This window comes from Cellulomonas aerilata, assembly GCF_007991755.1.
Lineage (GTDB): Bacteria > Actinomycetota > Actinomycetes > Actinomycetales > Cellulomonadaceae > Pengzhenrongella > Pengzhenrongella aerilata.
Map to the genome: position 1 here is coordinate 56,355 of NZ_BJYY01000004.1, position 41,876 is coordinate 98,230.

Genomic DNA, 41,876 nt, shown 5'->3' on the forward strand with positions numbered 1-41,876 from the left:
GCGGTGAGCCGCTTCATCCAGCGCACCTACCGTCGCGAGCCCGTCGTCATCGCGATCGTCGTCGACGCGTAGGGCGCCCCGCACGGCCGGGCGCCGTCGGGCGGGCGCGCGCCGGGCCGCGACCCACCCGCCCGCCTACGCTGCCGGACATGACGTCGATCCTCTGGCTGCGCCGAGACCTGCGCCTGCACGACCTGCCGGCCCTGCTGGCCGCGCACGAGGCGTCCGGGGACGGCACCGTGCTGCCCGTCTTCGTCGCCGACCCCACGCTGCTGGCGTCGTCCGGACCGGTGCGCGTGCGGTGCCTGGTGGAGGCCCTCACCGAGGCGCGGGACGCGTACGACGGCGCGCTGGTCGTCCGGCACGGACGGCCCGAGGACGTCGTCCCGGCGCTCGCCCGTGAGGTCGGTGCCACCGGCGTCCACGTCAGCGGCGAGACCACGCCCTACGGACGGGCGCGCGACGCCCGGGTCGAGGCCGCGATGCCCGACGGCGTCCCGCTGGTCGCCACCGGGAGCCCGTACGCCGTCGCCCCCGGCCGGCTGCACACCGCGGCCGGGTCCGGGTACGCCGTCTTCACCCCGTTCTCCCGCGCCTGGCGGGAGCAGGGGTGGCACCGTCCGGCGGACGTGCCGGCGGACGTGCGGTGGTACCGCGGCCCGGAGAGCGAGCCGCTGCCCGGCATCCCGGCCGAGGCGCGGGACGTCGACCTGCCCCCGGTGGGCGAGCGCGCCGCGCACGCCGCGTGGACGGCGTTCCTCGCCGACGGCCTGGCCACCTACAAGGACGACCGGAACCGGGCGGACCTGAACCGGACCAGCGCCATGTCGGTCCAGCTCAAGTACGGCACCGTGCACCCCCGGACGCTGCTCGCCGACCTGGCCGCGCACCCCCTGGCCGACGGCGAGGGCGCGGCGACCTACACGACCGAGCTGTGCTGGCGCGAGTTCTACGCCGACGTCCTGTGGCGCCGGCCCGACTCCGCGCGCCGCGACCTGACCGACACCCTGCGGGGGATGGTCTACGACGAGCCGGGGCCGACGTTCGACGCCTGGCGCGAGGGCCGCACCGGCTACCCGTTCGTCGACGCGGGGATGCGCCAGCTGCTGCGCGAGGGCTGGGTGCACAACCGGGTGCGGATGGTGGTGGCGAGCTTCCTCGTCAAGGACCTGCACGTGCGCTGGCAGCACGGTGCAGCCCACTTCCTGCGGCACCTGCGCGACGGGGACGTCGCGTCCAACGCGCACGGGTGGCAGTGGGTCGCCGGGACGGGCACCGACCCGTCCCCGTACTTCCGGGTGTTCAACCCGGTGGTCCAGGGGGAGAAGTTCGACCCCGACGGCGACTACGTGCGGCGGTACGTCCCCGAGCTGGCGCACCTGCCCGGCGCGGCCGTGCACCAGCCGTGGCGGGTGCTGGACGGGTACGCCGGCGGCTACCCAGAGCGGGTGGTGGACCACGGCGCGGAGCGTGCCGAGGCGCTCGCCCGGTACGCGGCGGTCCGCGAGGGATAGGCGAGCACGCCCTCCCGGCCACCCGCACCCCGCGCGTACGGTGGCCCCATGTGCCGGAACATCCACGAGCTGCACAACTTCGAGCCGTCGGCCACGGACGAGGAGGTCCGCGCCGCCGCGCTGCAGTACGTCCGCAAGGTCAGCGGCACCACCAAGCCGTCGCAGGCCAACCAGGAGGCGTTCGACCGGGCGGTGGACGAGATCGCGCACGCGACCCACCACCTGCTCGAGGCGCTCGTCACCAAGGCCCCGCCCAAGGATCGCGAGACGTTCGCCGCCCAGCGGCGGGCGCGTGCGGCCAAGCGGTACGCCGCAGCGTCCTAGGACGCGGACCGACCGGCTCGGCCACCGAGCCCGATGGTCGTTGCGCCCGCGGCGTGCCTAGGCTCATCGGGTCAGGGACGACCAGCGGAGTTGGGGGCAGCGATGACGGACGTGCAGACGCAGGTGGGGGTCACGCCGACGGGCGACTACGCCCCCGAGGTGCTCAGCGCCGAGGTGGACGAGCGCGGGATCGCCGTCGTGCGGGGCGCGTTCCCGCGGGAGTGGGCGCAGGCCCTGGACCAGGACCTCGCGCGGGAGTTCTCCGAGGCGCTGCGGGAGCCGAACGGCGTGGCGCCGCGGGGCTGGAACCGGTTCTACTTCGAGCCGTACGCGGAGCGGGTCCGCGGCTTCTGGGACCTCGTGCAGCACCCCGTGGTGACCGCCCTGTCCGAGCACATGTTCGGGCCGGACTGGCAGGTCGTCGAGCTCGGCTGCGACATCCCGCTGCCCGGCGCCGAGAACCAGCCCTGGCACCGGGACTTCCCCATGCCGGCCGCGACGCGCGACGAGGGCCGGCTGACGTCGATCGCGGTCAACGCCTCGGCGGTCGACGTCGTGGACGGCCCGTTCCAGGGGCTGCCGGGCACGCACCGGGACCCGGGCGCGGACTGGGAGGGGCAGATGTTCCCGCCGGACGAGCGCACCCCCGAGCTCGACGCGCAGCTCCAGTCGTTCTTCGCCAAGGCGGGCAACTTCTCGATCCGCTCCGGCCTCATGCTCCACCGCGGCTCGGCGATGGGCATCCATGCGCGGATGCGACAGGTGGCGATCCTGGGGATCGTCTCGCCGGACGACCGTGCGATCGTCGACCGGCACGCGAACCTCGACGACCCGCACCCGCCCCGGATCCGGATCTCCCAGGAGGCCTACGACCGGGTGCCCGCCGAGGTGAAGGCGCACCTGAGCCACGAGATCGTCGCCCGCACGGCGCAGGACCTGCCGCCGTACCACACCGAGCACTCGTTCGAGGGCCTGAAGATGGACCAGCGCAAGTCCTGACGCAGCCGCGCCCGGCCCCGGTGAGCCTCGAGCCCACCGGGGCCCACGCAGGTGCGGGCCGATGCGCTACTCGCCCGATGCGCTACTCGCCGGGTGCGCTACGCGCCCGGTGCGCCCAGCGCCCACCGGATGGTGCGGGTGGCCACGTGCCCGCCGGCCCGCGCCACGGACGCCTCCAGCAGCGGCAGGTGCGGCAGGCTGAGGTGGCGACGGGACCACGGCGGCATGAGGGCGACCGCCGACGCCGCCAGCACGGCGTAGGGCGGGCGCGCCGGCCACGGCAGTGGCGGGCTGACGAGCAGGAACCGCGCCGCCTGCCGTGCCTCGTGGGTGCCCCGGAGCTCCGCCCGGTACCCCCGCAGCTGCTCCCGCAGGCCCGCCAGGGTGGTGGGAGGGTCGACGGCGCCGAGGGCGCGTCCCACGACGGCCGCCTGCTCCACGTACTCGTCGCAGCCCGCCGCGTCGAGCGGGCGGGCGCCGTAGCGCTGGTGCGCGGCGAGGAAGCTGTGCGCCTCCGCGACGTGCACCCACCGCACCAGGTGCGGGTCGGACGCGGCGTACGTCAGTCCGTCCGCGGTCACGCCACGGATGCGCTCGTGCACGGCGCGCACGACGGCGACCGCCTGCGCGGCGTCGTCGGCGGTGCCGAACGTCGTCGTGGCCAGGAACGTGCTCGTGCGGGCCAGCCGCCCCCACGGGTCCCCGCGGTACCCGGAGTGGGCGGCCACGGCGGCCATCGCCTGGGGGTGCAGCGACTGCAGCAGCAGGGCGCGCAGCCCGCCGACGAACATGGAGGCGTCGCCGTGCACGCGGCGCACGGCGCTGCCCTCGGGGAACCATCGCGGCCCCGGGGTGCCGTGGATGCGGTCGCGGGCCTCCGGCCCCTCGGGGCCGGCGACCTTGGTGAACAGGGCCGCGCCGACGCGGTCGCGGACGCCGTCCGCCAGGGGGGTCATGCCCCGATCCTCACCCGGCGACGCCCGGACGTCGACACGGCAGCCCGCGCGGGCCGCAGGATCACCCCGGGGTCCCCACGGTCGTACGCTGCGGGCGCACACCGACACCGAGGGGAGCGCGCCGTGGTCACCAGCGCCGGTCTGCTGCTGTACCGGCACGGCGCCGACGGTGTGGAGGTGCTGCTCGGCCACATGGGCGGCCCTTTCTGGGCGCGCAAGGACGCCGGCGCCTGGACGCTGCCCAAGGGCGAGCACACGGACGCCGAGGACCCGCACGCGGCGGCCGTGCGCGAGTTCGCCGAGGAGATCGGCCGCCCGCCGCCCGACGGGCCGGACCTCCCGCTGGGGACCGTGCGGCAGGGCGGCGGCAAGACGGTGACCGCCTGGGCGCGCCTGGCGGACCTGGACGTGACGACCATCGACAGCAACACCTTCGAGCTGGAGTGGCCGCCGCGCAGCGGGCGCCGGCAGTCGTTCCCCGAGCTGGACCGAGCCGGCTGGTGGCCGCTCGAGCACGCGCGCACCCTGGTCGTCCGGGCCCAGGTGGAGCTGCTGGACCGGCTCGGCGCGGCCCTGGCGGGCGCCGGCCCCGCCGGCCCGGGGACGGTCCGCCCCGAGCCCCCTGCCTGACCCCGGCGCGCCGCGCGTCCCGGGCGCGGGCAGACTCGCTGCCATGCGCGAGCTGGTGGTCCTGGGTACGGCGTCGCAGGTGCCGACCCGCACGCGCAACCACAACGGCTACCTGCTGCGCTGGGACGGCGCCGGCCTGCTCTTCGACCCCGGCGAGGGCACCCAGCGGCAGCTGACGCTCGCCGGGGTGCCGGCGTCCGCGATCACCCGGATCTGCCTGACCCACGTGCACGGCGACCACTGCTTCGGGCTGCCCGGCGTCCTGTCGCGGCTCGCGCTGGACGGCGTCGAGCACCCCGTGCACCTGCACTACCCGGCGTCGGGGGAGGAGGTGGTGCGGGCGCTGGTGTCGGTCGGTGCCATCCCCCCGGACCTGCGCCTGCACCCGCACGGGGTCGCCGGCGACGTCGCGGACGGCCTCGCCGTCGTGCCCCTGCGGCACCGGGTGGAGACCTACGGGTACCGGCTGACGGAGCCGGACGGGCGCACCCTGCTGCCCGAGCGCCTGGAGGCGGCCGGCGTCCGTGGCCCGGACGTCGCGCGGCTGCAGCGCGACGGCGGGCTGGACGGCGTGCGCCTGGCGGACGTCAGCGTGCGCCGGCCGGGTCAGCGGTTCGCGATCGTCATGGACACCGCGCGGTGCGAGGGCGCCGAGGAGCTGGCGGACGGCGCGGACCTCCTGCTGGTGGAGTGCACGTTCGCCGACGAGCTGGCCCACCTGGCCGAGGAGTACCGGCACCTGACCGCGGGGCAGGCGGGCGCGCTGGGCGCCACCGGCGGCGCCCGGTCGGTGGTCCTGACGCACTTCTCGTCCCGGTACCCCGACGTGGGCCCGCTGCTCCAGGAGGCCCGTGCCCGCGCCGGCGCTCGACCGGTCGCGGCCGCCGAGGACCTGGACCGCTTCGCGTTCCCTGCCCGCCGGGCCGCCCGCGACGCCGCCGCGGGTGCCGCCCCGGGTGTCGCCCCCGACGCCGCGGCGACCGGGGCACCCGCGTGAGCGAGTCGGTGCGGGACCTGCTGCTGGGCCTCGGCGGAGGCCTGCTCGCCGCCTGGGTGCTGCTGGCCGCAGCCCTGCTGGCCGCGCACCCGGGACGAGCCGCGCTCGGCGAGGCGCTGCGCGTCCTGCCGGACCTGCTGCGCCTGCTCGCGCGCCTGGCGCGCGACCGGGCGGTGCCGCGGACCACCCGGGTGCTGCTGTGGCTCACCCTGGCGTACCTGGCGTTCCCGATCGACCTCATCCCGGACGTCGTGCCGGTGCTGGGCTACGCCGACGACGCGATCGTCGTCACCCTGGTCCTGCGTGCGGTCGTGCGCCGTGCGGGGGAGGGCACGGTGGAGCGGTGCTGGCCGGGCACGCCGGACGGGCTGGCCGCGGTCACGCGGCTGACCCGGGCACGCCGGCGGCCGCTGCCGGACGGTCCCTGACCAGGCGGCGCGGTCCGGTGGTCGCCGGTGGCGCCACCCGGCGCCGGGCCGGGACGTGCGGCAGGACCGGGGGTCGTGAGCGGTGAGAATGGCACCGTGCGCGTCCAGCCGGTGACACCCGCCGCCGTCGTCGACCACGTCGTGGCGCTGGTGACGACGCGACCGGCAGGTGAGCGGCTGCGCGTCGCGGTGGACGGTGCCCCGCCGGCCGCCCCTGGTGAGCTCGCGGACGCGCTCGTCGAGCCCCTGCGGCGGGCCGGCCGGCCGGTGGTGCGGGTGTCCGCGGAGGACTTCCTGCGGCCCGCGTCGGTGCGGCTCGAGCACGGCCGGCACGACCCGGACGCGTTCCTCGACGAATGGCTCGACTCGTCCGCGCTGGCCCGGGAGGTGGTGGACCCGCTCGGTCCGGACGGGTCGGGCCGCTACCTGCCCAGCCTGTGGGACCCCGTCCGCGACCGTGCGACCCGGGCACCGGCGGTCGACGCCCCGGCCGGGGCCGTCCTGGTCCTGGACGGGTCGCTGCTCCTGGGCCGCTGGCTCGACCTGGACCTGACCGTGCACCTGGCGCTGCGCGAGCCCACGCTCCAGCGGCGGACGCCGCCCGAGGACCGGTGGACGCTGCCCGCGTTCGCCCGGTACGCCGAGGAGGTCCGGCCCGAGGCCGTGGCGGACGTCGTCGTGCGGGCGGACGACCCGCGCCGGCCCGCCCTCGTGCTGCCGGGCTGACGCGCCACGGTGCCGCCGGGGGGCCACCGTGCCGCCGCCGGACGCCGGCGTCGGTGGCCGGTCCGGTCGCCCGTGGCGGGGACGGCGACGGCCGGCCCCCCGGAGTCGTCGCTCCGAGCGGCCGGCCGTCGAGTCGTTCGTCCCGACCTCGTCCCGATGCGGGGTCAGGGGTGCTGCGGGGCCCTCACAGGCCGGTCGTGCCCCGGCGCGTGTCGGCGTCGGTGTCGAGCTCGATCTCTTCCTTGCGGACGTTCTCGGTGACCGTCTCGGTCTCCGTGACGACGTCGGTGTCGAGGCGCACGCGCTCGACCGGGACGGTCTCCTTGGCGACGACGGGGCGCTCCTCGGTGAGGATCACCTCGTGCTCCTCCTCGCTGATCGCGGGGCCGGAGAGGGCGTCGCCGACGTTCGCGTCGGTGATCGGCTCGCGCTCGAGCCGCACCTCCTCGTGGGTGACCGGGACGGTGACCGTCTGCTGCTCGGTGACGATGTACTTGCGCAGACGGGCGCGGCCGGTGGCGACCCGCTCGGTGCCGACGTGGAGCCGCTCCTCCGAGCGCGTCATGGCGTTGTCGGTGGTGGGGCCCGAGGTGTCGTGGCCGACCGTGCCGTGCTGGTTGAGGTCCGACGCCACGCCGGTCGTCGTCGTGCTGTCCAGCCCGGCGGTGTCCGTCACGTCGTAGGTGCTGGTCGCCGTGTCGTCGTAGCCCGTGCCGGCCGTCTCGTAGTCCGTGGTGTAGTCCAGGCCGTAGTACCGGTAGAGCTCCGCCTCCTCGGTCTCCGACAGGTGGCCGTTGGAGTCCTCGACGCGCGGGGCGCCCTTGACCTTCGCCTTGTCGTAGGGGACGACGATCTCGTCGCCGCGGACAGAGCCCTGGGTGAGGGGGATGAAGGACTCGGCCGTGCCGAACAGGCCGGTGGTGACGGTGACCCACTCCGGGTTGCCGGTCTGGTCGTCCAGGAAGACCTGGCTGACCTTCCCGATCTTGTCCCCGTCGGTGCCGACGACGGTGCCGCCGGACGTGAGCAGGTTCTGGATCTCGTCAGTGCCGATCATGGTGATTCCTCCACTTGTTGGGGATCCGGGTGCGCGTGGTGACGCGGGGTGCCCGAGGGCGACGACGGACGGGAGCGGCCGCCGACGACGGGGCGGTTCCCGCCTGCCTCCGAGGGCGCCCGCGCCGTGGTGGCGCGAGCAGGTCCTCGAGGGCCGGCACCGCTGGTCCGCCGTCGATGTATGTCACCCGAGGTGCGTCCACCCCGGGCGCCACCCTGGCCGTCGTCGGGACGCCGGACGGGGTGGCTCCATGTGCGGCCACGCCTTCTGCGCTGCCGGAAATGAGGCTATGGGGGGTGCGATGACCCAGCAACACGAACGCCACCCGGCGCGGGGTGTCACCCGTTCGTGGGGCCCGCGGCGACCAGCCGGGCGGACAGGTAGCGCATGTCGCCGCCGGTGAGGCCGGTGTGGTTCGGGGTCCCCTCGAGCGCCGCGAACGGCCGGATCGCCCGACGGAAGGGTCGCGGGATCCAGGCCTGGACCAGGGCGGCCTTGCGCGCGTCGTCCAGCCGCAGCGCGCGCGCCACCCCGGCGGTGATGTCCTGCTCGGAGACGACGGTCAGGCCGGCCGCACCGAGCTGGCGGCGCACGCGCGGCACCGCGTCGGCCCTGCGCAGGTCGGCCCACGCGAAGGTGCCGCCCGGGCGCAGCACCCGGCGCACCTCGGCGAGGAAGAGCTCCATGGACGGGTAGCAGTGGGAGGACTCCACGTTGACGACGACGTCGAAGGACGCGTCGGGGAACGGCATGGCCTGGGCGTCGCCCCACACGAAGCGCAGCCCCGGCGCCCGGCGGTGCCGTCGGCACAGGGCGACGGCGCTGCGGGAGAAGTCCAGGCCCGTCGTCGACCGCGGGCCGCCGTACCGGGCGAGGTACTCGGTGCCACCGCCGCGTCCGCAGCCGACCTCCAGCACGTCGCGGCCCTCCAGCGGCACACCGTGGACCGTGTGCGCGTAGAGCTGGATGCACAGCCGGTCCGGCTCGTCGCGGGGATCGAGCGCGACGGCAGGTCCGGGTGGGTCCAGGGCGTCCGGGGACAGGCCGTAGTTCATGAAGCGCCACTCGGGGCGGCGCACCTGCGCCGCGAGCAGCTCGTAGCACAGGCGCCAGGCGAGCCGCCCGGGCGTCACCGCACCGGGGTGGGCACGGCGGGCGGGCAGATCCGTGCCCACGGGGAGCCGTCGAGGTCCGGCACCGGGTCGCCCTGCGCACCGGCCAGCGTCCGGCACACCGCGACGGCCTGCTCGAGCACGGTCGCCAGCCGCGCGTCCGTGTCCGGCGCGGCGGACAGCGCCAGGGCCTGGACGGCGAAGTCGACGACGGCGGGCGCCGGGTCACGGGTCGAGCCACCCAGCCCGTGCTCGCGCGTGAACCGCTCGGCCCAGCGGGCGGCGAGCGGCACGTCGGCCAGCGCGGCACGCGCCGCGGGGCGGAGGTCCGCCGGGTCCCGGCCGTCGGCCACCGCGAGGAGACGCTCGCAGGCCAGCAGGCCCACGGCGAGCACGCGCTGGCGCTCCTCGGCGGCCACGGGCAGCGCGGCGCACGCGGCGACGACCGCGATCTCGTGGTCCCACCGCGGGTCGGCGCTGGTGAGCCCGATGACCGACGGGATGTACCGCGCCAGTCGCGGGCGCGCGTCGTCCGACGTCGCGTCGTTCACCCCCCGGGCCAGCCGGGCGAGCACGGGGTGCGTGCAGGCCGGATGGTCGCTCCACCGCTCCCCGGCGAGATAGCTCGCCAGCTCCATGAAGCAGGCGCCACGCCGTGGGCTGCGGTGCTTGCCGCGGGCCAGCAGCGGCAGGACGTCCGGGGCGGTGGACGGCATGGACCTCACCTCGCAGGAGCGGGTTCGTCGTGGTGCCTGCGAGCGTACGCTCGCGTCCCGCCCAGCGGCCAGCGGTGCGGACGACCTCCGTCCGCCCCGGGTCCGCGGCCGGCCGGTCGCCGGTCGAGGCCGCGGGCCGGCGACCAGGCGCCCGGCGACCCAGGCGCCCGGCGACCCAGGTGTGCGGCGACTACCCCTGCAGGGTCCGCAGCGCCTTCCAGGGCTGCTCGACCAGCTCGCCGGCGAGGTCGTCGGGGTGCTTGGGCGTCGACAGGAAGTACCCCTGGACGTGCGTGCAGCCCAGCTCGTGCAGGCCGCCGAGGGTCTCGGCGTCCTCGACGCCCTCCACCACGACGGTCCGGCGCAGGTTGTGGCCCAGCAGGAGCACGGCGGCCACGACGGCGGCCGCGTCCCGGTTGGCGGCCAGGTCCCGGGTGAAGGACTGGTCCACCTTGAGCGTGGACGCCGGGATCTGCGTCAGCCGGCTGAGGGAGGAGTAGCCGGTCCCGAAGTCGTCGATCGCGAGCTGGACGCCCAGGTCGCGGATCTGGGCGAGCGCGCCGAGCGTCACCTCGGGGCTGGTGATCATGCCGGACTCGGTGATCTCCAGCGTCAGCCGGTGGGCCGCGACGCCGGTCGCGGCGAGGGTGTCCGCGACGCGCACGGGCAGCAGCGGGTCGGTCAGCTCCTGGGTGGAGACGTTGACGAAGATCCGGCCGGGGGCGTGCTCGCCCAGCTGGTCGTCCCAGGCACGCAGCTGCCGGCAGGCCGCGGTCAGCACCCACGCCCCGAGGTCCCCGATGAGCCCGCCGCGCAGGGCGGCGTCGATGAAGGCGCCGGCCGGGAGCAGGCCGCGGACCGGGTGGTTCCAGCGGACCAGCGCCTCGACGGCGTACACGCCGCTCTCGGCCAGGGGGTCGTCCGGGTCCGTGAGGACGTCGACGATCGGCTGGTAGTGCAGGTCGAGCTGGTCCTGGCGCAGCGCGGCGCCGAGCTCGGCGATGAGGCGCTCCTCGGCCGAGGTGCGCGCCTTCTCGGCCGCGTGCAGGTCGAAGTCGAAGACCTCGTAGCGGCCGCGCCCGGCGTCCTTCGCCCGGTACATCGCGGAGTCGGCCTGCAGCACGAGCGCGTCGGCGGTCTGGTGCGGGTCGCCCGTCGTGGCGATCCCGATGCTCGCGGACGTGTTGATCGTCCGGCCCTGGGGGCGGTACGGCACGGTGAGCTCGTCCAGGATCCGCTGCGCGACCCGCTCGGCGTCGGCCGGCTCGTGCAGGTTCTCCAGCAGCACGACGAACTCGTCCCCGCCCAGGCGGGCCAGGATGTCGGTCGGGCGCAGCGCGGCACGCACCCGCTCGGCGGCCGTGGTGAGCAGCCGGTCGCCGGCGAGGTGGCCGAACGTGTCGTTGACCTGCTTGAGGCCGTCCAGGTCGAGGAACAGCAGCCCCACCTGACCCGGGCGCCGGGCGAGCCCGGCGAGGGCGTGCGAGACGTGCTCGAAGAACATCCACCGGGTCGGCAGGTCGGTGAGCGGGTCGTGCGTGGCGCGGTGGGCCAGCTCGTCCTGGGCGTGCCGGGCGGTGTCGCGGTCCGCCGCGACCACCAGGTAGGACGTGGCGAGGTTGGCCAGGGTGATCGCGGCCTCGAGCTCGCCGGGGGAGAGCGGCTCAGGCGTGCGGCGGTACAGGTCAAGCACGCCCCACAGCCGTCCCCGGGCGCGCATCGGCACGGCCGTGACGCTGCGGACGCCCAGGGACGCGGCGCGCCGCTCGAAGTCCGGCCACCGCTCGCCGGCGGTGAGGTCGTCGACCTGGACCAGGCGCCCGGAGGCGTGGCAGTCGTGGCACGGACCCTCCTGCAGCCCCTCCTGGAGGCGGTCGAGCGTCTCCCCGGCACCGGAGGTCGCGAAGGCGACGCGCAGCATCCCGCCCGGCGTCCGCGGCGTCAGCACGCCGGCGCCGTCGACCTCCAGCACGCGGGTGATCCCGGAGCCGAGCTGGCGCAGGATGTCGTCGACGGAGAAGTCGCCGGTGACCGTCGCGGCGAAGTCGTTGAGCACCGCGGCCAGCGCCTCCGCGTCCACGACGGCCGGGCCCTGCGCCGCGGCAGCGGGCGCGTGGCGCGCGGCGGGCACCTGCGTCACGCCGCGCGAGCCCGCTGCGGGGTCCGGCGTCCCGTCAGGTGCCCCCGCCGGGCGGTGGCGAGCAGAGATCACGGCACGGGCCCCCGGGTGGTCGACGACGTCGGATGGAACGCCGACACGGCGAACCGGGCGCTGGGCCCATCGGCGATGGTATTCGCAGCGCCAGGTCCGGGCATGCCGGGACGGCCGCTCGCCAGGGTGTCACCCGACCGGAGCAACGCCGTGACGTGGACGTCCGGCCCCTGCGCGGGTGGCGCCGTTCAGCGGGCGGCGCCGGTCAACGGGCGGCGCAGGCGACGCAGGTCCGCGCGGTCGGGCGGACCTCGAGCCGCCCCGGGGCGATCGCGGCGCCGCACCGCTCGCACGTGCCGTAGCGTCCCTCGGCGAGCCGGACGAGCGCGGCGTCGACCTCCTCCAGGCGGTCCTGCGCCTCCCGGACGAGGGAGGCGAGCTGCGCGCGCTCGAACGCGATGGTCGCGCCCTCCGGGTCGTGCTCGTCGTCCGCGTTGGAGTCGACGGACGCGGCGACCAGCTCGTCCACGTGGCCGGTCAGGCCGGCGAGCCGGCGCAGCGTCTCCGCGCGGGCGGACGCGAGCGCCCGTGCGGCGTCCGGCTCGGCTGGGGTGGTCACGTCCGGCGGGTCAGCGGGACCGGGGCGACGAGGGCGCACCCGCGCCGTCCGGGGACCCGGCGCTGCCGCCGTCCGCCAGGCGCACGGCGACCACCGCGACGTCGTCGCTGCGGGTGGCGGGCAGCAGGCGGCGCAGCACCTCGTCGCACACCACGTCCAGGTCCTGGTGCGCGACCTCGCGCAGGACGTCGTGCAGCAGCGCGATGCCGTCGCCGAGGGGCTGGTCGCGCCGCTCCACGAGGCCGTCGGTGTAGAGGAAGAGCGTCGCCCCGGGCGCGAGGACCGTCACGGTCTCCCCGCGCCGGGTGTCGGGGACGACGCCGAGCAGCAGGTCCGCCTCGTCGGCGTGGATCTCCGTGACCGACCCGTCCGGCCCGATGACGAACGGCGGGGGATGCCCCGCGTTGGACCACCGGACGGTCCGGTGGCCGGCGTCACCGGACCGCTCGGGCTCGACGGTGGCGACGACGGCCGTCGCGAGCGTGGCGGACTGCAGGGTGACCATCGCGTGGTCGACGTCCTCGAGCAGCTCGGCCGGCCCCGCGCCGGTGGCCACCGCGACGCCGCGCAGGATGGAGCGCAGCTGACCCATCGACGCCGCCGCGACGATGTCGTGCCCGACGACGTCCCCGATGACCAGCACCGTGCCGCCGTCGCGCTGCAGGAAGGCGTCGTACCAGTCGCCACCGACCTGCGCGGCCTCGGCGGCCGGCTCGTAGCGCACGGCGATCCGGAGCCCGGGCGCCCGCGGCGGCTCGGTCAGCAGCGCGCGCTGCAGGCCCTCGGCCAGCTGGCGCTGCTGGCGGTACAGCCGGGAGTTGTCGAGCGCCAGGCCGGCCCGTGCCGCGACCTCGCCGGCCGTGGCGAGCTCGTCCGCCGTGAGCGCCTGGCGCTCGGCGCCGCGGAACAGCGTGATGAGCCCGACCACCCCGTCCCGCCCGCGCAACGGGATGACGGAGGCCGTCTCGGGGGCGAGCCGGGCGATGAGGTCACGGGCGCGGCCGGGCTCCAGCAGCTCGGCGATCCGCGCCGACGCGCGGGCGTCGACGACCACGGTGTCGGCGCTCGACAGCGCCTGCGCCACGAACGAGCGGTCCCGCAGCGCACCGATCCGCATCGCGCCGTACTCCTCGACCAGCGGACGCATCTCGGGATCCGCGTGCCACCACCCGATGTCGCGCAGGCCGCGACGGGCGCCGGCCTGCTCGTCGTCGTCCACCAGGGTCACGAGGCACCAGTCGGCCAGGTCCGGGACGACGAGCTGGGCGAGCCGCCCGACCGCCTGCTCCCCGTCGAGGGTCTCGCTGAGCTCGGCGGTCACCCGGGCCACCAGGGCGGCCCGGTGCGCGAGGTGCGCCGCCTGCTCCTCGGCCTGGCGGCGGGCCGTGATGTCCAGGAAGTACACGGCCAGCCCGTCCGGCCCCGGCCAGGCACGGACCTCGAACCACGCGTCCAGCGGCGCCGGGTAGTAGGCGTCGAAGGACGCGGGCCGCCCCGTGCGCACCGCACGGCGGTAGCCGTCCTCGAACTGCGACGACAGGGCGGCGGGGAACAGCTCCCAGATGTCGCCGCCGAGCAGCTCGCGGCGCGGACGCCCCAGGACCCGCTCGGCCTCGGCGTTGACGTAGGTGAACCGCCAGTCGGTGTCCAGCGAGAAGAAGGCGGTGGGCATGGACTCCAGCACCTCGGCGATGCGAGCCTCGCTGCGCCGGCGCGCCGTGGTGTCGTAGGCCGCGCCGACCATGCGCACCGGCCGGCCCTCCTCGAGCATCGTCCGGCCGCGCGCGGAGACCCAGCGCGTCCCGCCGTCGGGCGTCAGGACTCGGTACTCCGCGTCGAAGCCGTCCTCCGCGAGCACCGCGGCGTCCAGCGCGGCGACCACCCGGGCGCGGTCCTCGGGGTGCACGCGCGAGGTCAGCGACCCGACCGTGTGCTCGGTGCCCTCGTCCAGGCCCAGGAGGTCACGACCGACCTCGTCCCAGCTGACCCGGCCGGTGACGAGGTCCCACCGGAAGACGCCGATCCCGGCCGCCGCGATGGCGAGCTCGCCGAGCACCCGTCCGGCGTCGTGCGACGCCGCCAGGCGGTTCAGCGGGACGCCGGACAGCAGCGGGCGCCGCCCGTCGGCCCCGTCGTCGAGGCCCCGAGCGGCTGTGCCGGCAAGGGGGTCGGGCACGCACGTCTCCTGTTCGGGCCGGCCGGTCGGGACCGGGCCGGTGGGGCGGACCGCTCATCGGGCGGCCGTGACGCCGGAGCGCCCGCGCAGGCCGGTCGGCAGCCGCGGGACGATCGTCCCGGCGAGCGTAACCGGTGCGTCAGGGCCGGGCGGTCAGGCGCGCCAGCCGTCGGGCTGCAGGTCGCCGTGCGCACCGGGCCGGTAGTCCTGGTTGCGTCCGGGGGTGCCGGCGATGGTCCGGAGCGCCTCGCCGAGCGCGGCGACGTCGCGCAGGGAGGTCCCTCGCCCGGTGCTCGCCCGCACGGCCCCCGGGACGCGGTCGCGGCGGCCGGCGCGCACGTCGTCGTGGTACCGGCGGACGTCGGCGTCGTCCAGGGACAGCAGGCGCCCGACGTAGGGGTGCGCGCAGAAGCAGCCGTTGCGCACGCCGATCCCGAACTCGTAGGACAGCCGCGCCGCGAGCAGCGAGTCCGACATGCCGGGCAGGTTGAACACCGCGATCGGCAGCCGGTCGGCCGACGGCCCCGGACCGTAGCGGACCAGACCGGGCACCGCCGCCAGCTCCGCGTCGAGCGCCCACGTGAGCTCGCGGTCGTGCGCGACCACGGCCGACCACCCCTGGGCGAGCACGTCCTGCGTGGCCGCCGCGAGGGCGACGACGCCGAGCACGTTCGGGGACCCGGCCTCCTCGCGCTCCGGCCCGTCGGCCCAGACCACGTCGTCGAAGGACACGGCGGACACCGCGCCGCCGCCGACGAGCAGAGGCTCGCCCCCGGCGAAGAGCTCGCGCGGCGCGACCAGGGCGCCCGCGCCGTAGGGGGCGTACAGCTTGTGGCCGGACAGGGCCAGGACGTCCACCCCGAGCGCCGTCATGTCGACGGGCCGGTGGGGGGCGAGCTGGGCCCCGTCCACGACCACCAGGACCCCGCGCTGCCGGGCCGCCGCCGCGATCTCCGCGAGGGGCGGCACCCAGCCGGTGACGTTGGAGGCCCCGGTCAGGGCCAGCACCTGCGGGCGGGGGGAGGCGTCCAGGCCGGCGACGACGTCCTCGACCGTGAACGTCCCCTCGGCCGTGACGTCGACCGTGCGCAGGCGGGCGTGCCGCCGCCAGGGCAGAAGGTTGGCGTGGTGCTCCACCGCGGTGGTCAGCACCACGTCGTCCGGGGCCAGACGCAGCCGGAACGCCAGGATGTTGAGGGCCTCGGTCGTGTTGCGGGGGAAGATCGCGACGTGGGTGCGGGCGTCGGCACCGACGAAGTCGAGGACCGTGTGCCGCGCCTCCTCGTAGCGGGCGCTGGCCACCCGGGACCGCATCCCCGCGCCGCGGTGCACGCTGGAGTACCAGGGGCCGAACTCATGGACGGCGCGCGCGACGGACACGGCGGCGGAGGTGGTGGCCGCCGAGTCCAGGTCGACGTACGGCCGCTCGGAGCCGTCGAGGACGCGCACGTGCAGGTCAGCGCCCACCAGCGGCCAGCGCCCGGTCCGTGAGGTCGTCTCCATGACAGGCTGATCGGACGAGCCGCGTGCCGGATGAGTGGTGCGGACCAACTCTCATGCGGGGGCCCGGTTGGACGATGATCTCCCCGTGACCTCTCGACGCGCGTCCGTGACGGAGAGCGCTCCCCGCCGAGCGCGACGCCTGCGTCTGACCCGCCGCGTGTTCTGGGACCTCGCCGTCTACATGGTCGGCCTGGGACTGCTCGTCGGGGCGGTCTTCCCCCTGTTCGCGGTCGCCATGGGCATCGACGCGCGCGAGGCGCGCCACCCCGGGTTCGTCGCGGCGTGCCTCGCGGCGGGGTTCCTCGTCGGCGCCGCCAACCACGCGCTGAGCCGCGCCGTCGTCGGCCGGCGCCTGGCCGTCCTCAGTGCGCACCTCAACGCCGTGGCGGGCACCGTCGCGCAGGCGTTCCGGACCGGGGACTGGACCGGGTCCCGGTCCGGGCGCATCCCGGTCGACTCCGACGACGAGCTGGGGGAGACCGCGCGCGCGTTCAACCGGCTCATCGACACCCTCGAGGCGGGCGAGCACTTCCGGTCGCTGGTCCGCAACGCGTCCGACATCATCACCGTCGTCGACCCCGCCGGGACGATCACCTACCAGACCCCGTCCGTCGGCTGGGTGCTCGGCCACCCGCCCGACACGCTGCTCCACACCGACGTCGCGGGCCTGGTTCACCCGGACGACGCCCCGGCGTTCCGGGCGTACCTGTCCGGGGTGGTGGGCGGCACGGTGCAGCCGGCCTCGCTCGTGTGCCGCATGCGGCACCGCAACGGCACGTGGCGCTGGGTGGAGACGGTCGCGGCCAACCTGCTCACCGACGTCGCCGTGAACGGGGTCGTGCTGACCACGCGGGACGTCAGCGACCGCAAGGAGCTCGAGGACCAGCTGCGCGCCCAGGCCTTCCACGACCCGCTCACCGGGATGCCGAACCGCGCGCTCTTCATGGACCGCCTGCGCGCCGCGGAGGACCGGCACCGGCTGGCGGGGACGCCGTTCGCCGTCCTGTTCCTCGACCTCGACGACCTCAAGACCGTCAACGACAACCTGGGGCACGACGTCGGCGACACCCTCCTGCAGGCGGTCGCCGCGCGGATCCAGGGCTGCCTGCGGCCGGGCGACGTCGCGGCCCGGCTGGCCGGTGACGAGTTCGCGGTCCTGCTGTCCGGCGGGTCCGGCCCGACCCACGCGACCCGGGTCAGCGAGCGGGTGCTGTCCTCGCTGCGCGAGCCGCTGCACCTCGCCGACCGCTACGTCCACATCGGGCTGAGCATCGGCGTGGCGACGTCGGAGACCCCGGCCGCGGCGGAGCTGGGCCTGCTGCGGGCGGCGGACATCGCCATGTACGTCGCCAAGACCTCCGGCAAGGGGCGCTACGAGGTCTTCCAGGGCAGCCACCACGCGTCCCAGCTGGAGACGGAGCGGCTGCGGGCCGACCTGCACCACGCACTCGACGGGGACCAGCTCGAGCTCTACTACCAGCCGATCGTCCGGCTCACCACGGGCGACGTCGTCGGCTTCGAGGCGCTGCTGCGGTGGAACCACCCCGGACGCGGGCTCGTGCCGCCGGCGGACTTCATCCCGCTGGCGGAGGAGAGCGGCCTGATCGTGCCGATCGGACGGTGGGTGACGCGCGAGGCGACGCGCCAGGCGGCCCGCTGGCAGCGTCGGGGTGGCCCGGCGCTGCGGATGAGCGTCAACGTCTCCGCGCAGCAGTTCCAGCACCCCGGCTTCGTGTGGGACGTCACCGAGGCCCTGGAGCGGTCCGGTCTCGACCCGCACCTGCTGACGCTGGAGATCACCGAGAGCGTCCTGGTCGACGACGCCCAGCGGGTCGCCGGCAAGCTGCGCCGGCTCAAGGAGCTCGGGGTGCGGCTCGCGCTGGACGACTTCGGCACGGGATACTCCTCGCTGAGCTACCTGCGCCGGTTCCCGATCGACGTCCTGAAGATCGACAAGTCGTTCGTGGACGACCTCGCGGTCAGTCCCGAGGACCGCGCCGTCGTCGGCGCGATCATCCAGCTCGGCCGCACGCTCGACCTCCAGGTCGTCGCGGAGGGCGTGGAGGACGACGCCCAGGTGCGCGCGCTCGCGAGCCTCAGCTGCCCGCTCGGGCAGGGCTACCGTTTCGGCCGACCGCGGCCGGCGAGCGAGGCGATGGCGGGCGGCACGGTGGCGGGCGGCGCGGTGGCGGGCGAGACCGTGGCGGGCGGCACGCTGACGGGCACGCTGACGGGCACGGCGACCGCCACGGCCACGGGCGGCGGCACCGTCCTCCCCTGAGGGCCGATCCGCGGGCCGACGGGCCTGACCTGCACCGACGCCGCCGTCGTGTCCCGCTCGTCCCGTTCGCCCGCGTTGTCCGGGTACGGCCCGTCGAGCAGCGGGTGAGATCGCTGCGCTGTTGGGGTGACGCCCGGTCCCGGGCCCGTCGACGCCGTGGTCGTCGCCCTAGCGTCGGCGGTGCTCGCCCCGGACGGGGTGAGATCCGATGGGAGACAGTCATGCACGAGACGCAACCGGGTCACCTGCGCCGATGGGGCGCTGTGATCGGGTCATCCGCGCTTCTCTCCGGTCTGGTGGTGGGCACCGGTGGCGCCGCGCACGCCGCCGGGGACGCGACGGCACCGGCGACGACCACGCCGGTCGTCGGCACGGAGTGGGGCGACGACCAGGCTGACAAGGCGGCGCTGAAGCTGGGCAAGCACGTCGACTCGCTCGACCCGGGCTCGCTGTTCACGCTGACCCACGCCGTGGGCGCCCGCACCGCCTGGACGCAGAAGGACGCCGCGGGCCGCGCCGTCACCGGGCAGGGCGTCACGGTCGCCGTGCTGGACTCCGGCGTGCAGGCCGTCCCCGGCCTGGACCAGCCGGGTCAGCTGGTCCGCGGCCCGGACCTGTCCCTCGAGGTCAACAGCGAGGAGCGGCTGGCCGACGACACCTTCGGCCACGGCACGCACATGGCCGGCATCATCGGGGGCAGCGACCCGGTCGCGGTCGACCCCAAGACCGGCGCGCCGAAGGCCACCGACCCCTCCGTCCAGCTCGGCGTCGCCCCGGACGCGCAGCTCCTCGCCCTCAAGCTCGCGACGACCGACGGCAGCACCGACGTCAGCCAGGTCATCGCGGCGCTGGACTGGGTCGCGCAGCACCGCACCGACAACGGGATGAACGTCCGCGTCGTCAACCTGTCCTTCGGCACCGAGGCGATCCAGCCGTACCAGGTCGACCCGCTGGCCGCCGCCGCCGAGCACGCGTGGCGCAACGGCCTCGTCGTCGTCGTCTCCGGTGGGAACGACGGCGAGGACGCCGGCTCCCTGAGCAACCCCGCGATCGACCCGTACGTCATCGCGGTCGGTGCGTCCGACCCGAACGGCCTGACGAGCGGGTGGGTCAGCCCGTCCGTCGCCGACTTCAGCAGCCGCGGCACCGCCGCGCGCCACGTCGACCTGGTGGCCCCCGGCCGCTCGGTCGTCTCCTTCCGGGCTCCCGGGTCGTCGGTCGACCTCGAGCACCCGGAGGGTCTCGTCGAGGGTGACACCACCGGCCGGCTGTTCCGCGGCAGCGGCACGTCGCAGGCCGCCGCCGTCGTCAGCGGTGCCGCCGCGCTGGTGCTCCAGGCGAACCCGAGCCTGACGCCCGACCAGGTCAAGGACGTGCTCGTGCGCACGGCCCGACCGCTCTCCGGGGAGCCGGTCGTCGACGCCGGTGCCGGCCAGCTCAACGTGGCCGCCGCCGTCGAGGCCGCGAAGAAGGTCGTCGTCGACGCCAAGCACCCGGCGGTCACCCAGAGGTGGGCCCCGGCCACGGGCCTCGGGTCGCTGGACCTGGCCAGGGGAGGCAGCCACCTGGCGAACCCCGAGACCGGTGAGGTGCTCGTCGGCGAGGTCGACGTCCTGGGCACGCCGTGGAACCCGGCCACGTGGACGCAGGCCTCGGCCTCGGCCACCGCCTGGGACGGCGGCCTGTGGATGCGGGCACGCTGGAGCGGGGACACGTGGACCTCGACGGGCTGGGCGCGGGCCCGGTGGAGCGACACCGCGTGGAGCCGCGCGCGGTGGAGCGACGCCTCCTGGGACCGGGCCCGCTGGTCCCGTGCCCGCTGGAGCGACGCCTCGTGGGAGCGGGCGCGCTGGTCCAGCATCCCCTGGACGTAAGCCACCCCGCACGAACCCTGAACGTGGGCGTCCTGCTGCCGATAGGCGCAGCAGAGGACGACCACGACCGGGGGACGCGCTGATGGACGAGCACGACACGCCACCGGACCGCCCGGAGACCGACACCCTCGGTCTCCGGGCGGTCCGTCGGTTGACGGACCCGACGGTCCTGACGCTGGTGCTCGCCGGGACGCTCCTGACCGCGGCCGCGACCCTCACGCGCCACTTCCCGACCGGCCCGCTCCTGCCGCCGCCGGCCGGGCTGGCGCCCACCGCGGTCGCCGCGGTGCTCGCCGTGCTGTTCTTCCTCACCGAGCTGGGCCAGGCGCGGATCGAGATCCGCCGGCAGGCCTACTCGTTCTCCCTCTCGGGCGTGCCCCTGCTCCTCGGCCTGCTGTTCTGCCCGCCGTGGCTCCTGGTCGCCGCGCGGCTGACCGCGGCGGTCGTCGCCTTCGGGGTCCAGCGGGTCCCCCCGGTCAAGCTGGCGTTCAACCTCGCCGCCTACGCGCTCGACATCAGCGCGGTCCTCGCGCTCAGCGCGCACCTCGTGCCGGACGACGGCTACCTCGACCTCGCCGTGGCGGGGACCTGCTACCTCGCGCTGGCGGTCGTCGACCTGGTGATGAGCGCCGTCGTCCTGCTCGTCATCCGGGTCAACGGCGGCCCGGTGGGCCTCGAGGACGTCGGGGAGGTCCTGCTGTCCGCCGGCCTGTTCGTCGCGCTCAACACCGCGACCGGGCTGATCGCGGCGCTCCTGCTCGTCTCCGGCTCGCTCGGGACGGTGCTGCTCGGCGGCGTCGCGGCGGTCGCGGCCCTGTCGTACCGGGCGTACCTGGTCCTGCGGCGCCGGCACCGCTCCCTGCAGGACCTGCAGGACTTCATCCGTCTCGGCGAGGGGGCCCGGGACCTGGACGACCTCGTGGAGCGGCTGCTGCCGCGGGTGCAGACCCTGCTGCGCGCCGGCCGGGTGGAGCTCGCGGTCGCCCCGCACGACGGCGGTCCCGAGGTCGTGCACCGGCGCGTGGACGAGGACGGCGTCGTCGGCCACGGCCCCGCGGCCGACGGGGAGGGCCGTGACGACGACGTCCTGGTGGTGCCGCTGGACGCCTCCGGGACCGGCGGCACGCTGTCGGTGGCGGACCGCCTGGGGGACCGCACCCGCTTCACCGGGGACGACCACGCCCTGCTGCGCACCCTCGCCGGGCACCTCGCGGTGGCGCTGCACAGCGTCCGGCTCGTCGACCAGCTGCGCTACGAGGCGCGCCACGACGCGCTCACCGGCCTGCCGAACCGCTCCGAGGTCGCCGAGCGGCTCCGCGAGCTCATGGCCGAGTCCGCCGTGACGGACCGCGTCGGCGTCCTGCTGCTCGACCTCGACCGCTTCAAGGAGGTCAACGACGCGTTCGGGCACGACATGGGCGACGAGCTGCTCGGCGTGGTCGCCGAACGTCTGCTGGCCACCGTCCCACCCGGCTGCACGGTGGGCCGCCTCGGCGGCGACGAGTTCGCGGTCGTCCTGCCGGCGTCCCCGGACGCCGAGCAGCTCGCCCTGTCCCTGGCGACCGCCATCGGCCGCGCCCTGTCGGCTCCGGTGCAGCTCACCGCCGCGGCGGTGACCACCGGCGCGTGCGTCGGCATCACGGTCGGGCGTCCGGGTGACGACGAGGCGGACCTGCTGCGCCAGGCCGACACGGCGATGTACGCGGCCAAGGACGCCCGCCTGCCGGTCCTGGTCTACGCCGACGCGCTCGACGACGGCCGCCGCGAGCGGCTCGCCATGCTGGTGGACCTGCGCGCCGCGCTCGACCACGACGAGTTCGAGATGCACTACCAGCCGAAGGTCGACCTGGCCACGGGCGTGGCGACCAGCGTCGAGGCGCTGGTCCGGTGGAACCACCCCGTGCTGGGGCGGGTCCCGCCGGACGCGTTCATCACCGTCGCCGAGTCGACCGGGCTCATCGACGACCTCACGCAGATGGTGCTCGCCCAGGCCCTGGGCCAGCTGCGCCGCTGGCGCGAGGCGGACCTGGACCTGACGGTCGCGGTCAACCTCTCGGCCCGCAACGTCAACGACGAGACGCTGCCGCAGCGCGTGGCCGCGGCGCTCGCCACGGCCGGCGTCCCGGCCGAGCGCCTCATCCTGGAGATCACCGAGAGCAGCGTCATGGGCGACCCGGAGCGCACGGTCCCCACCCTGGAGCGGCTCGCGGCCATCGGCGTCACGCTCTCCCTGGACGACTTTGGGACGGGCTACTCGAGCCTGTCCTACCTGCAGCGGCTGCCCGTGCGCGAGCTCAAGATCGACCGGTCGTTCCTGCTCGGCCTGGCGGACCCGCCCCGCGCACGAGCCAGCCGCGTGCTCGTGCGCAGCATGGTGGGCCTGGGTCAGAGCCTGGGCTTGAAGGTCGTCGCCGAGGGCGTGGAGACCACCGAGATCCTCGAGGAGCTGCGGGCGCTCGGCTGCGACCTCGCGCAGGGCTACCTCGTCTCGCGTCCCGTGCCGGGCGACCTGCTGGCGGACGCCGTCGTGCGGGCCGGCTACCGGATGCCCCGCCTCGGCCTCCTGCCGACGCCACGTCCCCGGTCGGCGCCCCCGGTGGTCCCGGCCGGGGTCCCGGCCGCTCCGGCTGGAGTTGCGGCCGCTCGCGCTGCGGTCCCGGCCGCCCCGCCCGTGCTCGCCCCGGGCGCGGACCTGCGACCACCGCGTCGCCCGAGCCTGCCCCGAGCCCGCACGCGCTCGTAACGGCGGCGACCCCGGCCGTTCACGTGGGCCACCTAGCGTGGCCGCAGGGACGACGAGGACGCGCCGCGCAGGACGTGCAGCAGCCGCCCGACGTGGATGGAGACGACGATGCCGCAGTACGTGTGCCTGGACGGCCCCCTCGCGGGGCACGTGTTCGACTGGCGGGACTCGCCCTCCGCGGGCGAGACGCTGACGGTGGGCGTCGTCGACGTCGGCCAGGACGACCTGCTGCTCGGGCCACCCGAGGCGGACTACCTGGTGGAGCGGCCCGCCGCCCCGACGGAGGCCGGCCGGCTGCGGTTCGTGTCGCACCGTGGAGCGTGGGAGACGCCGTCCGTGCTCGCCCACCACCGGGCCTGACGCCCGCCCCCCGACCCGGCCACGCTCGGCCGGCAGCGGTCGGTCGGGCCGGGGGAGGCAGCCCGGGCCACGGCACGGGTGGCCCGGTCCGCCGGCGGTGGGCCAGCATGGGCCCCGGCCCGCCGGCACCGGCGGGCTCGCCATCGAGACGGGCGGGTGCGACGTGCGCAGGACCGACCACTACGTCCTGGTCGAGCGGGTCGACGCGGTCGAGACCACCGCCAAGGGTGTGCTGGCGACACTCGGGCGTGAGCGGCTGCGCGTGGACGTCGTCCGCGACGACGTCGTGCGCCTGAAGATCAGCCGCGGCGGGCAGCTCGACGAGGAGCCGACGTTCGCGGTGTGCGTCGACCCGCTCGCCCGGGACGTCGCGTTCGAGGTGGAGCACGGCGACGACGCCGTGCGCATCAGGACCTCCGCGCTCGTCGTGACGGTGTGGCTGGACCCGTTCCGGCTCGACGTGCACCGGACGGACGGCAGCCCCGTGGTCGAGACCGCACTGGACGACCACGGCCGTCCCTGGGCGTACGCGACGCTCAACGACGCCTTCGTCCTGCGCCGGCGGTGCCGTCCCGAGGACGCGATCTTCGGGCTGGGGGAGAAGACGGGGCGCCTGAACCGGCGCGGGCGCGAGTTCACCCTGTGGAACACCGACGTGCTGGCGCCCACCGCGTCCGGCGAGTTCACCCGCGGCCTGGACCCGGCCGACCCCCGCGCGGACAGCACCAGCACCGAGTTCGACCCGTACTACGTCTCCATCCCGTTCTTCTACCACCAGGCCTACCCGTCCGGGGCGATGGCCGGGTCGTTCCTCGACAACGGCTACCGCACCGAGTACGACTTCACGGCCCCGCACGAGTACGCCGTGCACGCGTCCGGCGGCCAGTACACCGAGTACGTCTTCGCCGGGCCCACCATGCCCGCGATCCTCGAGGCGTACACGGAGCTGACCGGCCGGACCGCACCTCCGCCGCTGTGGGCGCTGGGCTTCCACCAGTCCCGCTGGCACGACTACACGCAGGACGCCGTGCAGAGGCTCGCTCGCCGGCACCGTGAGCTCGAGGTGCCGTGCGACGCGCTGTGGCTCGACATCGACTACATGGACGGGTACCGGGTCTTCACCTGGGACGCCGAGCGGTTCCCGGACGTGCCGGGGATGCTCGCGTCGCTCGCCGACGAGGGCTTCCGCGTCATCACGATCGTCGACCCGGGCATCAAGCACGACCCCGGGTACGCCGTGTTCGACGACGCCGTCGCGCAGGACGTCCTGTGCCGCACCGAGGGCGGCGACCTCTACGTCGGGCAGGTGTGGCCGGGCAACACCGTGTTCCCCGACTTCGTCACCGAGGAGGCGCGGGCGTGGTGGGGCCGGCTCAACGCGGCGCACGTGCGCTCGGGCCTGGCCGGCATCTGGAACGACATGAACGAGCCCGCGACCGGTCACATCGACCCGCTGCCCATGCGCTTCGGCCGGGGCGCGTACCCGCACGAGCGCTTCCACAACCAGTACGCGCTGCTCATGGCCATGGGCACGACCCAGGGGCTGCTGGCCGAGATGCCGGACCGGCGCACGTTCGTGCTGTCCCGCGCGGGCTCGGCCGGCATCCAGCGGTACGCCGCCAACTGGATGGGCGACAACATGTCGCGCTGGGACCACCTGTGGCTGAGCATGCCGATGGCCGCGGGGTTCGGGATCTCGGGCCAGGCGTTCGTGGGCGCCGACATCGGCGGCTTCATGGGCGACTCGGGCCCCGAGCTGCTGCTGCGCTGGACGCAGTACGGCGCCCTGACCCCGTTCTGCCGCAACCACTCGGTGAACACCGCCGTCGAGCAGTACGCGTGGGCGTACGGCGGCGCCGTGCTCGACGTCGTGCGCGACGCCGTGCGGCTGCGCTACCGGCTGCTGCCGTACCTGTACGCCGCGTTCCTGCGCGCGTCGGAGACCGGCGCCCCGGTGCAGCGTCCGCTGGTCTTCGACTTCGGTGACGACCTCGTGACCCGGGACCTGGACGACGAGTACCTGCTCGGCCCGGACCTGCTCGTCGCGCCGGTCGTCGAGCCCGGCGTCACGGCCCGGCAGGTGTACCTGCCCGAGGGCGGCTGGTACGACTGGCACACCGACGCCCCCGTGCCCGGTCGGCGCTTCGTGGTCGCGCCGGCGCCCATGGACCGGATCCCGCTGTACGCGCGGGCCGGCGCCGTCATCCCGGGCTGGACGCAGGCCCCGGCCTCGACGTCGGGGTACCACCCGGTCGAGGTGGAGCTGCACCTGTTCGTCCCGACGCGGGACGGCACGCACGTCTCGTTCCTGCAGGAGGACGACGGGCTGACCTTCGCGGCGCTCAGGGGCGCGCGGTACCGCACGACCTTCACCGTGACCCGCGCCGGCGCCGAGGTGACGATGCGCGGGGACGTCGTGGGGGACGGGTACCCCGAGTTCGCGCGCACCGCGTTCCACCTCGTCGTGCACGGCGGCCAGCCGGCGACCGTGCACCTCGACGGGGTCGAGGTCCACGCCGACGCCGGCCGCTTCGTGCTGCCGAACAGCGGCCAGGGCTTCGTGGTGCGCCTGGAGCTCTGACGGCCCTCAGGACCCCGGTCAGCCGGCTGCGGTCTGCCAGAGCCCGACGACGTTGCCCTCGCTGTCCTCGACGTAGGCCGTGAAACCCATGTCGCCGACCGCGCGGCGACCCGCGACGGTGGAGCCACCGGCCCGCTCGACGGCGACCAGGGTGGCGTCGATGTCGTCCACGTCGACGACCACGACCGTCCCCGGGGCGGCGGCGGGCCGGGGGAGCAGGCCCCCGTTGACGTAGCCGGGCTCGGTGGGTCGCCCGTCCTGCGTCACCGGTCCGGTCGTGACCACGGTGTACTCCATCTCGGGCATCGGCATCAGGCTCCAGCCGAACGCCTCGGAGTAGAACTTCTGCGCCCGCTCGCCGTCGTCGTACGGCAGCTCGAAGTGGACGACTCGTGCGCTCATGACGGTCTCCTCCCCGACAGGGCCGGGCCCCCGCGGCGCGGCCCGAGGACGGTCTACCGCCCGCCCGAGCGGGTCCACAAGGGGTCGACCGGTCGTTCAGCCGGCGCTGCTCGTCCGGGTCGCCGGGGTCCCTCACGGATCCGTCGGTCGCGCCGCTTCCTGGCTCCCGGCGCCGGACGGGCGCGGCAGCCTGCGGGTCCTGCTGGTGCCGCCGGGGCCGGTGCTGGCACCGGCCCGACCGCCGGTGCCACGCTGGCGGTGGAGGTGGTCACGATGGTCGTCGAGCTCGACGAGCTGCTCGTGCCGGACGTCGCCGGGTGGCGCGCCTGGCTGCTGGAGCACCACGAGGCGTCGCCGGGGGTGTGGCTGGTGCTGCACAAGAAGGGCGGTGACGTGACCTCGCTCGCCTACCCGGCCGCGGTCGAGGAGGCGCTGTGCTTCGGCTGGATCGACGGGCAGGCACGCCGCCGGGACGACGGGAGCTCGTTCCTGCGGATGACGCCGCGCCGGCCCCGCAGCGTCTGGTCGCCCAGCAACGTCGAGCGCGTGGCCCGGCTGGAACGCGAGGGCCGGATGCACGGGTCCGGGCGCGCGGCCGTGCGGGCGGCGCAGTCCGACGGTCGCTGGGCGCGCGCGACGGCGACCCCACCCGACTGACGACGCCCGCCGCCCCCGGTGGGAGCGGCGGGCGTCGTCGGAGGCCGCAGGTCAGCCGATGGGCGTGACCGCGTGCGTGATGAGGTGCGTCGTGTGGTCGTACGTGAACGTGACCCTGCTCCTCCCGGTCAGCTCCAGCCGCACGTTGGCGCCGTCGAAGGCGCCGCCGGCGCCGTAGTTGACGGCCCAGGTGCCGTTCAGTGCGGCCTTGTACTCGTACGCGGCGCCGCTCGGCTGCGGTGACAGCTCGGCCGTCAGCGTCCATACGCCGGTCACCGGGTCGAAGGTCGCCATCGCGTTCGTGCACGACGGCTGCCAGTCCTCCGAGCAGCCCAGCTCCGTGTCGAAGCTGCCCGCGAAGGTCACGCTCGCCGGCTGCGGCGGCAGCCCGACGGTCACGGTCCGCACCGCGCTCGTCGACGTCACGCCGGCGTCGGTCAGCACGGCCCGGTACTGCAGGGTCGTGCCGTCCGGGATCGCCGCGATGTCGTCGCGAGCGGTGTAGGCGGGGGAGGAGTCGTCGGTCCGCAGCACGGTCCACTCCCCGTCCCCGACGCGTCGCTCGACGGTGACGACGTGCGAGCCCCGCTCCGGGTCGGCGAACGCCTGCACGTCGACGGAGCGACGGACTAGCGCGCCCTCCGCCGGCACCTGGATCGTCAGGCGCGGCGCCGGGACGCTCGCCGAGGCCACGGCGCTGGTCCGGGAGTGTCGCGCGTTGTCCAGCACCACAGCCCGGTACTCCACCGCGGTGCCCGTCGCCAGGGCCGAGACGTCGTGGAACACCTGGTACGGCGCGGTGTCGTCGGTGCCGATCGAGGTCCAGTCACCACCGGCCGACCGAGCCTGGAACGTGACCTCGTAGAACGAGTCACCGGCGACCTGGGCCATGACGTGCATGCGGCTGCCGGACTGCTCCGAGACGGTGGGGGTCGCCAGCGTGACTGCGGGCGCCGCCTTCGACCGCTCCACCGTGGCGTTGGACCGGTACACGACCGCCGACAGGGCGGGCACCGTCACGGTCACCTCGCCGTCCGACCCGCTGCGCAGGCGCCTCTCGCCGTCGCCGTAGACCCGCAGGAAGCTGCTGCGGCCGACCCAGGTCGGCACGGTGACGGTCTGCTCCTGCTCGCTGTTGTTCAGCGCGACGAGGAACTCGCGCTGCTGGCCGGAGTCGATCCGGGAGAAGGCGTACACACCCGGGCCCTCGGACGCGTAGCGGTTCTGGTGGGCGCCGTCGCGCAGCGCCGGGTACCTCGTCGTCACCGCGGCGAGCTCGCCGATCGTGCGGTAGAGCACGTGCGAGGGGTCGAAGTTCGACCGCGCGTGCGTGGCGTCGGTGCCGAGCAGGTCGTCGTCGAGGTACTCGGGCACCTGGCTCGCGAACATCGTCTGACGCGCGAGCTGGTCGCCGCCCGTCCCGGTGAATCCCTGCTCGTCGCCGTAGTAGATCACCGGGTTCCCGCGGGAGAGGTACATGAGCTCGTGGGCGAGGCGGTCGCGGGCGACCCACTCGTCGTCCCCGTTGCCGGCGGCGGCCGGGTTGTCCGCCACGATCATCTGACCGATGCGTCCCATGTCGTGGTTCCCGAGGAACGTCGGCAGCTGGTACACGTTGGAGTCGGCGTCGGTGTACCAGTCGTCGGCCGCGAAGAAGTCCCTCAGCGACGAGGCCGGGGCGCCCTGCGAGGCGAAGCCGCGAGCCGCCGCCTGGAACGGGAAGTCCAGCACCGCCTGCATCTGGTTCCGCGTGGTGAACGACGACGTGAACGGCCGGGAGGTGTCGAACACCTCCCCGAACATGAAGAACTCGTCCTTGCCCTGCTCGTGCGCGAACTGCAGCACCTCGGGCCCGAACCGCTGCCAGAACGCGTCGTCGACGTGCTTCATCGTGTCGATGCGGAACCCGTCGACGCCGAAGTCGGCGATCCAGGTCTTGTAGATGTCGATCATCCCGTCGACCACGCGCGGGTGCTCCGTGAAGAGGTCGTCCAGCCCGAAGAAGTCGCCGTAGTAGGCGTCCTCACCGACGAAGCTGGTGTTGCCGCGGTTGTGGTAGAGCGTCGGGTCGTTGAGCCAGCCCGGGACCTTGAGGTCCTCCTCGCCCGGCTCGAGGACCGGCACGTACGGGAACGACACCTGCGGGTCGAGGTCGGGGAACTCGTCCGTCCCGGCGAGGTCGCGGTCGTCGAACGGCGTGCCGTCCGCCGTCCGGTAGGGGACCGCGTCCTTGGAGACGTATCCCTCGCGCGGCGCGCTCTCGTACCCGATCACGTCCGCGGTGTGGTTCGTGATGATGTCGAAGTAGACCTTCATCCCGCGCCCGTGCGCCTCGTCCACCAGGGCCGCCAGGTCGGCGTTGGAGCCGAGGTGCGGGTCGATCTGGGTGAAGTCGGTGATCCAGTACCCGTGGTAGCCGGCGGAGAGGTCCTCGGGCTGCACGGCCTTGTTCTTGAAGCTCGGGGTGAGCCAGATCGACGTCGTGCCCAGTCCCTCGATGTAGTCGAGGTTGGCGAGGATGCCCTGGAGGTCACCGCCCTGGTAGAAGCCCCGGTGCTCGGGGTCGAAGCCGGAGACCATGGGGTCCGGCCCGAGGCCGCCCTGGTCGTTGCCGGGGTCGCCGTTGGCGAACCGGTCGGCCATCACGAAGTAGAAGCTCTCGTCGGTGACGGGGGCGCGCAGCGCGTGCTGCGCGCCGTCCCGGTCCTGCTCCCGGTCCAGGTGCGGCAGGGTGGTCGCCCCGCTCACCCCCGGGACCGACACCAGGCAGGCGGTCAGGGCACTGGAGATCAGAACGGTCGCGGCACGGCGCGTGGACATCCCGGGGCGGGACATAGGGCCTCCTTCGTCGCAGGCCTGGCCAACCTATCCGGGGCCACCGACACGGGACAGCCCGAGCCGCGCGCGGCCGACGGCGGCACGTTGTCGCCCGCCTGCACCGCCCGGCCGGACCGTGGCGACGGACCACCCGCGGGCACGGGTCCGGAGGTCGTCCCGCACCGGGGGTCGGCGTCAGGCGGCCCGGCCGGTCCCCTCGCTGCGCGTGGACGGGTCCTCGCCGACGCGCAGGAACGGCAGCCGCTCGATGCGGTGCGCCACGGTGGTCAGCCCGTGGCTCGCCGCGCGCAGTGCCGGCTTCGCGCGGACCGGTCCCCGGCGCCCGGCGAGGTCGACGACGTCCCGCAGGCGGTCCACCACGGACAGGGGCGCCGCGGCGAGCACGTTGCCCGGTGGGCGGCGCGCGACGACCGGGTGCGCGCGGGTGGGGGCGACCCGACGGACCAGCTCCCAGTAGACGCCGAGCCGGCGCAGCCGGGCACGGTCGAGCGTGGCTTGCAGCCGCGGGAACAGCTCGTCCTCCTCGTCGCGCACGTCCTCGCGCAGCACCTCCACGAGGCGGTCGACGACGGCGGCGCGCTCCGGGGTGCCGTGCGTCAGCCCCTCCAGCCGGCTGACCAGCTCGTTGACCTCCTGGTGCTCCTGCTCCACCGCGAGGGTCAGCTCGCCACCGTCGGGCAGGTGCCGGCGCATGACCGGCCACAGCACGGACTCCTCGGCGAACGCGTGCGGGAACACCAGCCGGTAGAGGCGCTGCAGCACCGCGTCCTGCGCCGCGCCGGTCGTGCCCCCCAGCCGCCGCAGCAGCCGGTCCAGCTCGATGTGGTCGGCCCTCTGCCGGGTGAGCACGCTGAGCCGCCCACCCAGCTCGGCCTCGGTCTGGTGCGCGATCGACCGCTGCACGTCTCCACCTCCGTCGTCCCGGGTCACCCGCACGACCGTAGGTCGCCGCGGCGGGGGGCGCGCGTCAGGTGCGGCGAGCCCGGTCCCGTCACCCCTGGCGACCCAGGACGACGGTGCCCGCCAGGTCGTCGTCGCGCACGACGCGGGGCACCAGACCGCCGCGGCGGAACACCGCGGCGAGGTCCGGGGCCTGCCGCTCGCTCGTCTCGACCAGCAGGTGGCCCTCCGGCGCGAGCCACCGGCGCGCGCAGGCCACCACCCGACGTGCGACGTCGAGCCCGTCGGCGCCCCCGTCGAGCGCGACGCGCGGCTCGTGCGTGCGCGCCTCGGGCGGCATCGTCGCGATGGCCGCGGTGGGCACGTAGGGGGCGTTGACGACCAGGACGTCCACGCGTCCGCGCAGCGACGCCGGCAGCGCGGCGTCCAGGTCGCCCGCGTGCACCGCGCCCCCGACCGGCTCGACGTTGCGACGGGCGCAGCGCACCGCGACCGCGTCGACGTCGGCGGCGTGCAGCTCCAGCGGCCCGGCGGTCACCGCCAGCGCGGTCCCGATCGCCCCGGAGCCGCAGCACAGGTCCACGACGACCGGTACGCGGGGGCCGGCGACCGTGGCATCCGGAGCGGGCGTGGCGGTGCCGGTGGGCGTGGCGGTGCCGTTGGGCGTGGCGGTGCCGGGAGCAGCGAGGCCGGCGGTGGCGGCACGCAGCAGCGCGGCGGCCTCCCGCACCAGCACCTCGGTGCGACGCCGCGGGACGAACACGCCGGGCTCCACGGCGATCCGCAGCCCGCAGAATTCGACCCAGCCGAGCACGTGCTCCAGCGGCTCGCCGGCGACCCGGCGGCCGACCAGGCGGTCGAGGGCCCCGGCGCCGTCGGGGTCGCCGGCGGCCGCGAGCAGCAGCGCGGCCTCCTCCTCGGCGAACACGCACCCCGCCGCGCGCAGCCGCGCGACGACGTCGTCGGCCCGGGGGTCGCCCGGAGGGTCGGCGACGGGACCGGTCGGGGACGAGGGCACCGGACGACCTCCCGGGTCGGGCCAGGGCGAAGGACGGGACGGGCCCGGCCCGGTCACCCTACGGCTGCGGTCGCCGAGCCCCCGGCCAGGCGCCCGGCGAGCCGCTCGTGGCGCCGAGCGCTGTCCTCGTCGAGGTTGACGATGCGGACCCGCTTGCCCCGCGCCGCGTACTTGGTCGTCACCGCGTCCAGGGACGCGACCGTCGAGGCGTCCCAGATGTGCGCCGCCGCGAGGTCGATGACGACGTCGTCGGGGTCGCCGGCGTAGTCGAACTGCTGCACGAGGTCGTTGGACGAGGCGAAGAACAGCTCCCCGGTGACCGCGTACACGCGGGTGCCGGCCGGGCTCGCCACGGGCACCACCGTGGTCAGGTGCGCGACGCGGCGGGCGAACGCCACCATGGCGACGAGCACGCCGACGACCACCCCGTAGGCCAGGTTGTGGGTGGCGACCGTGACGACGACCGTCGCGAGCATCACGGCGGTCTCGCTGCGCGGCATCCGGCGCAGGGTCGCGGGCCGCACGGAGTGCCAGTCGAACGTCGACACGCACACCATGATCATCACCGCGACCAGGGCCGCCATGGGGATGACCGCCACCAGGTCGCCGAGCCCGACCACCAGCACCAGGAGGAAGACGCCGGCGAGGAACGTGGAGATGCGCGTCCGGGCGCCGGACGCCTTCACGTTGATCATCGTCTGGCCGATCATCGCGCAGCCACCCATGCCGCCGAAGAAGCCGGTGATGATGTTCGCCGCGCCCTGACCCCAGGCCTCGCGCGTCTTGTCCGACGGGGTGTCGGTGACGTCGTCGACCAGCGTCGCGGTCATCAGCGACTCAAGCAGGCCCACGAGGGCCATCGCCAGCGCGTACGGCGCGATGATCCGCAGCGTGTCCAGCGTGGGCGGCACGTCCGGGAGGAGGAGGCCGGGGAGGCTGTCGGGCAGGTCACCCTGGTCGCCCACCGTCGGCACGCTGATCGAGGCGACCACCGTCGCGGCGGTCAGCAGCACGATGGCGACCAGCGGCGCCGGCACCACGTCGGACAGCCGCGGCAGCCCGAACACGATCACCAGGCCGACGGCGACGAGCGGGTACACGACCCAGGGCACGTCGACGAGGTGCGGCAGCTGGGCGAGGAGGACGAGGATCGCCAGCGCGTTGACGAAGCCCACCATCACCGAGCGCGGGATGAACCGCATCAGGCGCGCGACGCCGAGCAGGCCCAGGACGACCTGGACCACGCCGGCGAGGATCACCGTGGCGATGAGGTGGTCGACGCCGTGGTCGCGCACCACCGGCGCGACGACGAGCGCCACCGCGCCGGTCGCCGCGGAGATCATCGCCGGGCGCCCGCCGAGGAACGCCAGCGACACCGCCATCGTGAAGGACGCGAAGAGGCCGAGCCGGGGGTCCACGCCCGCGATGATCGAGAACGAGATCGCCTCGGGGATCAGGGCCAGCGCGACGACGAGGCCGCCGAGCACCTCGGTGCGCAGCCGCCGGGGCGAGCGCAGCGCGGCGCGCACCGAGGTCGCCTCGTCGGCGACCCGGACGGGCGCGTCCAGCAGCGGGTGGTCGGTCACGCAGGGTCCTCCGGGAGGTCGCCGGGCGCGTGCGGACGACGCACCGGGTGGTGGGGTGGGGTGACGCGTCCGTGCGTCGGCGGGCCCGCGCCAGGCAGGGCCGGAGCCGATGGTCCCATGTCCGCCCTGCCGCGGTGTCCGCGATCCGCCGTGGTGGGGCGGTGTGCGGACGGCCCGCCCGCCCCGGCGTGCCGGGTGCCGGCGGCGCACCGCCGACCGGCGGGCACCAGTGGGGGTCAGGCCTGCAGGGCGAAGGTGACGGCCTCCGGCACGCTCAGCGCACGTCCGGCGTCGAGGGCGTCGTCGAAGGCATCGGCGCCGAGCGCAGCGCGCGCGGCCTGCTCGGCAGCCGCCCGGCGCTCCCCGTCCGGACGCAGGTACGCGTAGGCGCCCGTGCCGACCGTCTCCCGCAGCGCCTGGGCCGCGCCGAGCAGGACGGCGACGCGGTCGGGCCCCTGGGGGGCCGGCCCGAGGCCGGCCAGCCCGTCCAGCAGGTACGCCAGGGCCGAGACGTCGTGGTTGCGTGCGGCCAGCTCGACGCCCTCGCGCAGGTGCGTCCGGGCGCCGGCCGGGTCACCGGCGGCCACGCGGGCCTGCGCCAGGTTGAACAGCGCGACGTACGTGGTCAGCAGGTCACCACGGCCCCGGGCCAGCGCGAGGCCCCGCTCCATCTCCGCGGCGGCGCCGTGCGGGTCGCCGTGCAGCAGCTGGACGGTGCCGAGCCACACGTGCACCAGCGAGGTGATCCAGATGCCGTCCTGCGCGAGCCCGTAGCCGAGGTCCAGCGCGCGCCGCAGCTCGGTCTCGGCGCTCTCGAGGTCCCCGACCGTCAGCCTGGCGAGCCCGCGGCCCGCGCGACCGGTGCACTCCAGCCCCCGGTCGTGGAGCTGCTCGCCGACCTGCGAGGCCTGAGTCCAGTGCTCCGTCCCGGCGGCGACGTCACCGGCGGCGTAGGCCATGGTCGCCGCGGTCAGGTGCGCGCGCCCGAGAAGACCGGGTGACAGGTCGGTGCACAGGCAGTCCTCGGCGCGGCGCCGGCCGACGGAGTACTGCCCCCGCAGCCACCAGTAGAGCCACATGGCCCAGGTGATCCTCCCCGCCGTCTCGCTCTCGCCGAGGTCCAGGGCCCGGTCGATCGCGACGAGCAGGTTCGCCTCGTCCGCCTCCGTGCGGGCGAGCCACAGCACCTGCTCCGCCCGCTCCAGACCGGTCGCGGCCCGCTCGGCCAGCTCGAGGTACGCCGCGATGTGCGCCCGGAACAGCCGTTCCGCCTCCGGGTCGACGAGCAGCGCGCGAGCGTACTGCGCGACCGGCGCCAGCATGTCGTAGCGGTGGGCCCCGTCCGGCCCGGTGCGCACCACCACCAGCGACTGCTCGACCAGCCCCTCCAGACCCGCGAGCACCGCACCGCGCTCGAGCACCCCGCTGAGCTCGGCGATGCGCTCCACCACGTCGATGGTCGCTCCCGCGCGGCACACGGCGAGGGCACGGAAGAGCGTCTGCTCCGGCGCGCTGAGCAGCCCGTAGCTCCAGTCGAGGGTGGCGCGCATGGTGCGCTGCCGCGGCGGCAGGTCCCGCGCCCCGGACGCCGACGTGGCGTCGTCGAGCCGGTCCAGCAGCGCACGCGGGCTGAGGAACCGCAGCCGGGCGGTGGCCAGCTCGATGGCGAGCGGGAGGCCGGCCAGGCGCTCGCACAGGCAGGCCAGCGCCCGGACGTCGTCGACATCGAACGACGCGGCGGGGGAGACGGCCCGGGCACGGGCCAGCACGAGCGCGCCGGCCGGCGCGGCGGCGAGGGCGTCCGGCGTGCCGGCGTCCGTCGGCGGCAGGGCCAGGGGTGCCACCGGGTACTCCTGCTCGCCGCGTACCCGCAGGGGCGACCTGCTCGTCACCAGCACCGTCACGTCCGGGCACGAGCCGACCAGCCGGACGACGTCGGCCGCGGCACTGAGCAGGTGCTCGGCGTTGTCCAGCACGAGCAGCATCGGCACGTCGCGCAGGTGCTCGACGAGCAGCGTGAACGCGGCGGGACCGTCGGCCCCCGTGGCGCCCACCGCGCGCCCGATGGCCGGCACCACGGCCGCGGCGTCGGTCAGCGACGCCAGCGCGACGTGCCGGACGTCCCGCACGCCGTCGGCGGCGACCTCGTCCGACACCGCCGCGGCCAGTCGCGTCTTGCCGACCCCACCGGGGCCGGTCAACGTCACCAGACGCGCCGAGCCCGCCCGCACCAGGGCCGTCACGGCCGCGATGTCGTCGTCCCGGCCGAACAGCGGGGTCGCGGGCACCGCGAGCCCCGCGTCGTCCGCCGCGCGGGTCGCCGACGGGCGCGCCGGCCCGGCGGCTGCGGCCGGTGCCGGCGCGACCGGTGGACCAGGTCGCCGCGGTGCTCCGGGCGGCGTGGCGAGGTGCACGGCGCGTCCGTGCAGGGTGGGGGTCGAGGCGTGCCGGCGGACGCCCTGCGTCGCCGCCGTGGCCGGGGAGGTCGCCGACGTGACCATCTCGGGCTCACGCCCGGGGCCGCCGGGGGCGCCGGGGGCGCCGGGGGCGCTGTCCGCGGCGGCGCGGCGCCGGCTCGGCACGGCGGCGATCAGCGCGGCGCGCGCGTCCGGCGCGAGGTCCAGCGCGTCGGCGAGCGAGCGGACCGTGTGCGGGTAGGGGTGCGTCCGGGTGCCCCGCTCCAGCGCGCTGACCGCGTACGCGGTCAGGCCCGCGCGGCCGGCGAGCTCCTCCTGCGTCAGGCCCGCGCGCTCCCGCAGCGTGCGCAGCGCCGCCGCGAACGCCTGCGTCCCCTCGCCGGTCTCCCGGGCCACCGGGGGAGCGTATCGCCACGGTCCGGGCGGTGTCCGGGGGTCGGTCCTTCCGGCGCCGGGCGACCCGGTACGCGCGACGGCCGACGCGGTGAGGGCCGACGCCGGCGACGTCGACGCGGGCGACGGCCGGACGGCCCGGCGCGAGCGTCCGGGAAGTGTGCGGGTGGCGTCCGTGGACCGCTCGGGGCGCGGTTGCGAGCGTGGTGGTGCCCTGCCACCCGCCCCACGGAGGTGCACCGTGCCCGACGTCGCGCCCTGGGTCCCGGCCGGCTGGCGCGCACCGGACCGGCTCGACGTGCCGACCGGTCACCACCTGCGGCCGGTCCGCGCGTCGGACGCCGATCTCGACCTGTGCGCCGTGACCGGCTCGCAGGAGCGGCTGTGGTCGGTGCTCGGCGCGGCACGGGGCTGGCCGCGCGCGGGCCTGACGGTCGAGCAGGAGCGCCGGGACCTCCGCCGGCACGAGCGGGACGCGGCCCGCGGGGTGTCCTTCGCGTACGCGCTGCTGGACCGCGGGGAGACCGAGGTCCTCGGGCACGTGCACCTGGAGCGGGCGCGCGGGTCCGGGGCCGACGGCGACGTCTGGTGGTGGGTGGTCGACCCCCTCGTCGGCGGACCGGTCGAGGCGGCGCTGGGGGAGGCGGTGCCCCGCTGGGTGGCGCTGCGCTGGCCGCTGTCCCGCCCACGCTTCGTCGGCCGGGACCTCAGCTGGTCCCAGTGGTCGGCGCTGCCGGACGACCCGGGCGTCGGGCTGCCCGGCCGCCCGTCGGCGTCCGCCGTGCCGGCGGCCACGGGGCCCGGCCCGGGCCTCAGTGTGCGGTGAGTGTGCGGCCGGTGACCGTGGTGCCGCCGCGTCCGCAGCGGGACGGTGGACCGGTCACCTCACCGGTGGCGCCGACCGGGACGGACGTCCCACGGCCGGCCCGACGTCGTCGCAGGAGCTGCCCCATGGTCACGCACGACACCCCGTCCGGACGGCTCCTCCGCCCGGTCCGGGCCCACCCCGTCACCGCGTTCCTCGTCTGGTTCTTCACCGTCGGCCAGGCGGTCGCCTTCGCGCCGGTGGTCCTCGCGGCGAACGGCGTCGACGTCCCGGTCCAGCCGTTCATCGTCGCCAGCACGCTGGTCGGCCTGCTGCTGCCGGCGCTCGTGCTGACCCGGCTGGTGGACGGTCCGGACGCGCTGCGGGCGCTGTGGCGCCGGGCGGTCGACGTCCGGGTCGGGCTCGGCTGGTACGTGCTCGCGGTCGTCGGTGTCCCGGCGGTCACCCTCGGCATCGCCGTCGCGCTGCTCGGGCCACCGACCGGGACCGTGCCCGCGCTGGGCGGGCTGCTGGTCGGCAGCTTCCTCCTGCCGCTGGCGTTGACCCTGCTGCCCAACAACCTCTGGGAGGAGGTGGCGTGGGCCGGGTTCGTGCAGACCCGTCTGCAGGCCCGCCGCGGGCCGGTCGTCGCCGCCGTCCTCACCGGGGTCCTGTTCGCCCTGCAGCACGTGTCGCTGGTGGTCGGCTCGGGTCCGGCCGCCGGGGCCGTCCTGCTCGCCGTCCTGGCCGTCCTGGCCGTCCCGTTCCGGGCCCTGATCGGCTGGGTGCTCAACCGCACCGGGAGCCTGTTCCTGGTGGGCCTGATCCATGCCACCGGCAACGCCGCCGCCACCGGGAGCGGCTTCGGGCCCGGGCTCCTGGGCCGCCTGTACCCCGGCGACACGACCGCCACGACGGCGCACCTGCTGGCCTTCCTCGTCCTGGGCCTCGTGGTCCTGGTCGCCACGCGCGGACGGCTCGGCGCACCACGCCCCGCCACCGCCTCGCCGAGGCCGGCCACCGTGGCCGACCCCTCGTCGCTCGGCTCGTCCGCCGCCGCCCGCTAGGGCCGTCGGCACCCCGGGCGGACCGTCCCCATCCCTGAAGGAGCTCCCTGTGATCGAGATCCGCGACCTCACCAAGAGGTACGGCAGCACGACGGCGGTCGACCACCTCACCGTCACCATCGCACCCGGTGTGGTCACCGGGTTCCTCGGACCCAACGGTGCCGGCAAGTCCACGACCATGCGGCTGGTGCTCGGGCTGGACCGGCCGGACTCCGGCCAGGCGCTCGTCGGCGGCCGGCCGTACGCCCGGCACGAGGAGCCGCTGCGGCAGGTCGGCGCACTGCTCGACGCCCGTGCCGTGCACCCCGGACGCCGCGCGGTGGACCACCTGCGCACGCTCGCCGCGAGCAACGGCATCGGCCCCGCACGCGTCCGGGAGGTGCTCGAGCTCGTCGGGCTCGCCGACGTGGCCCGCTCCCGTGCCGGCACGTTCTCGCTCGGCATGGGGCAGCGGCTCGGGATCGCCGCCGCGCTGCTCGGCGACCCGCCGGTGGTCATGCTCGACGAGCCGGTCAACGGACTGGACCCGGACGGCATCATCTGGGTCCGGCGGCTGCTGCGGTCCCTGGCGGACGAGGGCCGGACGGTGCTGGTGTCCTCGCACCTCATGAGCGAGATGGCCCTGATTGCCGACCACCTGGTCATCCTCGGCCGCGGTCGGCTGCTCGCCGACGTGTCGCTCGCCGACATGATCGCGTCCACGTCGGGGCACGTCCGTGTCGCCGCCACCCAGCCGGACGCGCTGCACTCCCTGCTGCGGCCGCACGCCACGTTGGTGACCCCCGACGGGGACGCGCTGGCCGTCACGGGGATGGGCACCGAGCAGGTGGCGCGGCTCGCGCACGACGCCGGCCTGCTGCTCGTGGAGCTGACGCCCGTCCACGCGTCGCTCGAGGAGGCCTACCTGCGCCTCACCCAGCACGACGTCGAGTACCGCGCCGCGGTGCCCGACCCCACCGACCTCAGGAGCGCAGCCGCATGAGCCGCACCACCGCCCCGTCCGTCGCACCGACCGCCGCCGGCGGTCCGGGCCGTCCCGCGCGGACCGCCGCAGGGGTCGCACCCGCCCGCGGCGGGTCCCCGGCCACCGCGCCCGCTGCCGGCCACGGCGTCCGTCCACCCGCCGTCGGCACCGTCACCGCGGTGCGGCGGGCGGCCCGGGCCGAGCTGCTCAAGGTGCTCACGCTGCGCTCCACCCGTGCCGCCGTCCTGGTCGCCATGATCTCGCTCGTCGTGCTCGCGGCGTTCATGGCGGTCGGCTCGGTCGTGCAGGAGGCCCCGCCGGACCCGTCCCTGTCCGCGGCGGACGTCGTCCTGGGCGCGACGGTCTCGGGCGTCACCCTGGCGTTCTACGCCGCCGCGACCCTCGGGGTGATCGCGGTGACCGGCGAGTACGCGTCCGGGACGATCCGCTCGACGCTGGCCGCCGTCCCGCGTCGTGGCGTCCTGGTCGCCGGCAAGGCCCTGGCCGTCGTGACGGTCGTCCTCGCCTCGACCCTCGTCGCGGCCGTCCTCGCGCTCGTGACCGTGCGCCTGGTGCTCGCGTCCGGCGGCGTGCCGACCGCCACGGACCCGGCCGTCACGGCCCGCGTGGTCGTCGGGACGGCGCTGCACCTGAGCGTGGTCGCGCTCGTCGGCTCGGGGTTCGGGTGGCTGCTGCACAGCACCGCCGGCGCGATCGCGTCGGTCGTCGGGCTGCTCGTCGTGCTGCCGGCGCTGGCGTTCCTGCTGCCGCGCCCGGTGGCTGACGTCGTGCGCCCGTTCCTGCCGGACGTCGCCGGCGCGGCGGTGTACCAGCCCGTCCCGGACCTCATCGGTCCCTGGACCGGGTTCGCCGTCTTCGCGGCCTATGCCGCCGTGGTGCTGCTCGCGGGTGCGGCGGCGGTCCGGCGGCGCGACGTGTGACGAGGCGCCGCGCGACGCCGAGGCCCGGGCCGGCTCGACGGTCCGGGCCGCCGCCGGTCCCGGTGGACCGGACCCGCGTGAGGGCACCGGGGTCACGACACGGTGATCGTCCGGGTGTCCGTCATGGGGGTGCCGGCCTCGCCGTCCGACGGGTCGTCCTCCGAGATCTCGACGGTGTACGTCCCCGGCGCGAGCTCCAGGGTGAAGGAGAACGGCGCGAACACCTGCCCCTCGCTCGTGGTGGTGAAGCCGGACGTCACCTCGGCGCCCGCCGTGTCCAGCACGCGCCACGGGAGGGTGGCCTCGAACACCGCGGCCTCGCCGGCCACGGTGACCGGGGAGCCGGTCGCGGCGCCCTCGGTCGGCTGGTCGATCTGGACGAGCTGGCGGACCGAGAGCGGGTCCTGGCGGGGCACGGGCTCGGTCCAGCTCACCGCTCCCCACAGCTCACCGGCCGGAGCCCCGTCGACGGTGAGCAGGACCGGGGTGGTGTCCGCGTCGGCCGCGTCGGTCACCGTCCACACGAGCTGCTGCACCATGGTCGCCGCCCCCTCGGAGCCGACGGTCGCGGTCCTCGCCTCCGCGCTGAGGTCGACGACGATCGCGGCTCCGGTCCGGTCGACGCCCAGCACCCGCGTCCCGGGGTCCCACGCCGTCGTGTAGTCGGGGTCCTCCGCGCCGGCGATCATCCGCTCGACGGCGGCCCGGACGGGATCGGTGCCGGTCGTGGTGGCGGTCTCGCGGGCCAGCCGGATGCCGGCGCGCGTGTCCACCAGGTAGTAGACCGGGACCACCTGGGGTACGGGGCTCGCGGTCGGGGACGGCGTGGGGGTCGTCGTCGCGGACGGCGACGGTGACGGCCCGGCCGTGGACGGCGGAGCCTGCGGGTCCCCGGACGTGCAGCCGGCCACCAGGGCGGTCAGCACGACCGCCAGGACGACGGGACGACGGTGAGCCATGACGACCCTCCTCCGCGCGACCGGCGGCACAGCGCCGCACGAGCCTGCTGACCTGCAAGTTTACTCCTGCTCGGGCCTCGCGGCGAGAGTCCGGCGGGGTGATGCGCGGGTGCGGCCACCCGGCGTCGACGCGAGGTTTTACGGAGATTTATGCCCGGCCTGGTGCGATGGAGCCCACGCACGAGAGGGGTGACATGGCGAAGGCAGCGCAGCCGCGGTGGCGCACGGGGACGAGCCCGGCGAGCCCGGCGACGACGACACCGACCGCACCGACCGGACGGACCGCCTCGGCGGCCCCTCCGGTCGGGAACGCCACGGTCGACGCCGTCCGCGTGCCCGCCTCGCCTCTGCCCGCCACGCCCCTACCCGCCTCGCCCCTGCCCGCCACGCCCCTGCCCGCCTCGCCCCGGGGGCAGCACCCCGGCCGCGTGCTCGCCCAGGTGGCGCGCCGCGGCGTGGTGGTCGTGGCCGCAGGGGTCCTCGTCGCGGGTGACCTGGGAGGCGCGGGCACCGCGCCCAGCGCGGTGTCGTCGGTCGCGTCGGCCGCGTCCCAGCGGTCCGAGCGGTCCACCCTGCGCCTGGAGGCGCAGCGGCTGGCGGCGTCCGAGCGCACGGAGGCCCTGGCGCTGGCGAGGGCTGCCCTGGACGCGGCCGCGGCGGCCGACGCCCTCAGCCGTGCGGCCCGTGACGCGGCTCTCGAGGTGAGCGCCGCGGCCGACGGAGCGGTCGCCCACGCAGGGACGGCTCCCGGGCTGAGCCCGGAGCAGCTCGCGACGCTCGAGGCGATCCGGCTGGACGAGGACGCCGCTGCCCTGCCCGGCCCGCTCGAGCGGCTGCGCCCGGTGCGCTCCCGCGCCGCGGTGGACGCACGGGAGGCCGCGATCGACCGTGCCGACCGGAGCGCGACCGCACGGACGTCCGCCTCCTCGGCGACGCAGGACGACGCCACCGAGGCGGGTGCGGGGACGGCCGGCGACGGCGGCACGGCGGCCTCCGGCGGGCCCGACGTCGCACCGCTCGCCGACGCCGCACCGCTCACCGACGACGCACCGCTCTCCGACCCGCACGCCGGACCCGGGCTCCCGACGGCACCGGACGCGACCCCGCAGGACCCGGCCGTGCCGGACGCGACCCCGCAGGACCCGGCCGTGCCGGACGCGACCCCGCAGGACCCGGCCGTG

General features: G+C 75.7%; 33 protein-coding genes and 1 pseudogene (1 of these 34 only partly in view). 19 read left to right on the forward strand and 15 right to left on the reverse strand.

Translation table 11 applies throughout. From position 1 onward, the window contains the following. From CAE01nite_RS04740 to CAE01nite_RS04755, 4 genes are all read left to right on the forward strand, one after another. Nucleotides 1–72, forward strand: the 3' portion of a protein-coding gene (locus tag CAE01nite_RS04740) for a ribonuclease J (protein WP_146900803.1). It extends 1,560 nt beyond the left edge of the window; 72 of the gene's 1,632 nt are visible here — the last part of the coding sequence; its start codon lies off the left edge, out of view; the stop codon is at nt 70–72. Between the two features lie 77 nt (nt 73–149). After that, nucleotides 150–1,514: a cryptochrome/photolyase family protein gene (locus tag CAE01nite_RS04745; protein ID WP_146900716.1), complete on the forward strand. Its 1,365-nt coding sequence runs from the start codon at nt 150–152 to the stop codon at nt 1,512–1,514. Nucleotides 1,515–1,562: 48 nt separating this feature from the next. Next, entirely contained in the window at nt 1,563–1,838 is a 276-nt protein-coding gene (locus CAE01nite_RS04750) for a DUF2277 domain-containing protein (RefSeq protein ID WP_146900719.1), read from the forward strand. Nucleotides 1,839–1,940: 102 nt separating this feature from the next. Next, on the forward strand, nt 1,941–2,837 hold the full coding sequence (locus tag CAE01nite_RS04755; protein WP_186816418.1) for a phytanoyl-CoA dioxygenase family protein: 897 nt from the start codon (nt 1,941–1,943) through the stop codon (nt 2,835–2,837). A 98-nt stretch (nt 2,838–2,935) separates the two neighbouring features. Here the strand turns inward: CAE01nite_RS04755 and CAE01nite_RS04760 are convergent, their stop codons facing one another. Further along, entirely contained in the window at nt 2,936–3,793 is an 858-nt protein-coding gene (locus CAE01nite_RS04760) for an oxygenase MpaB family protein (RefSeq protein WP_146900725.1), read from the reverse strand. A 123-nt stretch (nt 3,794–3,916) separates the two neighbouring features. Here CAE01nite_RS04760 and CAE01nite_RS04765 point away from each other — a divergent pair, with 123 nt between their 5' ends. The 4 genes from CAE01nite_RS04765 (at nt 3,917) to CAE01nite_RS04780 (ending at nt 6,574) form a co-directional block, all read left to right on the forward strand. Beyond that, complete coding sequence (locus CAE01nite_RS04765; protein ID WP_146900727.1) at nt 3,917–4,423, forward strand: NUDIX hydrolase; 507 nt, start codon at nt 3,917–3,919, stop codon at nt 4,421–4,423. Between the two features lie 43 nt (nt 4,424–4,466). Next, on the forward strand, nt 4,467–5,420 hold the full coding sequence (locus CAE01nite_RS04770; RefSeq protein ID WP_146900730.1) for a ribonuclease Z: 954 nt from the start codon (nt 4,467–4,469) through the stop codon (nt 5,418–5,420). Beyond that, nucleotides 5,417–5,848 carry a YkvA family protein gene (locus CAE01nite_RS04775; RefSeq protein WP_246131011.1) on the forward strand — a complete coding sequence of 144 codons (432 nt, stop codon included), beginning with the start codon at nt 5,417–5,419 and terminating at the stop codon, nt 5,846–5,848. Before CAE01nite_RS04770 ends, CAE01nite_RS04775 begins: the two co-directional genes overlap by 4 nt. 96 nt (nt 5,849–5,944) lie before the next feature. Next, nucleotides 5,945–6,574 (forward strand): nucleoside/nucleotide kinase family protein, encoded by a 630-nt coding sequence (locus CAE01nite_RS04780; RefSeq protein ID WP_146900732.1) that lies wholly within the window; start codon nt 5,945–5,947, stop codon nt 6,572–6,574. Between the two features lie 184 nt (nt 6,575–6,758). Here CAE01nite_RS04780 and CAE01nite_RS04785 read toward each other — a convergent pair whose 3' ends face one another. From CAE01nite_RS04785 to CAE01nite_RS04815, 7 genes are all read right to left on the reverse strand, one after another. After that, nucleotides 6,759–7,631 (reverse strand): DUF2382 domain-containing protein, encoded by an 873-nt coding sequence (locus CAE01nite_RS04785; RefSeq protein WP_146900735.1) that lies wholly within the window; start codon nt 7,629–7,631, stop codon nt 6,759–6,761. A 338-nt stretch (nt 7,632–7,969) separates the two neighbouring features. Continuing rightward, complete coding sequence (locus tag CAE01nite_RS04790; protein WP_246131012.1) at nt 7,970–8,806, reverse strand: class I SAM-dependent methyltransferase; 837 nt, start codon at nt 8,804–8,806, stop codon at nt 7,970–7,972. Continuing rightward, a complete protein-coding gene (locus CAE01nite_RS04795) occupies nt 8,761–9,459 on the reverse strand; it encodes a hypothetical protein (protein WP_146900738.1) in 699 nt (232 codons plus the stop codon). The genes CAE01nite_RS04790 and CAE01nite_RS04795 overlap by 46 nt, the downstream gene beginning before the upstream one ends. Before the next feature lie 190 nt (nt 9,460–9,649). Continuing rightward, the gene (locus tag CAE01nite_RS04800; protein ID WP_186816419.1) at nt 9,650–11,599 is read right to left on the reverse strand and encodes a putative bifunctional diguanylate cyclase/phosphodiesterase; all 1,950 of its coding nucleotides are present in this window, start codon (nt 11,597–11,599) and stop codon (nt 9,650–9,652) included. 277 nt (nt 11,600–11,876) lie between these two features. Beyond that, nucleotides 11,877–12,230 carry a TraR/DksA family transcriptional regulator gene (locus CAE01nite_RS04805; protein WP_146900744.1) on the reverse strand — a complete coding sequence of 118 codons (354 nt, stop codon included), beginning with the start codon at nt 12,228–12,230 and terminating at the stop codon, nt 11,877–11,879. A gap of 10 nt (nt 12,231–12,240) precedes the next feature. Further along, a complete protein-coding gene (locus tag CAE01nite_RS04810) occupies nt 12,241–14,406 on the reverse strand; it encodes a SpoIIE family protein phosphatase (protein WP_246131013.1) in 2,166 nt (721 codons plus the stop codon). Between the two features lie 153 nt (nt 14,407–14,559). Then, complete coding sequence (locus CAE01nite_RS04815) at nt 14,560–15,909, reverse strand: aminotransferase class V-fold PLP-dependent enzyme (RefSeq protein ID WP_146900747.1); 1,350 nt, start codon at nt 15,907–15,909, stop codon at nt 14,560–14,562. 85 nt (nt 15,910–15,994) lie between these two features. Here CAE01nite_RS04815 and CAE01nite_RS04820 point away from each other — a divergent pair, with 85 nt between their 5' ends. The 5 genes from CAE01nite_RS04820 (at nt 15,995) to CAE01nite_RS04840 (ending at nt 25,748) form a co-directional block, all read left to right on the forward strand. Then, the gene (locus CAE01nite_RS04820; protein ID WP_146900750.1) at nt 15,995–18,190 is read left to right on the forward strand and encodes a putative bifunctional diguanylate cyclase/phosphodiesterase; all 2,196 of its coding nucleotides are present in this window, start codon (nt 15,995–15,997) and stop codon (nt 18,188–18,190) included. Nucleotides 18,191–18,411: 221 nt separating this feature from the next. Then, the gene (locus CAE01nite_RS04825) at nt 18,412–20,064 is read left to right on the forward strand and encodes a S8 family serine peptidase (RefSeq protein ID WP_146900753.1); all 1,653 of its coding nucleotides are present in this window, start codon (nt 18,412–18,414) and stop codon (nt 20,062–20,064) included. An 82-nt stretch (nt 20,065–20,146) separates the two neighbouring features. Further along, entirely contained in the window at nt 20,147–22,807 is a 2,661-nt protein-coding gene (locus tag CAE01nite_RS04830) for a putative bifunctional diguanylate cyclase/phosphodiesterase (protein ID WP_146900756.1), read from the forward strand. 108 nt (nt 22,808–22,915) lie between these two features. After that, complete coding sequence (locus CAE01nite_RS04835; RefSeq protein WP_146900759.1) at nt 22,916–23,167, forward strand: hypothetical protein; 252 nt, start codon at nt 22,916–22,918, stop codon at nt 23,165–23,167. Between the two features lie 163 nt (nt 23,168–23,330). Next, a complete protein-coding gene (locus CAE01nite_RS04840) occupies nt 23,331–25,748 on the forward strand; it encodes a glycoside hydrolase family 31 protein (RefSeq protein ID WP_146900762.1) in 2,418 nt (805 codons plus the stop codon). An 18-nt stretch (nt 25,749–25,766) separates the two neighbouring features. Here CAE01nite_RS04840 and CAE01nite_RS04845 read toward each other — a convergent pair whose 3' ends face one another. Further along, nucleotides 25,767–26,150, reverse strand: coding sequence for a VOC family protein (locus CAE01nite_RS04845; RefSeq protein ID WP_146900765.1), 384 nt, complete (start codon nt 26,148–26,150; stop codon nt 25,767–25,769). A gap of 273 nt (nt 26,151–26,423) precedes the next feature. Here CAE01nite_RS04845 and CAE01nite_RS04850 point away from each other — a divergent pair. After that, a pseudogene (locus CAE01nite_RS04850) lies at nt 26,424–26,798 on the forward strand (YdeI/OmpD-associated family protein); the annotation flags it as partial. A gap of 60 nt (nt 26,799–26,858) precedes the next feature. Here CAE01nite_RS04850 and CAE01nite_RS04855 read toward each other — a convergent pair. The 5 genes from CAE01nite_RS04855 to CAE01nite_RS04875 form a co-directional block, all read right to left on the reverse strand. Continuing rightward, nucleotides 26,859–29,642, reverse strand: a complete 2,784-nt coding sequence (locus CAE01nite_RS04855) for an alpha-amylase family glycosyl hydrolase (RefSeq protein WP_222595821.1) — start codon at nt 29,640–29,642, stop codon at nt 26,859–26,861. 177 nt (nt 29,643–29,819) lie between these two features. Next, entirely contained in the window at nt 29,820–30,575 is a 756-nt protein-coding gene (locus CAE01nite_RS04860) for a hemerythrin domain-containing protein (protein WP_222595822.1), read from the reverse strand. Between the two features lie 61 nt (nt 30,576–30,636). Continuing rightward, complete coding sequence (locus tag CAE01nite_RS04865) at nt 30,637–31,563, reverse strand: methyltransferase (protein WP_146900768.1); 927 nt, start codon at nt 31,561–31,563, stop codon at nt 30,637–30,639. A 53-nt stretch (nt 31,564–31,616) separates the two neighbouring features. Next, nucleotides 31,617–33,149: a SulP family inorganic anion transporter gene (locus CAE01nite_RS04870; protein WP_146900771.1), complete on the reverse strand. Its 1,533-nt coding sequence runs from the start codon at nt 33,147–33,149 to the stop codon at nt 31,617–31,619. A gap of 236 nt (nt 33,150–33,385) precedes the next feature. Continuing rightward, nucleotides 33,386–35,962: an ATP-binding protein gene (locus CAE01nite_RS04875; RefSeq protein WP_186816420.1), complete on the reverse strand. Its 2,577-nt coding sequence runs from the start codon at nt 35,960–35,962 to the stop codon at nt 33,386–33,388. A 238-nt stretch (nt 35,963–36,200) separates the two neighbouring features. Here CAE01nite_RS04875 and CAE01nite_RS04880 point away from each other — a divergent pair, with 238 nt between their 5' ends. The 4 genes from CAE01nite_RS04880 to CAE01nite_RS18020 all read left to right on the forward strand — a co-directional run bounded on the left by CAE01nite_RS04880 (nt 36,201) and on the right by CAE01nite_RS18020 (nt 39,736). Beyond that, nucleotides 36,201–36,785, forward strand: coding sequence for a GNAT family N-acetyltransferase (locus tag CAE01nite_RS04880; protein ID WP_222595823.1), 585 nt, complete (start codon nt 36,201–36,203; stop codon nt 36,783–36,785). Nucleotides 36,786–36,910: 125 nt separating this feature from the next. Beyond that, the gene (locus tag CAE01nite_RS04885; RefSeq protein ID WP_146900776.1) at nt 36,911–37,831 is read left to right on the forward strand and encodes a CPBP family intramembrane glutamic endopeptidase; all 921 of its coding nucleotides are present in this window, start codon (nt 36,911–36,913) and stop codon (nt 37,829–37,831) included. Between the two features lie 49 nt (nt 37,832–37,880). After that, the gene (locus CAE01nite_RS04890) at nt 37,881–38,813 is read left to right on the forward strand and encodes an ATP-binding cassette domain-containing protein (RefSeq protein WP_146900779.1); all 933 of its coding nucleotides are present in this window, start codon (nt 37,881–37,883) and stop codon (nt 38,811–38,813) included. Beyond that, entirely contained in the window at nt 38,810–39,736 is a 927-nt protein-coding gene (locus tag CAE01nite_RS18020) for an ABC transporter permease (protein WP_186816421.1), read from the forward strand. The genes CAE01nite_RS04890 and CAE01nite_RS18020 overlap by 4 nt, the downstream gene beginning before the upstream one ends. Nucleotides 39,737–39,828: 92 nt before the next feature. Here CAE01nite_RS18020 and CAE01nite_RS04900 read toward each other — a convergent pair whose 3' ends face one another. After that, the gene (locus tag CAE01nite_RS04900; protein WP_146900781.1) at nt 39,829–40,695 is read right to left on the reverse strand and encodes a Gmad2 immunoglobulin-like domain-containing protein; all 867 of its coding nucleotides are present in this window, start codon (nt 40,693–40,695) and stop codon (nt 39,829–39,831) included. A gap of 332 nt (nt 40,696–41,027) precedes the next feature. On the opposite strand from CAE01nite_RS04900, the gene CAE01nite_RS18025 reads away from it, so the two are divergent. Further along, a partial coding sequence (locus CAE01nite_RS18025; protein WP_186816422.1) for a hypothetical protein occupies nt 41,028–41,876 on the forward strand: 849 nt, incomplete at its 3' end.

Excerpts from the sequence above, each read along its gene's own strand:
- CAE01nite_RS04825 (WP_146900753.1), top strand. The coding sequence starts at position 18,412 with ATGCACGAGACGCAACCGGGTCACCTGCGCCGATGGGGCGCTGTGATC.
- CAE01nite_RS04845 (WP_146900765.1), bottom strand. The coding sequence starts at position 26,150 with ATGAGCGCACGAGTCGTCCACTTCGAGCTGCCGTACGACGACGGCGAG.
- CAE01nite_RS04835 (WP_146900759.1), top strand. The coding sequence starts at position 22,916 with ATGCCGCAGTACGTGTGCCTGGACGGCCCCCTCGCGGGGCACGTGTTC.
- CAE01nite_RS04885 (WP_146900776.1), top strand. The coding sequence starts at position 36,911 with ATGGTCACGCACGACACCCCGTCCGGACGGCTCCTCCGCCCGGTCCGG.
- CAE01nite_RS04755 (WP_186816418.1), top strand. The coding sequence starts at position 1,941 with ATGACGGACGTGCAGACGCAGGTGGGGGTCACGCCGACGGGCGACTAC.
- CAE01nite_RS04785 (WP_146900735.1), bottom strand. The coding sequence starts at position 7,631 with ATGATCGGCACTGACGAGATCCAGAACCTGCTCACGTCCGGCGGCACC.
- CAE01nite_RS04900 (WP_146900781.1), bottom strand. The coding sequence starts at position 40,695 with ATGGCTCACCGTCGTCCCGTCGTCCTGGCGGTCGTGCTGACCGCCCTG.
- CAE01nite_RS04795 (WP_146900738.1), bottom strand. The coding sequence starts at position 9,459 with ATGCCGTCCACCGCCCCGGACGTCCTGCCGCTGCTGGCCCGCGGCAAG.
- CAE01nite_RS04745 (WP_146900716.1), top strand. The coding sequence starts at position 150 with ATGACGTCGATCCTCTGGCTGCGCCGAGACCTGCGCCTGCACGACCTG.
- CAE01nite_RS18020 (WP_186816421.1), top strand. The coding sequence starts at position 38,810 with ATGAGCCGCACCACCGCCCCGTCCGTCGCACCGACCGCCGCCGGCGGT.
- CAE01nite_RS04855 (WP_222595821.1), bottom strand. The coding sequence starts at position 29,642 with ATGTCCCGCCCCGGGATGTCCACGCGCCGTGCCGCGACCGTTCTGATC.
- CAE01nite_RS04760 (WP_146900725.1), bottom strand. The coding sequence starts at position 3,793 with ATGACCCCCCTGGCGGACGGCGTCCGCGACCGCGTCGGCGCGGCCCTG.
- CAE01nite_RS04830 (WP_146900756.1), top strand. The coding sequence starts at position 20,147 with ATGGACGAGCACGACACGCCACCGGACCGCCCGGAGACCGACACCCTC.
- CAE01nite_RS04750 (WP_146900719.1), top strand. The coding sequence starts at position 1,563 with ATGTGCCGGAACATCCACGAGCTGCACAACTTCGAGCCGTCGGCCACG.
- CAE01nite_RS04815 (WP_146900747.1), bottom strand. The coding sequence starts at position 15,909 with ATGGAGACGACCTCACGGACCGGGCGCTGGCCGCTGGTGGGCGCTGAC.
- CAE01nite_RS04770 (WP_146900730.1), top strand. The coding sequence starts at position 4,467 with ATGCGCGAGCTGGTGGTCCTGGGTACGGCGTCGCAGGTGCCGACCCGC.